This is a genomic window from Neorhizobium sp. USDA 3394 (assembly GCF_056280385.1).
In genome coordinates this window covers 959,587-1,015,447 of the sequence record NZ_JBWCDU010000001.1, presented here as the reverse complement: position 1 = coordinate 1,015,447, position 55,861 = coordinate 959,587, and the positions used below count along the sequence as shown (strand labels likewise).

Sequence of the window (55,861 nt, the reverse complement as noted above, 5' to 3'; positions counted from 1 at the left end):
GCGGAAGAAGCGCAGGATGCGCAGGTAGTCCTCGGCGATCCGTTCAGCCGCTTCGCCGATGAAGCGGACAGTGCGCGTCTCGATATCCGGCAGCCCGTTCACGAGGTCGATCACATTGCCTTCAGCGTCGGCATAAAGCGCGTTGATCGTCAGGTCCCGCCGTTCGGCGTCAGCCTGCCAGTCGGTGCCGAAGGCAACCTTGGCACGCCGCCCGTCCGTCTCGACATCGCGCCTGAGCGTCGTTACCTCGAAACCGTGGCCGTCGATGACAAGCGTCACCGTGCCGTGCTCGATTCCCGTCGGCACGGCCCTGATACCGCCCGCAACCGCGCGCTCGACCACCTTTTCCGGACGAAGCGTGGTGGCGACGTCGACATCGGCGACGGGAAGCCCCATCAGCGCATTGCGCACTGCGCCGCCCGCCACCCGCGCCTCGCCGCCGTCGGCATTGAGCAGGGTCAGGATGCGCTGCAGCGCCGGGTCCCGGAACCAGGCCTCGTCGGCTACACAGGTCATGCATAAAGCCTTTCATAGAGCGTACGCAGAATGCCCGCCGTGATGCCCCAGATGTTTCGTTCCTGGTAGGGCATCACGTAGAAATGCCGCTCCTTGCCGTCCCATTCGCGGCTTCCGCGCTGGTGGTTCGCTTCGTTCATCAGGAAGGACAGCGGCACCTCGAAGACATCATCCACCTCGGCCGGATTGGGCGTGATCTCGAAGCCGCGCCTGACCACGGAGAGCACCGGCGTTATGCGAAAACCTGTCGCCGCATAGTAGGTCGGCAGGCGCGACAGCGTTTCGACGAAGGATGGGTCGAGGCCGATCTCTTCTTCCGCCTCGCGCAAGGCCGCCTGTTCCGGCGACCGATCCTGCGGATCGATCCCGCCGCCCGGAAAGGCGATCTGCCCCGAATGCTTGCGCATCGTCGACGTCCGCTGCGTCAGGATCACCTTCGCCTCGTCGCCATCGTCGACGACGGGCACCAGCACCGCCGCGTCCTTCAGCTTCAGCCCCGCGGCGAAATCCACCAGCGTCGGGTTGAGCAGATGATCGCCGTGATCGCGCCAGGCATGGTCGATCGGCCCGCCATTCTGGTTCAGCGCCCGGCGGCGAAAATCGCCGGCCGAAAAAAGGGGAAAGTCACTCATTGCGATAAGGCGTCCAATTCGGCCTTGGGCATCACGGGAAAGACCTCCGTTCCGGAGCAGACGGAGAACATCGGCACCCCGTCTATCACGATCGCCTCGCCCAGTTCCACGAGATCGTACATGACCGCGCGGGAAACGAGCGCCTCCAGCCGGCCGCGCACGGTGAGATAGGGTTTCAGCTCGCGGTTCTCGCCCGCGATTTCGAAGCGCAGGGGATGTTCCGCACCTGCCTCGACCACATCACCGACATTTGTCCTGAACGTTAGCACCTGCCGGCCTTCACGCTGCGTGACCTGCATCTCGACCGCAAGGAAGGGCGCGTCCACCACCCGGATGCCGACTTTTTCCACAGGTGTTACGAGGTAGGTCCTGCCGTCCTCGTCCCTGCGCAGCACCGTTGAAAACAGCCTAACAAGCGGTGCGCGGCCGATGGGCGTGCCCATGTAGAACCAGGTGCCGTCGGCACGGATTTCCATGTCGATATCGCCGCAGAAGGGTGGATTCCACTTGTCGACGGGCGGCAAACCACGCTTTCCGTCGCCGGTTTGCTCGGAAGCACGCGAAATCAGGGCGGCAAGCCCTGCGGCATCGGATGCCGAATTTATCGTTTGCGCCGCCATCTTTCAGTCCCGGTTCGTCCGTAAGCATTCGCCAAAGCAATTGTTCCTCACGAGATAGTCATTCAATACGTGCTTGTCAGCCATGTTTCGGGGAATAAGTTTGATCGGATAAGCCGGATGCTGCGACGCAGCGATTCGACGCCGGGATATGAAGAGCCCGGCCTTGGAAAGCCAATCGGTTTCTGAGTGCCTGCCGGTTCTGGATGCCAGCCAGTTTTCGATGATGGAGAGCGACATGGGCCTGATGAATTCCACCGATACCGTCCTCGATGAAAAAGCCATCATCGCCGCCGCAGAAATGGCCCTTTCCGATATCGCCGCCATTCGCACCGAAGTCGCCAAGGTGATCTTCGGTCAGGAAAAGGTGGTCGAGAACACGCTGCTGGCGGTCCTGTCCGGCGGCCATGCGCTGCTGGTCGGCGTCCCCGGCCTTGCCAAGACCAAGCTCGTCACCACGCTCGGCACCGTGCTCGGTCTCGGCGCCAACCGCATCCAGTTCACCCCCGACCTGATGCCCTCCGACATTCTCGGCTCGGAAGTGATGGATACGGATGATGCCGGCCGCCGCTCCTTCCGCTTCATCAAGGGCCCGGTCTTCGCCCAGCTCCTGATGGCCGACGAAATCAACCGCGCCTCGCCGCGCACCCAGTCGGCACTGCTGCAGTCCATGCAGGAATACCATATCACGGTCGCCGGCCAGCGTTACGATCTGCCCGCCCCCTTCCATGTGCTCGCAACCCAGAACCCGCTGGAGCAGGAAGGCACCTACCCGCTGCCGGAAGCGCAGCTCGACCGCTTCCTGCTGCAGGTCGACGTGCTTTATCCGGAACTCGCCGCCGAGCGGCAGATCCTGCTCGAAACCACCGGCCTTTCGGAATCCAAGTCCCGCGGCGTCATCGACGCGGCCCGTCTCCAGGAAATCCAGGTGCTGATCCGCCAGATGCCGGTCAGCGACAAGGTGGTCGATGCGATCCTGTCGCTGGTTCGCTCCGCCCGCCCCGGCCATGGCAATGCCCATACCGACAAGCACGTTGCCTGGGGTCCCGGTCCGCGCGCCGGCCAGTCGCTGATGCTGACCGCCCGTGCCCGCGCCCTCTACGAAGGCCGCCTGGCCCCATCGCTCGACGACGTCTATGCGCTCGCCGAGCCGGTGCTGGAACACCGAATGGCGCTGACGTTTGCGGCGCGCGCCGAAGGCATGTCGGTCCGCGACGTCATCGCCGGTCTGGTGAAGCAGGCCCGCGGCTAAGTCCGCCGGCTAGAAAGGATAGTGCGTGGCATCCACCATTGGCCAGATCGTAGAGCAGACACCGAGTAGCGAACTCCTCTCCCGAGCCCAGGCCCGCGCGACGCTTGTGCCGGACTGCATGGTGGAAGCCAAGCGCATCGCCAACACGGTGATCGCCGGCTGGCATGGCCGCCGCAAGCGCGGCATAGGCGAAAACTTCTGGCAGTTCCGGCCTTACGCCGAGGGTGAAAGCCTGTCCCGCATCGACTGGCGCCGCTCCGCCCGCGACGACCATACCTATGTGCGCGAACGCGAATGGGAAGCCGCCCACACCGTCTGGCTCTGGGCCGACATGTCGCCGTCGATGATGTACAAGTCGACGCTCGCGATTGCCTCGAAGGAAAGCCGGGCGCTGGTGCTGATGCTGGCTTTGGCCGAAATCCTTGCCCGGTCCGGCGAGCGGATCGGCTGCCCCGGCATCATGGAGCCGGTATCGGCCCGCAACGCCGCCGAACGGCTCGCCGCCTCGATCATGCACGCGCCGTTAACGACAGGCCTGCCGGACACCGCGATGATCCGCGGTCACAGCGACATCGTGCTGATCGGCGATTTCCTCGACGACGCCGACCGGGTGATGGAGCGCATCTCGCCGCTCGGCCGCCGCGGCCTGCGCGGCCACGTGGTCGAGATCGCCGATCCGGCGGAGGAGACCTTCCCGTATAGCGGCCGCACCGAATTCACCGATCCCGAAACCGGCGAAAAGCTCGTCTCCGGCCGTGCCGAGATGATCCGCGAGGATTACCAGCGCGCCTATTTCGCCCGCCGCGATGCGCTGGGTGAATCGCTGCGCCGCCTCGGCTGGAGTTTTGTCTTCCACCGGACCGATCATCTCGCCTCCGAGGCGCTGGTCGCCGTGCATGGTTATCTGTCCGGCTTGCCGGCGCAAAAACCGGGCGGAGGCAGGTCATGAGCGCGCTCATCTTTGCAAATCCCGCCATTCTTTTCGGCCTGATCGCGCTGCCGGTCATCTGGTGGCTGCTGCGGCTCACCCCGCCGCGCCCCAAGGCGGAAGTCTTCCCGCCGCTCCGGATCCTCGCAACCGTGCTGAAGCGTGAGGAAACGCCGTCGAAAAGCCCCTGGTGGCTGACGCTGCTGCGCATGGCTCTGGCCGCAGCCGTGATCCTGGCGATCGCCGATCCGGTGATGAATCCGCGTGCCAATTCCCTGAATGCCGGCGGCCCGCTGGTTGTCGTCGTCGACAATGGCTGGGCAACCGCTGCCGACTGGGAGCGCCGCGTCCAGACCGCCAACCTTCTGATCGACGATGCCGAAAGCGCCGACGTGCCGGTGTCCATTACCTTTACCGCCGATGCCAGCCATGAGGCCGTGCCCGGCACGGCAGCCGCTGCCCGCGACAAGCTGACGGCCGCCAGCCCCAAACCGCTGGTTCCGGATCGCGCCCGCGCCGCCCAGGCGGTGACCGAAGCCATGAACGGCGCCCGACCCGGCACGCTTGCCATCCTTTCGGACGGCATGGCGGCCGCCGGCGACAACCAAGCCATGTCGACGCTTGCAGCCCTCTCCCCCGCCGAAATGCGCCTGATCGAGGGCGATGGCCATAGCGCCGTGGCGCTGACCGACGCGGTCAACAATGCGGCCGCGATGTCGGTGACGGCGACCCGTCTTTCGACCGCATCGGCGCAGCAATTGAACGTCAACGCGCTCGATGCGCAGGGCCGTGCCCTCGCCTCCGGCACGCTGCAATTTGCCGCCGGCTCGGGAACCGCCACCGCCGAGATCGCCTCGCCGTTCGAACTGCGCAACGATTTTGCGCGGCTGAGCATCGACGGCCTCGCGACTGCCGGCGCAGCACACCTCCTCGACGACGGCTTCAAGCGCCGCCGCGTCGCGCTTCTTGCCGGCGAAAGCAGCAGTGACTTCCAGCCGCTCCTGCAGCCACTCTATTACATCAGCCGTGCGCTGCTGCCTTACGCGGACGTCATCCAGCCGAACACGGCCGATCTTTCGGTGGCCATCCCCCAGATCCTGCAGGGAAATCCGTCCGCCATCATCCTCGCCGATGTCGGCCGCCTGCCCTCCGAAGCCTATGCGCCGCTGCAGCGATGGATCGCTCAAGGGGGCACGCTGATCCGCTTTGCCGGTCCGCGCCTTGCCGCGGCCCCCGCCGACGATCCTCTGGTGCCGGTCATCCTGCGCCAGGGCGAACGGGCTCTTGGCGGTGCCATGTCCTGGTCCGAGCCGCAGTCGCTCGCCGATTTCCCGGGCTTCGGCCCCTTCGCCGGCTTGCCGCGCGCCACCGATATCACCGTCACCCGCCAGGTCCTCGCCGAGCCGACACCCGACCTTGCCGAACGCACCTGGGCGAGCCTTGCCGACGGCACGCCCCTCGTCACCGAAAAGGAAGTCGAGGCCGGCCGTATCGTACTCTTCCACACAAGCGCCGAGGCAACCTGGTCGAACCTGCCGCTGTCGGGCAATTTCGTCGAAATGCTCCGCCGTCTCGTCCAGCTCGCCCGCGCCGGCGGTGCCGCCTCGTCCGGTTCCGTCGCCGAGGGAGCCGCCGCGACGCTTGCTCCCTACCGGCTGCTCACCGCAGACGGCATCCTGACCACCGAAACCGGAACTGCCCGTCCGATCGCGATTGCCGCCAACCAGGTGCCGGTCGCAAGCTTCGACCACCCGCCTGGCCTTTACGGCACCGAGGACGGTTTCACTGCCGTCAACCTTTTGGCGCCGAAGACCGTGATTGCCCGCTTCGATCCGACCACGGCCGGTAGGCCGATCGTCCGCGAAGGCCTCGCCGGCGGCGAAGCCGTATCGCTGCGCCCGGCGCTCTTTGCCGCCGCCTTCGCGCTCCTCATCCTCGACAGCCTCGTGGTGCTCTTCATGAATGGCGCCTTCTCCCGCGTGCCGACCCGCAGCCGGACAGCCGGCAGTGCCGCGGCGATGATCGCCGCCCTCGCCTTCGGGCTCTTCGCCCTGCTGCCCGGCCAGTCGCAAGCACAGGAAATGGCGCCCGGTGCCGGCGCCAAGCCCGGCGACGAGCAGATCCTCGAACGCCTCGACACGACCCACCTCGCCTATGTCGTGACCGGCGAGCGCGACGTCGACGGTATTTCCGAACAGGGTCTCGAGGGCTTGAGCCAGTTCCTCACCTACCGCACGACGCTGGAACCCGGCGCGCCGGTCGGCCTCGACATCACCAAGGATGATCTCTCCTTCTACCCGATCATCTACTGGCCGATTTCCGCCACCGCGCCGATGCCGAGCCAAGCGGCGATCTCCCGCATCGACGCTTACATGCGCAATGGCGGCACGGTGCTCTTCGATACCCGTGACCAGTATTCGTCGCTCGACGGCGGCGGCACCACGCCGAACGGCGAACGCCTGCAGGCGATCCTCGCCAATATCGACATCCCGCCGCTGGAGCCGACGCCTGCCGACCACGTGCTGACCCGCTCCTTCTACCTGCTCACCAATTTCCCCGGCCGCTATACCGGCAGCCCGCTCTGGGTCGAGGCACGGCAGGAAGCCAAGAATACCGGCGCCCAGCTCTCCTCCAGCGGCGACGGCGTCACCCCGCTGCTGATCACCGGCAACGATTTCGCCGGCGCCTGGGCCGTCGACAGTCAGGGTGGGCCTGTTCTGCCCACCGTCCCCCCGGACGAGATGCAGCGCGAATACGCCTATCGCTCCGGCGTCAACATCATGATGTACATGCTGACCGGCAATTACAAAGCCGACCAGGTGCATGTCCCGGCTCTGCTTGAGCGGCTTGGGCAGTGAGGGAACCGACGCACATGGTCCATTGCCCCTCATCCGCCATCGTCCTTCGGTCGCTTCTATCGGCAAACTCCATTCCGATGGCGCTTGTGTGCGAAGACAGTGCCACACGCCGATCTCCCCCCTTGAGGGGGAGATGCCCGGCAGGGCAGAGGGGGGTGCTGCGGCACACTTTTCGGCAGTTGAGTTCGCGGCGCTACCCCCCTCTGTCACCTCCGGTGACATCTCCCCCTCAAGGGGGGAGATCGTTGGGAGCTCGCGGCACGGTCCAGCTAAACGTAGTTTCCCTCTCGGATGAAGGGAAAACCTCATGACCATCGAATTCGCACCTTTCCTCTCCTGGCCGATCCTGGCCGCCCTCGGCGTCTTCGCGCTGATCCTCGCGGGCCTTGCCTTCTGGCGCGGCATCCGCGGCGCCACTTTGCGCACGCTGGCGCTCGCCGCCCTGCTTCTGGCGCTCGCCAACCCGACGCTGTTGCAGGAGGATCGCGACCAGCTTTCGACCGTGGTGCCGATCATCGTCGACCGATCGCAGAGCCAGGATACCGCCCAGCGCAAGCAACAGACCGATGAGGCGCTCGCGAGCCTCCAGGACCGTTTCTCCCGCTACCCGCGCATCGAGACCCGCGTTGTCGAGGTCGATGACGACGGCGATTCCGATACGCCCTCCACCAAGCTTTTCACCGCGCTGCGCTCGGCGATCTCAGACGTGCCGCCTGCCCGTATCGGCGGTGCGGTCTTCCTCACCGACGGCCAGATCCACGACCTGCCCGGCATCAACCAGGACCTCGGCTTCAACGCCCCCGTCCACGGCCTGATCACCGGCAAGCCGGACGAATTCGACCGCCGCGTCGAAGTGGTCCGCGCCCCGCGCTTCGGCATCGTCGGCGAGGAACAGGAACTCACGCTGCGGGTCTTCGACGACGGCCGCACCGGCGGCGGACCCGCCCAGGTCACCGTGCGCATGAACGGCCAGCAGACCGCGACGCTGCGCGCCACGCCGGGCCAGGAGACACCCTTCTCCTTCACGGTTCCGCGCGGCGGCAACAATGTCATGGAATTTTCGGTCGCCGAGCTTCCCGGTGAAGTGACCATCGCCAATAACCGCGCCGTCCATGTCATCGACGGCATCCGCCAGAACCTGCGCGTGCTGCTCGTCTCCGGCGAACCGCATGCCGGCGAGCGCGCCTGGCGCAACCTGTTGAAGTCCGATGCGTCAGTCGACCTCGTGCACTTCACCATCCTGCGCCCGCCGGAAAAGCAGGATGGCACGCCGATCAACGAACTTTCGCTGATCGCGTTTCCGACCCGCGAACTGTTCGTCGAGAAGATCAAGGATTTCGACCTGATCATCTTCGACCGCTACAAGCATCGCGGCGTGCTGCCGATCCTCTATTACGACTACATCGCCCAATACGTGAACAATGGCGGCGCGCTGCTGATCGCCGCCGGCCCCGAACATGCCGGCGAGGATTCGATCGCCTCGACGCCACTCGAACAGGTCCTGCCGGCCGCCCCGACCGGCGAAGTCCACAGCGCCGCCTTCTATCCGCATCTGTCGCCGGAGGGCGAAAAGCACCCCGTGACCCGCGGGCTCGACGGCTCCAACGCCAATCCGCCCGCCTGGGGCCGCTGGTTCCGCACCATCGACGTCGACACGCCGCAGGGCCAGACCGTCATGGAAGGCGACGGCGACCGACCGCTCCTCGTCCTCAACCGCCAGGGCGAAGGCCGCGTCGCCATGCTGCTCTCCGACCAGGGCTGGCTCTGGGCCCGCGGTTTCGAAGGCGGCGGACCGCATGTGTCACTCTATCGCCGCATCGCCCACTGGCTGATGAAGGAACCGGAGCTCGAGGAAGAGGCGCTGACAGCCCGCGCCGTCGGCCGCACGCTCGAAGCGACCCGCCAGACGATCGGCGACGATCCAGGCCCCGCGACGATCAAATACCCCTCGGGCCGCACCGAGACCGTGCCGATGACGGCGGCCGGGCCCGGCCAGTACCGGCTGGAACGCCGCATGGAAGAGACCGGCCTGTTCGAGGTCACCAACGGCCAGTTCTCGACGCTGGTGCATGTCGGCACCGTCGATGCACCGGAATTCAAGGCGATGATCTCCACCGAGGCGACGCTGAAACCCTATGCCGACAAGACCCGCGGCCTCGTGACCCGCGTCGCGTCCGGAGACAGCATCTCGCTGCCAGACATCCTGCCGGTGCGCGGCGAAGTGCGCGTCAACGATCCCGACCGCATGGTCATCCGCCTGACCGACGAGACTGTGCTGCGCGGCATCAATACGCTGCCGCTGTTTGCCGGTTTCGCCGGCCTCTCCGCCCTGCTCTTCGCGGTCGCGGCGATGTGGTGGCGCGAGGGTCGCTAAAGGCATGACGCAGCTTGACGTGACCGCCTCGCCCTCCCCCGAGGAACTGGCCGTGATCGGCGAAGGACTGACCGCCTTCAACGACACGGATGTCGGCCCGTCCGAGCGTAAAGCTCTGGCCGTCCTGATCCGCGATGTCGAGGACAAGGTGATCGGCGGGCTTTCCGGTTACACCGCCTGGGGATGGCTGTTCACCCAGTGGCTGTTCATTCCCGACGCGTTGCGGGGTGAAGGCATGGCCGGCAAACTGCTCAGCCAAGCCGAGGAGGAAGCCCGCGCCCGCGGCTGCCACGGCGCCTGGATCGACACGTTCAGCCCGGTCGCCCGCAAGGCCTATATGCGCCAGGGCTACGAGATTTTCGGCGAGCTGCCGGAATTTCCGAAGGGCCGAACCCGCACATTCCTCAGGAAAGCTCTGTAGTCTATCCATTCGCTCCGAAAATGGGACGAAGAAGCGCCGCATGGATATCGACCTGAAACTCACCGAAGGCATGAACGCAGACGAGGAGGATTTCATCCTCGAACGGCTGATGACTCACAATGCTGTCACTTTCGGCCCCAGCAACCGTCGGGAACTGGCAGTGCCGCTGCATGGCGAGGACGGCGACCTCATCGGCGGACTGACCGGCTATACCGGCCGCGGCTGGCTCTATATCTCGATGCTCTATGTACCGGACGAGTTGCGCGGCCAGGGCCTCGCCGGCCGCATGCTCGACATGGCGGAGGCCGAGGCCCGCGCCCGGGGCGCAATCGGGGCCTATATCGACACCATGAACCCGGCAGCGCTCAAGCTCTATCTCAAGCAGGGTTACACCGAGATCGGCACGCTGAAGGGCCTCGAAGGAGGCCATTCGGTGACGTGGCTGGAAAAGCGCTTCTGACCGGCGCTTAGGCCAGGGAGACCTGGCGCGTCTCCGCATTGATCATCGTGGCGGCAATCGCCGCGATCACCAGCAGGCCGGCGAATATGCCGATCGTCAGGCCGAGACCCTGAACCACGACATAACCGACCAGCGACGGCGCCAGCAGCCCGCCAAGACGGGCCATGGCGCCGGCCGCCCCCATGCCGGTCGCCCGCGACGCGGTCGGATAGAGTTCCGGCGTATAGGCGTAAAGCGCACCCCAGGTGCCGAGCAGCGCAAAGCTCATGATCAGCAGCGCCGCCCCGATCAAGAGGGCGCTGGGGGCTACGACGAACATCAGGCAGCCGAGCGCCGACAGCAGGCAGAAGCCGATCAGCGTCGGCTTGCGACCCCATTTTTCGACCCCGTAGGCCGCAAGCGCGTAACCCGGGATCTGGGCAAGCGCGACCAGAACCAGAAAACCGTAACCGCGCACGAAACCGAAGCCCTCGCCGGCGAGCCTGGCGGGCATCCAGGTGAAGACGCCGTAATAGGACACCGAAACCAGGAACCAGATCGCCAGGATCATGATGCTGCGCTGGCGCAGTTCGCCGGAAAAGATGCCGGTCCCCTTCACGGGCGGGGGCGAGATCAGGCTGGTTCCGGCACCGAGCGGCGGATGGCCGTTGACGACGAGCATCCGCTCGACGATCGCCTTGGCCTCCTCGTTGCGGCCGGAGCGCAGCAGGTAGAGCGGCGATTCCGGCACCAGGAAACGCAGGCCGATGCCGGCGATCGCCGGAATGGCGGTGACCGCGAAGATATAGCGCCAGGCATCCGCGACGCCGGCAAGGCTTGCGGCCCAGGCGGCGAGCGCGACGATCAGCGTTCCGATCGCCCAAAAACCTTCCAGCAGGACCAGCCAGCGGCCGCGGTTCCTGGCGGGCAGGAATTCCGCCATCATCGCATAATCGACCGGGAGCGTGCCGCCGACGGCAGCCCCGGTCAGGAAGCGCAGGAAAAGCAGGATGGTGAAATCCGGCGCGAAGATCGAAAGCGTGCCGAACACCGCGTCGCAGGCAACCGTGACGATCAGCACCCGGCGGCGGCCGATCCGGTCGGCGAGCCTGCCGAAACCAAGCGCACCCAGCAGCATGCCGAGGAAGAAGGCGGTGCCGGTCTGCAACGCCTGCGGCACGGTCAGGCCGAAGGTTGCCGCGATCGAGGCGGCGGTAAAGCCGACCGCCAGCACCTGCATCGCATCCGCCGTCCAGACAAGACCGAAAACGCCCATCAGCCGCCGCTGGTAGGTCCCCGCCCCGGCGCGGTCGAGCGCCTCGTCCATGGTGATCGCAGCCATCTGTCCCTCGCGCGTTTCGAATCGTGCCGCCAGCATGGCCGACCGATCCCCGAAAGGCTTAAAGGAATTGGCTTATCCGCGCCAGCCGATGACGCCCTTGAGCCGCGCATGTACGTCGGCTGCGAGCGGCACGACCAGAACCCGGCCGGGATCGACGGGGCCTGGGAATTCCAGCGCGTTATAGGCGACCTTCTCGAAACCGAGCGGGCCGTAATAGGGCGGGTCGCCGACCAGGATCACCGCTTCAGAACCCTTGCGTTTCGCCGCCTCGATGGCGATCCGCACCAGTTCGCGGCCGATACCCTGGTTCTTGTGCGACGGCCGCACCGCAAGTGGCCCGAGCAGATGGCCCTTCACCGAGCCGGCATAGACCGGCGTCATCCTGACCGAAGCGATCGTTTCGCCATCATCGGCGCAGACGAAGGAGAGTGTGCGGTCATGCGGCCCCTGCTCGCGGATACGGGCGGCGGCACGGGTATGCCGGCCGGGGCCGAAAGCTTCCGCGTTGATGAGTTCGATGACCTCGTCATGGGACGAGTCTTCCGTGAGATAAACGAGGTCGTGCTTGTAGAGAACGTTGTGCTGAGACATGGGGGACCGAAGCCGTAGGATAGAGAGCGGACAGGACAAGGGATATCGATGACGCCGTGTGGCGTCTTGGTCGATAATCAGCGTCGTCGCAGTTCCCGCACTTCCGTCATGATTCCTACTTCGGTAATGGAGGAGTTTTCCTCAAAATCCGGAAAGCGCATTAGCAGGAAAAATTTCTCGCGTCCAACGCAAAAACACAGCGTTCATAAAATCTTGCCTCGTATTCGGCGGACAGTGCCGTATCTATGGCCTCAAGGAAACGCCAAGGAGATCGCCATGGGCAGGCTCGTCGAAGGAAAATGGCAGGACGTCTGGTACGACACCAAGGAAAACAAGGGCCATTTCAAGCGGGCCGAATCGCAGTTCCGCAACTGGGTAACCGCCGATGGCTCAGCCGGTCTCTCCGGCAAAGGCGGCTTCAAGGCCGAGGCAGGACGCTATCACCTCTACGTTTCCTATGCCTGCCCCTGGGCGCACCGCACGCTGATCTTCCGCAAGCTGAAGAAGCTCGAGGACCTCATCTCGGTTTCCGTCGTCGACTACCTGATGCTGGAGAACGGCTGGGAGTTCAAGCAACGCGATGGCGCCACCGGCGACCACCTGTTCGGCTCGGACTACCTCTACCAGGTCTACCTGAAGGCCGATCCCAACTATTCCGGCCGCGTGACCGTGCCGGTGCTGTGGGACAAGCTTGAGAACACCATCGTCTCGAACGAGAGTTCCGAAATCATCCGCATGTTCAACAGCGCCTTCGACGGACTGACCGGCTCGACGGCGGATTTTTATCCGCAAGCGCTGCGCGGCGAGATCGATGCGCTCAACGCCGTCGTCTACGACACCGTCAACAACGGTGTCTACAAGGCCGGTTTCGCCACAGCCCAGGACGCCTATGAGGGCGCCGTCACCCGCCTGTTCGAAACGCTCGACACGCTGGAAAAGCGCCTCTCAGGCAGCCGCTACCTGTTCGGCGACACGACGACGGAAGCCGATTGGCGCCTGTTCACCACGCTCTTACGCTTCGATCCGGTCTATGTCGGCCACTTCAAGTGCAACATCCGCCGCATCGCGGACTACCCGAACCTGTCCGGCTATCTCGCTGATCTCTATCAGCAACCGGGCGTCGCCGAGACCTGCAACCTCTTCCACATCAAGCACCACTATTATCAGAGCCACCTGACCATCAACCCGACCGGCATCGTCCCGGTTGGACCGGTCGTGGATCTCGATGCGCCGCATGGGCGGGAGAAGGCGAAGCAGGCGGCTTGATTTGACGCAAACCTGCGGATGGCCTATGTTTGTATTACAAATGGAGGCAAAAACGATGGCAGATCGCGAACTTTCAGACCCGATCACGATGCGCTTGCCCTTGGACGTCCTGTCAGAAATCGAAGAAATTGCAAAGATTTGCAACCGCAGCAGAAGCTGGGTTTTCGTACGGGCCCTGAAATCCTACCTGGCAGCAGAAGGTCGAGAGATCATCGACATAGACAGGGCTCGACAGGATATCGATGCGGGGCTTGGGCATGATCTTGACGACGTGATCGATGAGATTGACGCGATCGTCAAGGGAGCGGCTGCGTGAAGGTCATCCTCTCACCGGAGGCCAGAGAGACCGTCACATCGGAGGCGAAATATCTAAAATCGAAGAGCCCTAAAGCCGCACAGCAATTCTCCGATGACATCAAGCGACTAAGACAGGGTCTTAGTCGGTTTCCTGAAATGGGAAGAATGACCGAAGAGATACCCATTCCGGGCGTCCTTCGATTCGTCATGGGTCCTTATCTGGTCGACTATGAGATCCGAGAGGACGAGGTCGTTATTTTCGCGATCCGCCATGGTCGTGAACGACCGCCAGGCGTCGAACTTGACGATGATTTTGACCTTGAGGAGCCTGACGGCGGCCCTCACCAATAATCCGCCCTATCCGCCTCGCCGCTCAACTCCCGCAACCGCCGCAGCGTCGCCGTGGTCGTATCCTCCGGAAGCGCATCGAGCGCAAAGAACCCGCTCTCGGCAATCTCCCGATCCGGCGCACGTGGCGCGGTCTGCTCCACCTTCACCCGGTAGAACAGGACGTGGTCACGCCTGCTGGCATTGCGGTTGTAGTAGGCCTGAAAGAGCGCAATCTCCCCGCGGATTTCCAGATTGCCCTCCTCGCGCAACTCCTTGCGCAGCGCCTCGAGCGCCGTCTCCCCACGCTCGACGCCGCCGCCCGGCATGTACCAGCCGGGCACGTAGGTATGGCGGACGAGGAAGATGCGGCCTTGCTCGTCGAAGCAGGCGGCCCGCACCCCGAGCGTCATGCCGCGCGTCATCATGAAGGCACGGTGCAGCAGCCAGACGACGATCCGGGTGCGCAAACCGCGGATTTCCGGCACGCCTTCGCCGCTCATTCATAACTCCGGGAGCGCCCAGAAAATCGATAACGATTTCTGCCCTCATGCGTTATGTGTGCGCCATGTTCAAATTCGCGCATATTTCCGACATCCATCTGGGGCCGCTTCCAAAACTCACGCTTCGCGAGCTGTTCTCGAAGCGGATCACCGGGTTTGTGAACTGGCACCGCAATCGGCGCAAGCACCTTTTCGTCAATACGCTCGACCTGCTTTTGAGCGATTTGAAGACGCGCGAACCGGATCAGCTGGTCATCACCGGCGACCTCGTCAACCTGGCGACCAAGATCGAGACGCGGCTGGCCGGCGAGTGGCTGCGCACCATCGGTGAGCCCTATGACACGACGGTCGTGCCCGGCAATCACGACGCCTATGTGCCAGGCGCGCACGACAAGTCAGTCAACGAATGGTACCCGTTCATCAAGAGCGACGACGATCCGGCCGAATGGCCCGAGGACGACCATATCTTCCCGACCCTGCGCCGGCGCGGTCCGCTCGCCATCATCGGCTGCTCGACCTCCAATGCCACCCTGCCCTTTTCGGCGTCGGGTTATTACGGCTCGCGGCAGGCGCGCGAGACGGTCAACCTGTTGAAGAGAGCGGGAGACGAAGGCCTCTTCCGGGTGGTGCTGATCCACCATCCGCCAATCCGCGGTGCCGCCTCCTCGCACAAGCGCATGCTTGGCATCCGGCGGTTCGCCGCCGCGATCTCCACCGGCGGCGCGGAACTGGTGCTGCACGGGCATACGCATCTCAACACGCTCTATTGGCTGCGCAGCCATACCGGCAACGTGCCGGTGGTCGGCATCGCGTCGGCGTCCCAGGGACCTGGCGGGCACAAGCCGCGCGCCGCCTACAACCTCTTCACGCTCTCCGGTGAGCCCGGTGCCTGGAACCTTCTTTGCGACCGCTATGGCCTCACGGAGCGGGGCGACGGCGTAGCGCTCGACAACAGCCGGCTTCTCTACGGTGAGGAACCGCCCACGATGTCGATTCCGCAAGTCGCGAGAATGTTGTAGAATCAATGGTGCGATTGTTGCGGAATCGCCACAATCCCGTCATAGCTATGAGTTCGTTCCGGTTATTGAAGTAGATCACAGGTAAGCCGCTCCTATACATGACCCAACCGAGCCCATCGACCGACATCCGGCGCGATCTTGTAGCGCTCCTGCCGCGCCTGCGCCGTTTTGCGCTGACGCTGACGGGAAGTTCTGCCGAGGCCGATGATCTGGTTCGTGAAGCAGCCGGCCGGGCGATCCAGAAAAGCCATCACTGGAAGGGCGAAGGACGGCTGGAAAGCTGGCTTTTCAGCATGATCCGCAGCACCTTCGTGGACGAAGCCAAGAAACGCCGTCGTTCTGAGGGCAATGCCGCCGACGACGCTTCCACGGCGGGAAATTCCCGCCCGCCAAAGAAGGACACCCTCGCTTGCCTGCCGGACGGACTGGCGAGCGTTTTCCTGCTGGCCGACGTGGAAGGTTTCGCCTACGCGGAGGCGGCAGCCATTCTCGGCATCCAGCCGGATCTCTTTGCCGCCCGCCTTTGCACCGCACGTCTCAGCCTGGCGGCGGTCGCCGCCGAAACGAGCGAGCGGAGAGCGTGAGGATGACCAGTCCCCAACCCTCGCCGCTCGAACTGCAGCTTTCCGCCTATATCGATGGCCGGGCCAGCGACGATCAGAGACATGACGTCGAGGAACTGCTGGTCAACGACCCGCAGGCCCGTTCCCTGCACGACGCGCTGAAGCGCGGTGCCGATCTCGGAAGGCGCGCGTTTGACGACATGTTGAAGGAGCCGGTGCCGCTCGATCTGGTGCGCACCATCAAGAACGCGCCGCTGCCGCGACGGGCCGTACGCCTGCCGCATGGGCCGCGCCCGACGCTTTCCTTCAAGCCGTCCGGCCTGCAGGCATTGGCCGCCTGCACCCTGTTTTTCGTGCTCGGCGGAGGCATCGGTTACATGATCGGCGGCAACCCCGCTGTGCCGCAGTTTTCGATGATTTCCATGCCCGGCAGCAGCAGCCGCGACTGGCTTGACGATATCATCGCCCATTACCGGCTCTATGCGCGCCAGACCAATCACCTTGCCGAAATCCCGGCCGACAGGCCTGCCGATATCCTCGAATGGCTGACCACCAATACCGGCGTCGGTTTTCGGATACCCGATCTCAGCGACAGCGGCCTGACCTTCCAGGGCGCCCGCCTGTTTGCCGCCGGCGGCGGGCCGGTCGGCCAGCTTCTCTACCGCCGGACCGACGGCGAAGGAGACGGCGACGTGATCGCCATTTCCTTCACCAAGACCCGGCCGGAGGGCAACCGCTCGATCGAGGAAATCCGCAACGACACCGGCCTCGTCTCCTGGGTCACCCCGCTTGCCACCTACATGGTCGTCGGCCCATCGTCTGCGGCCGATCTGGATGACATCGCGGCGAAGGCTGCGGGGTTGATCTAGGGCAGCAGAACCACCTTGCCGGCCGTGTCGCGGTTCTCGATCGCCCGATGCGCATCGGCGGCTGCGGCAAGCGGAAACGCGCCTCCCCGCAGCACCTTAAACTCACCTCGTTCCGCAAGCCGGAAAAGAGAGGTCAGATCGCTGCGGACCGTCTCCCTGTCCAGCAAAGGCAGGAGCGAAAATCCCTGCAGCGACTGGTTCGCCGCAAGCATCGCCTCGATATCAACGCCTCCCAGCGAGAATCGACCCATGGCAGCGAACACCAGCCGGCCTCCGGGTCGCAATGCCGCCACGCATGCTTTGGACATATCGCCGCCAACGAGATCGAAGACGATGTCGACGTCTGTCTGCTCAGCCCAGCCGGGCTGCGTGTAGTCGACCGCGATATCCGCCCCGAGCGACAGCGCAAGAGACCGCTTGCTGTCACTCCCCGCCGCCGCGATGATCGTCTCGACTCCCTCACGCCGCGCAAGCTGGATCAGCAGCGATCCAACACCACCGGCCGCTGCCGTCACCAGCACAGGCTTGCCGGCAACCGGGTTCTGGCGGAGGAGGTGAAGCGCCGTCAGTCCCTGCACCATCAGTGCCACGACATCTTCGAAAGCGAGCCCGTCCGGCACCAGCGCCAGCCCATCCGCCTCGACGGCGATATATTCCGCATAACCCCCAGCCCCTCGCCCGATCGCAAACAGCGGTCCCGCGACACGCGCGCCGAGCCATCGTGTATCGACATCTGCGCCGACCGCCTCAACCACGCCCGCCACCTCGACGCCGGGCACCATCGGCAGGCTCGGCGTTACCGCATACCTGTCGGCGCGCATCAGCACCTCGAAGAAGTTGATACCCGCGGCCTTCACCCGGATCAGCACCTCGCCCGCTGCCGGCTCGGGCACCGGCATATCGACAAACTCGAAAACCTCGGGCGAACCGAAGCGGAAGAACTGGACGGCTTTCATCGGAAACCTCATCTATGGGAAGATAAGGCGGGCTTAGCAGCGCGAAAGCCGGCCCGAATACACACTCTTTCGTGCCGTACACACCAGGAGGTGACCATGGCGGATCCGTTGAAAAACCTGCCCAAACTGCCAGTCGAACGCGCCCTGAAGGTGATTTCCGGCCGCTGGAAACCGGTCATTCTCTACCATGTCTTTTCAGGTCCGAAGCGGCTTTCGGAGCTCAAGCGGATGGTGCCGGACATCACCCAGAAGGTTCTGATTCAGCAGTTGCGGGAGATGGAGGAGCACGGCCTCGTGTCTCGCGAAATCTTCGCGGAAGTGCCGGCGCGGGTCGAATATACGGCGACCGAACTCGGCCTCGGCCTGGAGCCAATTCTTTACGCACTCTGCCGGTGGGGGCAGCGCCACGCGGAAGCGCGGGGAGAAACCCACGCGCTTCTCGATTGCATCGTCAGGCCGCGCGACGTGCAAGCCGCCGCGGCCTGATCTCGATCGCTCTTACCCCTTCGCCGCCAGCACCCGGTTCGCCGCCGAGACGATCGCCTCGAGCGAGGCTGCGACGATGTTCTTGTTGATGCCGGCGCCGAACAGTTTTCCGTTCGGGTGCTCCATCTCCACATAGGCGATGGCGGACGCGTTCGAGCCGTGTTGCAGCGAATGTTCGGAATAGTCGGCGACCGAGAGCTCAATGCCGAGATAGGTCGAGAGCGCGTTGATGAAGCCGTCGATCGGCCCCGTGCCCTTGCCTTCGATCCGCTTCACCTCGCCGCCATCGGTGATCTCCGCTGCGACGACGCGAACGCCCTTGTGATCGACCCCGGCCGGAAAGGTGTGGTGATCGACGAATTTCAGCCGTGCGCCGGGTTGCTCCACGTAACGTTCGATGAAGCTGTCATAGATGCGCTTGGCGGGAAGCTCCACGCCCTCTTCGTCGGTGATCCGCTGGATCTCCTCGCGGAACTCGACCTGCAGGTTGCGCGGCAGGTTCAAGCCGTAATCCTCAGCCAGGATATAGGCAATGCCGCCCTTGCCCGACTGCGAGTTGATGCGGATGATCGCCTCGTAGGAGCGCCCGACGTCGCGCGGATCGATCGGCAGGTAGGGCACTTCCCAGACCGGATGGTTGGCGACCTTTATCGCTTTCATGCCCTTGTTGATCGCGTCCTGGTGCGAGCCGGAAAAGGCCGTATAGACCAGTTCGCCGACATAAGGATGGCGCTCGGGAATGACCATCTGGTTGGAATATTCGTAGACGGCCTTGATCCGCTCGATATCGGAGCAATCCAGTTCCGGATCGACCCCTTGCGTGTACATGTTGAGCGCCAGCGTCACCACGTCGACATTGCCGGTGCGCTCGCCATTGCCGAACAGCGTGCCTTCGACACGGTCCGCACCCGCCATCAGGCCGAGTTCGGTCGCAGCGATGCCCGTGCCGCGGTCGTTATGCGGATGCAGCGAGATGATGATGTTCTCGCGGTTGTCGAGATTGCGGCACATCCATTCGATCTGGTCCGCATAGATGTTCGGGGTCGCCATCTCGACCGTCGAGGGCAGGTTGAGGATCAGCTTGTCCTCGGCAGTCGGCCCGATCACCTCGGTGACCGCATTGCAGATTTCCAGCGCCACTTCCAGTTCGGTGCCCGTGAAGCTTTCCGGCGAGTACTGGAAGCGAAAACCGCCGCCGGCCTTCGCCGCCATATCGGTGATCATCTTCGCCGCATCGACAGCGATCTGCTTGATGCCGGCGACGTCCTTGGCGAACACCACGCGGCGCTGCAGCTCGGAGGTCGAATTGTAGAAATGGATGATCGGCTTGTGGGCGCCTTGCAGCGATTCGAAGGTGCGGGTGATCAGCTCCGGCCGGCACTGCACCAGAACCTGCAGCGACACGTCTTCCGGCACGCCGCCCTCCTCCACGCACCAGCGGGCGAAGTCGAAATCGGTCTGCGAGGCGGACGGAAACCCGATCTCGATTTCCTTGAAGCCCATGTCGAGCAGCAGCTTGAACATGCGGGCCTTGCGGTCGTGGCCCATCGGATTGACCAGCGACTGGTTGCCGTCACGCAGGTCTACCGAACACCAGATCGGCGCCTTGTCGATGACCTTCGAAGGCCAGGTGCGGTCGGGAATGTTGATGGGGGGATAGGCGCGGTATTTCACCGCCGCGTCGGGCATTCCGGATTTCTGGCCGAATTTCGGGGAATGGGTCTTGGCGTCCATGGTCGTCGTCTCTTCTCGCTTCACGCGTCGCTCGGCACCCGTCTCGGGATTTGGCCGTCGTCGATGCGGACCTTTAGCGGTCTTTTGTGGCTCGGTCTTGAATGTTCGTGAGAGGAGCTCTTATGCCGGGCGGGCCTTCGGCCGCCGGGCGCTCCTCAACGGACCCGGCAACCGCGCGTAAGGTCGAGGCTAAGAAGCGAGGAAAGCGCAAAGACCATCGTCCCGGCCGCGGTGCGGCGGGTAGACGAACGGTCGGACATGATTGCGCCTGTCATGGTCATGGGCGAAGTGTATAACCGCGCAAGGCGAATGAGGCAAGTAGGCTATTTTGATTGACGCGAAGCCTCAAGGCGCTCTTTGATCCACTCTACCACGAGGGACTGCCGCGTCACACCGAGCCGGTCAGCCTCCCTATCGAGGCCGCGCAACATCCACGCAGGCAGATCGATATCGACATGTTTTAGTTCGAGATTGGGGCGGCTTGCTTTCGACCAGTCGAGATATTCGCTGATGTCCTCGCCATTGTCGAACTTCTCATCAAGTTCTGCGGCTGTGATGGTCTTCATAATGCTGCCTTTCCATTTCACGTGCTCGCCGCACTGAAATGATCCGGATGGCGTCGTTTCTTTCAGTATAGAATGCAACCCACAGCTTGTCGCCAAGTTTCGCGATCAGCGCCGAACGAGTCTCTCCCATGGATTTTGCTGGAACCGTAATCGACCCATCATCCAGCCAGAGCGCCTGTGCTTCGATAAAGTCGATATCGTGTTTATCCTTGTTGGAAGCACTCTTTCCTGGATCGAATTCAAATTCCATGGACAATCCGGCAATGAGAATGCAACCTGAAGAATATTATCTTCTTTTTACCACCCTCTGCAATCCCATCATCACGCCACCCGCGACGAGCCCCCAGAAGGCCCCGGAAATCCCCGCGAACGACATGCCCGACGCCGTCACCAGGAAGGTGATCGCCGCGGCTTCGCGTGTTTCCGGGTCGCGATAGGCGGCAAAGGCCGCGTTGGCAAAGGCGCCGATCAGGCCGAGACCTGCTACCGCCTGCAAAAGGATCGGGGGCGCCAGCGAGACGAAGGCGATGATGCCGCCGGCGATCAGGCCGAACACGATGTAACCGAAGCCGGCGACGATCGCGGCCCAGTAGCGTTTGCCAGGATCGGGGTGGGCATCCTCGCTGGCGCACATCGCCGCCGTGATCGCCGCCATGTTGACCGGCACGCCGCCGACCAGCCCGCCGAGGATCGAGAAGATACCGGTGCCGGCAAACATCACGCCCGGCGGCGGCTCGTAATGATGCACCTTCAGGATCGCCATGCCGGGAATGTTCTGCGAGGCCATCGTGACGATGAACAGCGGCAGCGCCACGGAGATCGCCCCGTGCAGGGTGAAGACCGGCGTGACGAAGGTGAGGTCCGGATGGATCGCTGCGCCGATCTGCGCCATCGCGTCCGGGGGAAGGTCGACGCCGAAGATCAGCACCAGGATCAGCGCGCCGAGCGAGGCCGGCACCGCCCACAGCCGCCAGCGCGAAACCACCACCATCCAGGTCAATACGATCGGCAGGCCGAGCGCTGCGTTGAAGGCGACGGCTTTCACCGGCGCAAGGCACAGCGTGAGCAGGATGCCGGCCAGCATGGCATTGGCGAGCGGTGCCGGGATCAGCCGGATCGCCCGGCTGAGCGGCCGGAACAGGCCCGAGAGGATGATCAGCACGCCGCAGACCACGAAGGCGCCGACGACGGCCGGAAACCCGCCTTCGATCACGCTGATGCCGGACAGCAGCGCCGCACCCGGCGTCGACCAGGCGATGCTGATCGGCATCCGGTACCAGCTCGAAAACACGATCGCCAGCAAGCCCATGGAGATCGATTGCGCCAGGAGCGCCGAGGCCACTTCCGGAGCGGTCGCACCCATCGCCTGCAACCCCTGCATGATCACCGCAAACGAGCTGATGAACCCGACAAAGGCTGTGAGCAGCCCCATCATCAGGGCCGAAACGGAAAAATCCTTGAACATGCGGGCGGGGACTCGTGAATTTGAAAGTCCGCAATCGAACATGGGGCCGCCGGCAAAGGCAAGGCGCCTTTGCCGCAAAAGGGTACGGCCGGGCGGGAAAGCCATGGCTGCGGCCGGTAATTTGCCTTTGCCGGCCGTCGGCCCGCGCCTTCGTTCGCGCCTGCGAATATTCGCATCTGTTGATAATTTGGAAGGAGTTTGGCGGTAGTCTCTGGACCGTGCGCCCGTTGCTTCCGGTCGATCCGGCCATGCAGCCCGGATTGCATCAACGCCCGGGAAACGCAATGACGGCAGCTCACCTTGCGCCAGAGATCGAGATCGGACAGGAAACCGACTTTTCCCGCAATCAGCTTTATTTCATTCTGTCGGCGCTCCCGGACCCCTGCTTCGTCCTGACCCGCAGCGGCCGTTATGCCGCGCTCTTCGGCGGCAAGGACACCCGCTATTATCATGACGGCAGCAATCTCGTCGGCAAGAGCCTCTACGACGTCCTCGTCGTCGAGAAGGCGCAACGCTTCGTGGGGGAGATCGAAAAGGCGCTCGCCTCGCGTTCCCTGCATATCGTCGAATACAGCCTGTCCGGCAGCGACGTGAAGGGACTGGAGACGGATGGTCCCGGCCATCCGATCTGGTTTGAGGGCCGCGTCCAGGCGCTCGATTTCCAGGTCGACGGCGAGGATGCGGTCGTCTGGGTGGCCAGCAACATCACGGAAAAGAACGCCGTCGAGAACCAGCTGCGCCATCAGAGCGAGACCGATGCGCTCACCGGCTTCTTCAACCGCCGCAAGCTGATGGACGTGCTGGCCCTGAAATTCGAGCTCTTTCGCGACGAGCATATACCGACATCGGTCTTCATGTTCGACATCGACCATTTCAAGACCGTCAATGACGAGCTGGGACATGCGATGGGCGACGCGGTACTGAAGGCGATCGCCGGCGTCTGTCGCCTGGAATTGCGCAAGACCGACTTTCTCGCCCGCCTCGGCGGCGACGAATTCGTCGTGGTCATGCCCGCAACCCGGCAGGAGCATGGCATCGTCATCGCCAACCGGCTGCGCCAGCGCATCGCCACCGAGGTCCGGGAGGCGCTTGGCCATCACGCCACGATCAGCGGCGGCTTGAGCGAGTTCCTGCCGGAGGATGCCTCCTGCGAGGACATTCTGAAGCGCGCCGACGACGGTCTCTACCGTTCCAAGCGTGCCGGCAGAAACCGGATCAGCCCGGCATAGCCACACTGGAATCCCCTCCCCGTACAAAAAGAGCACCGGGCCCCAAATTATAGCCGGATACTCCATCGGGAGATCATCACTTTAGGCATATTGTTGAAGATCGGCATCCTCGGCAAATTGCGGCTATGTTTTGGGCGGAGCACGAGATGACTTGCCTTTCCTGCGGTGGGCGGACCGCCCCGTGGACGCATATGCCGCTCGACCCAATCAAAGGTGCCGAAAACACCCACAAGGACTTCGTCGTCTGCACGGAATGCGGGCTCGGCGCCGTCAGCCCCATGCCCAGCTCGGAAGAAATTCCGTCCTTTTACGATACCGCCCGGTATTACACCCACGGAAAGAGCCATCTCGAAGAGGTCAATCCGACCCTCCTCGACAGGGCGTTGCACCACGTTTCCTGGCGCTTCGACAAGGGCCAGTCACTCGATCCCGAGCGCATCGCCAGGGATCTGCCGTCGGGCGCCTCGATCTGCGACCTCGGTTGCGGCGGCGGTGATCTCCTCGGCCGTTTCAAGGCACTCGGCTTCAACGTCATCGGCGTCGACCCGGATGCCGCGGCAAGAGCCGAGGCGGCCAAGGCGGGCATCACGGTGCTTGCGGGCACCTGCGAGGAGCTTCCGGCCGATCTCAAGGGACAAAGCTACGATCTCGTGATCATGACCCATGTGCTGGAACATTGTCGCGACCCGATCCTGGCGCTCCAGAAGGCCTTTTTCCTGACGCGTCCGGGTGGGATGCTGTTCTGCGAAGTCCCCAACTGCGCGTCCACCCATTTCAAAAGCCTTGGCGTCTGCTCGGCCATGTTCGACGCGCCGCGTCATCTCCACTTCTTCACGCCCGCCTGTCTCCGCAGGGCGATCAGCCTCAGCGGCTTCACCTTCTCCGGCTTCCAATACATGGGCTATACCCGCCACCACCATGCGAGCTGGCGGCAATGGGAGGCCTCGATCTACGACCGAACCTGCCAATATACCGCCCATCCTTCAGGTCGGCGGCATACGGTGTTGCGGTCGATCCAGCTTCTTCTCGCGACAGCCTTTGCCTCCGACGAGAAGAAATACGATTCCGTCGCGGTCTACGGCCGCCGGCCACACGCGCCAGAGCGCGCCGAGAGGCACCCAGATGACGTGAAAGATGTCGTCGCTGAGGAATACCAGTGGCTTTAGTCGATGCGGCAGGCCTTGTTCCCGCCGTGTCGGTCCTTGGATCGTCGCAATCTGCGCCAAATCTAACCAATACGAAGATAAATTAGATAATCTTAAATTTTGTCGGCGACAGTGGGGGATACCATCGGAAATCTCCATGACCTCGCTGCCCTTCATCTCGAAATCGAAATCGTCTGGTCTTCAGTTCTTCGGCCTCGGCTATTTCTTCCCGGCCATCCTGGCTGTTGCCGGCCTGCTGGTCGGGGTAGTCCGCGCCGATATCGAGAAGCGCGCGCAGTACCATGTGGCGCAGCAGGTCAAGGCAGCCGAGCAACTGGCCAGGGTCGCAGCAAGCCTTGAGACCAACATTCACGGCAACGTCAACCTGATCTACGGGCTGGTGGCCGCCATTGCCGCCAACCCGAATATCAACCAGCCGCAATTCACCGCGCTTTCGGAGCGGGTTTTCGACGTTCCGTCGCAGCTGCGCAACGTGGTCGCCGCCAAGGATCTGGTGGTCGGCCTCGTCTACCCCGAAGAGGCGAACAAGAAGGCCCTCGGCCTCGACTACCGCACCAACGAGCTGCAGCGGGACGCCGTGATGAGGGCTGTGGAGCGGCGGACGCTCGTCATCACCGGCCCGGTCAATCTGGTTCAGGGCGGGCGGGGGCTGATTGCCCGCTATCCGGTCTTCTCGCTTGCCAACGGCCGGTTCTGGGGCGTCGTCTCGGCGGTCATCGACCTCGACAGGCTCTACGCGGACAGCAACGTCAATACTCAGCGCCAAGGGCTCGACATCGCAATTTCGCAACGGCCCATTCCCGGCGGCAGCGATGTCTTCCTGGGAAATTGGGCCATATTCTCGCAGGATCCCGTCAAATCGAGGATCGAGCTCGGTTACGACACCTGGTACCTTGCCGCGGTCCCGAAGGACGGATGGCAGGGTTCGCCGCCGGACATGTTCAGCTTCCGGATCACCGCCCTTCTGATCGCCTTCTGCATCGCCGCCCCGCTCTTTTGGGCCGGCCTGTTGATGAAACAGCGCCACCGCAACATCCTCACGCTGCAGCAGCGCGAAGAGCAGCTGGAGACGCTGTCTCAGCGCCTCGAACTGGCGCTTCAGGCATCGGGCGTCGGCGTCTGGGAATATGAACCTTCGACCGACACGCTGATCTGGGATCAGCGCATGCGCGAGCTCTACGACGCGCCGCCGGACAGCGAAGTCCTCGAATACACGGACTGGCGCGATGCGCTGCATCCCGACGACACGGAAGCCGCCGAAACCTGCTTCCGCAAGGCGCTCAAGGATGAAACGGGCTACCGTACCGAGTTTCGCGTCGTCTCCCGCGGCGGGGAGATCCGTCACATCCGTGCGCACGGCGCCACCTACCGGACCGCGGGAGGCGTCAAGCGGGTGGTCGGCGCCAACTGGGACGTCACCCGGGACCTTACGCTGCATTCCGAACTGCGGCTGGCGCAGACGAAGGCAGAATTGCAGAACGACGAATTGCGTTCGGCAAGGCGCACGCTTGAACATCAGTCGCTGCACGACGCCCTGACGGGCCTGCCGAACCGCCGCTTCCTCGACCAGTTCATGACCGCTGGAGAGAACCAGGCGGCGGGCCACCGGCTGGCATTCATCCATATCGATCTCGACCGCTTCAAGGAGGTCAACGACACGCTCGGCCACGCGGCGGGCGACGCGGTCCTCAAGGTCGCCACGTCCCGCCTGCTCGAACTGATCGACCACGACGAGTTCGCCTCGCGCATCGGCGGAGACGAATTCGTCGTCGTGACCGGGGGCGCGGAACCGCAGCGCCGGGCCGAATATCTCGCCCAGTCGATCGTCAACAGCCTTGCCCGCCCGATCGACATCGACGGACATGAATGTCGCATCGGCTGCAGCGCCGGGATCGCCTGCCAGACCGAGGTTGGCGAGGAACTGAGCCAGCTGCTGATCAACGCCGATATCGCCCTCTATGAAGCCAAGAAACGCGGCCGCAACCGCGTCGAGGTTTTCTCCAAGGAACTGCGCTCGGCGGTCGTGCTGCGCAAGCGCCTGTCCGACGAGTTCCTGAGCGCGCTCGAAGGCGACCAGATCATCCCCTTTTTCCAGCCCCAGTTCGATGCGCATTCGCTCGCCATCGTCGGTGTCGAGGCGCTAGCGCGATGGCAGCATCCCAAACGCGGCCTGCTGGCGCCGGCCAGTTTCCTGGCGATCGCCGAGAGCTTGCACCGGTCGGCCGATATCGATGCGATCATTCTCGAAAAGGCGCTTTTCCAGCATACGAGATGGCGCGCCCTCGGGCTCGACATCCCGCATCTCTCCGTCAACATCTCGGCACAGCGCCTGAAGGACGGGAGGCTGTTCAAACGGCTGGCCGAACTGCCGATCGCGCCCGGAACCCTTTCGTTCGAACTTCTCGAATCGATCTCCTTCGAAGATCAGGACAAGGAACTGAGATCCGCCATTCTCGACCTCAAGGCGCTCGGAATCGATATCGAAATAGACGATTTCGGCACCGGCCATGCCTCGATCATCAGCCTCCTCGAACTCGGGCCGAAGCGGCTGAAAATCGACCGCAAGCTGATTGCTCCGCTCGAAGCCGCCGGCTCGCAGCGCCGGCTGGTCGCCTCGATCATCGAGATCGGCCGTTCCCAGGGTATCGAGATCGTCGCCGAAGGGGTGGAGACGGCAGCGCATGTGGACATCCTGCGCAGCCTCGGCTGCCAGACCTTGCAGGGATACGTCTTCGCCAAGCCCATGCCGGCCAACGAGTTCATCACTTTTGCGACAGACTGGCGGGCAGGCAATCATACGTGGTTGACGCCACCGGCGGCGCGGGCCGACTGAGCGAGCGAACCGCCCTCGAAAAAAAACGTGCCTCGCAAAACAGATGTTGACCCGGCCCCTGGGGCTGCCCCGATAGGAGGAGCGGTCAACAACCCACGAGGTGATTCCTTGAGTTCTTCCGCACACTACCTGAACCCCGTCCGACGCCGCCGAACTGCTCGGCATATCCCCGAAGGCGCTGCGTCTCTATGAGCAGCGCGGCCTGATCGCCCCCGTGCGCACCGCGGCCGGATGGCGAACCTACGGCCCGGCTGAAATGGCCCGCGCCGGCGAAATCGCCGCATTGCGAGCCCTTGGCCTCAGCCTGGCACAGGTGGCGCGGGTGCTGAAAGGCGAGGCGCAGGACCTTGCTCCAGCACTGGCCGCCCATCAGGCGAGGCTCGAAACGGAGGCCCGCAGGATCGCCGAGACGGTCGAAAAAGTCCGCAGCCTGCGCTCGAGCCTTGCCGGCGGCGAGCCGCCCCGGATGCACGAGTTGACGCGCCTGACGCGTCCGGCGGCCGAGATCGTCGCAGCGTTCGACCTTCCCTGGCCCTGGGGCGGCGAACGCTTCGAGCTTAGGGACTTAAAGCCGATCAACTACATCATCGGCCCGCTCGGCAGCGGCAAGACCCGGTTCTCAAGAGCGATCGCCGAACATCTTCCGGGCGCGATCTTCGTGGATCTCGATCGCGCCACCAACGATGCTGCTGAAGCCCGGGCACGAATGGAAACCGATCCGGCGCTGAAGCTACGCGTCGAGCAATCGCTCGCCTGGCTTGTCGACGAGGGCGCTACGGCAACGCATGCCCTCACCGCCCTCCTGGTCGCCATCGAAGCCGACCCGGCCGGCATCCCGGTCATCGACATGATCGAACAGGGCCTGGACCAGCCATCGCAGGAAGCAGTCTCCGTCTATCTGCGCAATCGCGGTCCCGGCGCCCGTCCGCTCTTCATCATGACCCGCTCCTCGGCGATCCTCGATCTCGGCGCCGTCGGACCGGACGAGGCGATCATCCTCTGCCCCGCCAACCACAGCCCGCCGAGCCGCGTCGCGCCTGTTCCCGGCGCCCCCGGTTACGAGGCCGCCGCCACCTGCCTTGCCGCTCCCGACGTCCGCGCCCGCACGGAAGGCGTTATTGCCTGGCGTGCGCAGGTCGCCTGAACCGCAGGCAGCCATCCGCGCTACTGTGCCTGCACACAAGCAAAAAGCCCCGCCGGCTTCCACCGGCGGGGCTTTTCAATTCAAATGGATCGAGCGATCAGATTTCGCTCTGCGACGTCACGATCCGCGAGACCAGACCGTAAGTCTTGGCTTCCTCGGCGGACAGCCAGTAGTCGCGATCGGTGTCCTTGGCGATCTTTTCGACCGACTGGCCGGTTGCTTCCGCAAAGATCCTGTTCAGCCGCTCGTTCATCTTGATGATTTCGCGGGCCTGGATCTCGATGTCGGACGCCATGCCGCGGGTGCCGCCGGACGGTTGATGAAGCAGGAAGCGGGTGTTCGGCAAGCAGATACGGCGCTCCTTCGGAACGGACACGTAGATCAACGCGCCGGCCGATGCGACCCAGCCCGTACCGATCATCCAGACCTTCGGCTTGATGAACCTGATCATGTCATGGATCGAGTCGCCCGATTCCACGTGGCCGCCGGGCGAGCTCACATAGACGCGGATGTCGTCATCGCTGGCGGCGGCAAGCGCCACGAGCTGCGTATTGACCTTCTGCGCCAGTTCCTGGGTAATCGTTCCATAGATGAAGATCGAACGCGACTTGAAAAGATTCGCTTCCGTTTCCTTGCCGAGCGGCAGTTCCTTGGTCTTGTCGTCCTTGTCGTCTTCGTCGTCGAGCACGCTGAGAGTCTCCTGCATCAGATTCATATACCGGACATAATGTGTTCGCCGCCGTAAAACAATGGAGCGCAGAGTCTAAGACGGCACCTTCCACGGACTAAGGTGAATGACGTAGTACCGAGCCTCCTGCCGCGGTAATTGCCGATGGACAGCCATCAGGCGCTTGCCTATCCTCCGATGCCATTCCACATGCACATAATTTCCAGGGGACCCAAATGCTGAAACGCCTTTCGCTCACCGCCGCCATTCTTGCCGCCGCCACCGCACCCGCCTTCGCGCATCTCGATCCGGCGGAGCACGGTTCGTTTCTCGCCGGTTTCTCCCATCCGCTTTTGGGCGCCGACCATATCCTGGTCATGGTCGCCGTTGGCCTGTGGGCGGCACAGATCGCGAGCGGCAGCAGCCGCAATGCCCTGTGGATAATCCCCCTGGCCTTCGTCGGCACAATGGCCGGCGGCTTCCTGCTCGCGCTCGGCGGCGCAGGCCTTCCCTTCGTCGAACCGGCAATCCTCGCCTCGGTGATCGGCCTTGGCCTGCTCGTCGCAACCGCGGTCAAACTGCCGGTTTCGGCAGCCGCGGCCATCGTCGGCGTCTTCGCATTGTTCCACGGCCACGCCCATGGAGGCGAACTCGGCTCGGCAGGCGCGTTGCAGTTCGGCACCGGATTTATGATCGCCACCGCCTTGCTCCATGCAGCCGGCATCGCGCTCGGCCTCGGCATCGCCCGATTCAGCCCTTATATCGCCCGTATCCTCGGCGCAGGAACAGCACTTCTCGGCCTGTCGCTGGCCTTCGGCTGAGCCCGAAGATTACCGAAATGTAAGGGATTCCGGCTTTGAAATGCCGGAATCCCTGCTTACCTTCCTGGTGACGGCAAACGCCCGCAAGGAGGCAAACATGTCACCGGAAGAACGCCAGCTTCTGACCGCCCTTTTCGACCGCATCCGCACCGCCGCCGCAACCCCGCGCGACCGAGATGCGGAGACCTTGATAGACCAGGCAACCCGCGAACAGCCCTACGCCACCTACTATCTGGCCCAGGCCGTGATCGTGCAGGAAAAGGGCCTGGAAGCTGCCGCCAACCATATCAAGGAACTGGAAGACCGCGTCCACCAACTCGAAGCGGAGACAAGCGAACATCACCGCGCCGAACAGAGCGGCGGGTTCCTGAACTCGATCTTCGGCAGCGGCCAGGCCCAGCAGCCTGCGGCCCCGCAGCGGGCTCTCCGGACCGGTCCCGGTCCCCAGGCAGGTCCCCAATCCGGGCCGTGGGGTGCCGCCCCACGTCAGAGTTACCGCACCGGCAGCGATTATGACGACGGTTATCGTGCACCTCCGCCCTCCGCCGCCCCCTGGAGTGGCCAGACGTCCGTTCCGTCGGCCGGCGGCGGCTTCCTGCGCGGCGCTTTGGGAACTGCAGCCGGCGTCGCGGGCGGCATGCTGCTCGCCAATTCACTGTCGGGCATCTTTGGCAGCCATATGTCGTCGCTGGGCTTGGGCTCGCCTCTTGCCGGTGCGAACCCGTCCGGCAGCGGCAACGCCCCGGCCGAGGAAACCGTCATCAACAACAATTATTTCGGGGATGACGCGATCCGCCAGGCCTCGGATGGCAATGCCCCCGCCAACAGCAATGATGCCGCCGACAAGTCCGGCTCGAACGACGGCTGGCAACAGGCCGATTACGTCGACGACGATTTTTCCGACGACCAGGCGGATTTCGACAACAGCGATATCGGCAGCGACGATTCGATGGACGTGTGAGTGGGGCGACACCTCCCCTTGTGGGAGGTGTTGGGGAGTGGCCTCCCGCTACCCACGTCCCCGGTACGTCGCAACCCCCTGCTCCGGTAGCCATACGCCGGCCGGAGCCTCGCCCGTCTGCCAGAACACGTCGATCGGGATGCCGCCGCGCGGATACCAGTAGGCACCGATCCTGAGCCACTTCGGGGCGAGCAGGTCGACGATCCGCTTTGCAATGTAGATCGAGCAGTCCTCGTGGAACGCGCCGTGGTTCCGGAACGAATGCAGGAACAGCTTCAGCGACTTCGACTCCACCAGGAACCCGTCCGGAATATAGTCGATGACGATATGCGCGAAGTCCGGCTGGCCGGTCATCGGGCAGAGAGAGGTGAATTCCGGCGCCGTGAAGCGCACCACGTAATCGGTGCCCTGGTTGCCGTTCGGCACCTTTTCCAGCACCGCGGTTTCCGGGCTCTGCGGAGCCTCCACCTGGGATCCGAGCTGCGAGAGCCCGCTGACATCAGTCATCGTCATTTGCCTGTTCCTTCGAATTCGACCTTCCGTCCATGCGGATTTTCGCTTTCCGGCTCCACATGGATCGCCAATGTGGCGCCCGCAATAATCCCTTTGATCGCATCTTCCAAGCGGTCGCAGATCACATGCGCCTGTTCGACGCTCATGTCGGCCGGCACGACGAGATGGAAATCGATGAAGGCCGCGGCCCCGGCCCGGCGCGACTTGAGATCATGGACACCGAGCGCGCCGACCGAATGGGTGGCGATCGCCTCGCGCACCGCCGCCTCCTCGTCCGGCTCCAGCGCCCGGTCCATCAGCCCCCCGATGGAATGGATGATCATCTTGTAGCCCTGCCAGAGAATGTTGATCGCGACCAGGATGGCGAGCACCGGGTCGAGGATCGCATACCCTGTGGCAATGGCCAGGATGAGGCCGGCGAAGACCCCGGCCGAGGTGACCACGTCGGACATGATGTGCTGGCCGTCGGCCGCCATCGCCGGCGAATAATGGGCGGTGCCGACCCGGATCAGGGTTGTTGCCCAGAATGCGTTGATGACCGCCGCAAGCCCGTTGATCGCAAGGCCGAGCACCGGCGCATCCGGAAGTCTCGGCGCCCAAAGCCCGTCCCAGGCTTCGCCGATGATCAGGATCGCCGCGACGATGATCAGCCCGCCCTCGACCACCGCCGACATATATTCCGCCTTGTGATGGCCGAACTGGTGGTCGTGGTCGGCCGGCCGCTGCGCATAGCGGATGACGAAATAGGCGATGAAGGCGGCAGCGACGTTGACGAAGGATTCCAGCCCGTCCGACAGCAGCGCGACGGAACCCGTCACCCACCACGCCAGCATCTTCAAGGACATGACGCCGAGCGACACCGGCATGCCCCAGAAGGCCAGCCGCTCGACGATTTTGACTTCCCTCGCCACGATGTCTTCCTTTTTGCGCGTGCGAATGATTTGCAGGACCGAAGGCCCAAAACGGCGAAACCGCCGCAGCGAGATGGTCTCGCTGCGGCGGTTTCGGATGAGCTGCATATGGCGCAGATGAGCGAGTTTGTCAAAGGGCCGGCTGGCAGAATCCGGCCTTGTCGGAGGGTATCGCGGCGGCCACGTCCGCCTCTCCTTGAGGTGCCGTCAGCCTGCAGTCCACCTACCCGAAGACCACCGCCATGCTGATACTGTCGATATACCGACCGTCGATCTTCACCGCATCCCGCGCCACGCCCTCGCGCACGAAACCGACCTTTTCGTAGAGTGCGATGGCACGCAGATTGTCCGCGTGCACATGCAGCTCGACGCGGTGGAAGCCGCGTTCGCGGGCCTGCCCGACCGCAGCGCGGATCAGCCGCGTGCCGAGCCCCTTGTCGCGGTAACCGGGGATGATACCCATGCCGAGCGTGCCGCAATGGGCATGGATCGGACGCGGATGCCGGCGGATGTCGCACCAGCCGACCACCTCCCCGCCAACAACGGCAACGACCTGCGGATGGCCGTTCTCGATGTTGTCGAGCACGAAGGGCCGCACGTCTTCAAGCGGCGGCGCCTCCAGGAAGCTCAGGTACTTTCGCTCGCGCGAGACCGTGTCGAGAGCCCTGTGAAAGCTCTCGACATGCTCCTCGCGGATGGATTCGATCGGGATGGCTTCGGACAACATTTACGCCGCCTGGGTCTTCGCCCGCCGCGACAGATGCGCGACGACGTTCTCGATCATCCGCATGCCGGCGTCGCCGCCGAGCGTCATGATCGATTCCGGGTGGAACTGCACGGCCGCCACCGGCTCCTTGACGTGCTCGATGCCCATGATCGTGCCGTCCTCACTTTCGGCGGTGATCATGAAATCCGGATGCAGCGTCTTCGGATCGGCGAAGATCGAATGGTAGCGCCCGACGGTCACTTCCTTCGCGAGCCCCGAGAACACGATGCCCGGCTCCAGGACACGGATGCGCGACGGCTTGCCGTGCATCGGCACCGCCAGATGCCTCAACTCCCCGCCATAGGCCTCGGCGAGCGCCTGCAGGCCGAGGCAGACACCGAAGATCGGCAGGCCTTTAGAGCGGGCCATCTTGATCGTCGCCTTGCAGTCGAAATCCTTCGGATTGCCGGGACCGGGCGACAGCACGACGAGGTCCGGATCGAAACGGTCGAACACTTCTTCCGGCACCGGCGTACGCACGGTCGAGACGGTGGCGCCGGTCTGGCGGAAATAGTTGGCAAGCGTATGGACGAAACTATCCTCGTGGTCGACGAGCAGGATTTTCACCCCCTGCCCTACCCGCGCCACGTCGCGGCCGACCTTGGCCGCATTGCCGGCCCTTGCATCACGGATCGCTGTCAGCATGGCGGACGCCTTCAGTTCGGTTTCAGCCTCTTCCTCGTTTGGATCGCTGTCGTTGAGCAGCGTCGCGCCGGCACGCACTTCGGCAATGCCGTCCTTGATGCGGATGGTGCGCAACGTCAGCCCGGTATTCATGTCGCCGTTGAAGCCGACCATGCCGATCGCCCCGCCATACCAGGCGCGCGGGCTCTTCTCGTGGTTCTCGATGAACCGCATCGCCCAAAGTTTTGGCGCACCGGTGACGGTGACGGCCCAGGCATGGCTGAGAAAACCGTCGAACGCGTCCATGTCTGGCCTGAGGCGCCCTTCGATATGGTCGACGGTGTGGATGAGCCGCGAATACATCTCGATCTGCCGGCGGCCGATCACCTTCACTGAACCCGGCTCGCAGACGCGGCTTTTGTCGTTGCGGTCGACATCCGAACACATCGTCAGTTCGGACTCATCCTTCTTGGAATTCAAGAGCTTGAGGATCTGTTCCGAGTCGGCGATCGGATCTTCACCACGCTTGATCGTGCCGGAAATCGGGCAGGTCTCGATGCGCCGGCCCGACACCCGCACGAACATTTCCGGCGAAGCGCCGACCAGATATTCCTGGTGGCCGAGATTGATGAAGAAGGAATAGGGCGACGGATTGATCGCCTTCAGCCGGTTGGAGATTTCCGAAGGCTTCGAGTCGCAGCGTTCCATGAACTTCTGGCCCGGCACCACTTCGAACAGGTCGCCGCGCCGAAAACTCTCTTTCGCCTTTGTGACGAGGGCCGCATATTCGCCCGGCCGATGGTCGCCCTTCGGCGGGATCGTATCGGTGCGCTGGAACGGATCGGGCGCGATCTCCTGGTCCTTGCCTTCTGTCGTCACCCCGTCCTTGGAAAAGTCGTAACGGTCGATCCAGGCTTTGGCGGCATGATGGTCGACGACAAGGATTTCGTCGGGCAGGAACAGCACCATGTCGCGCTGGTCTTCCGGCCGCTGCATCGAAAGCTTGATCGCATCGAACTGGAAGGCGAGGTCGTAGCCGAAGGCGCCGAACAAGCCGATTGCCGAATCCGCCTCCGAATGGAACAGGTCGACGATCGCCCGCAGCACGGAAAACACCGTCGGCATCTTCGAGCGCTCTTCCTCGGTGAAGACACGGGTCGGCTCGTTGACGGTGAGGTCGAGGCGGCGGTCCGTCCGCGCCCCGAGCGTCAGGTCGGCCACGGTCTTCAGTTTATCGGCAACGAAACCGAGCAGCACCTCGCCGCGGCCGTTGAAGGCCTCGATCCACACCTTGCGGCCATTCGAGGAAATCCCGAGCGGCGGATCGGCGATCGCCGTGTCCCAGCGGGTGTAGCGGCCCGGATATTCGTAGTTGGAGGAGAACACCGCGCCGCGCCGTTCGTCGAGCCTGTCGACATAGGAGGAGATCGCATCCGCATAGGGTGCGGCGCGCCGCTGCCGGCTGACCGCAATCCCGCCCCTCGTCTCGTAAACCTCCGAACCGTCATCCCGAATGATCGTTACCATTGTCCTGCCTCTCCAATGTCTTTGCCCGGGTCCCTGCGGCGGATAACAAAAAAGCCGCCTCGGGTTCCGGGCGGCTTGTGGTCTTGTCGATGGACATGACTGGTCAAGGCCGCGTTGAGCGAGCCGGCCACCAGTTAGCGATGTTCATCGAGTTCATCATGGGCCGAATTGTTAGCTGGGGTTTTTGAACCGCGCAAGCGAATTTCCATGACCCGCAAACAGAATTCTGGCGCTCCGATGCGACCAAAACCGGCGAGCGGCGTTTATCGTCCCTCAAGGGTCGAAGAAACCCATCCGAGAAGGATACGGCATGCAGCATTCGTGGATCGCAATTCTGGCAGGCCTGCCCTTGATCATTGGGGCCGGATTGCCGCCCGAAAGACCGATACCGCAGGCGCAACATTCCGGCGTCCCGGCGGGCGTCGTGGAGGTAAACTTCCTGACCCGCCTTCTGGACGACGGATCGCGTGAACGTGCACCGCGTCGCCGCGCGTCTCCACGATCGCAGGCACGCGGTGCAGTTCCGCTACCACCCGCGCTGACAAACGTTCCCCTGCCGATCCCTAAACCGGTCGGAGAAGCGGGGAAGCCGGCTGAAGCACCTCAGCAGGCGGACAACACCGCCGACAAGCCGGTCGTTCAGGAGGCCCCGCCACCTGTGGCGCAGAACCGGCCGGGCGAGAACCCTCAAAGCCCGCCCGCAAGCCCGCCTGTCGTCGAGCAGCCCGGCACGGCCTTAGAATCGGCACATCAGGCAGAAGTTCCAACGCCATTGCCGAAACCGGGCACCGCGCCTGCCGATGCACAGCCCACGGACAAACCCGACCAGGCGGCGGCACCGGAACAGGATGCAGCCAAGCCGGAAGAGGCCAAACCGAACGAAACCAAGGCGGACGCCCCGGGCGCCAAGGAAGACGGCAAGCAACCGGACGAGCAGAAGGCAGAAGCTCCGCCCCCGCCGCCCCCGCCGCCGCTCGTCAAGGAAGACCCCGAGGAGCTGAAGGCCTGCCTTGCCGATCTCACCTCGCTCGGCGCCAAGTTCGAGCCGAACGATCCGATCGACGACGGCAATGGCTGCGGCATCGAAAGCCCGATCGACGTCACCGAGGTCCTGCCCGGCGTCTCGCTGGGCGGCGCCACGATGCGCTGCAAGACGGCGGTCTCGATGGCGCACTGGCTGAAGGACACGGTCCAGCCGGCTCTCAACATCGCCATGCCGGGCCGCAAAATCACCGGCCTCGTGCCCGGCTCCACCTATGCCTGCCGCCTGCGCAACAGCGCCTCGACGGGCAAGATTTCCGAACACGCCCGAGGCAACGCTTTCGACGTCGCCGCCTTCAAGCTCGACAACGGCGAGAAGCTGGAGATGAAGCCGCGGACCGAGGACTCCACGATGGAAGGCGCCTTCCAGCGCACGGCGACCGCCGGCGCCTGCCTCCACTTCACCACCGTCCTGTCACCGGGCAGCGACGCCGCCCACCAGAACCATCTGCACCTGGACGTGTTGGAGCGGAAGGATGGGTATCGGTACTGTCGTTGAATGCCCCAACGGCCTGAGCTAGGTCATTCGAATTCCCGGTTAACAGCCGTCGCCTGCGACCAGACGGCGACCCAGCGGTCGTCCTGATACTCATAGCTGTCGGTGTGCCAGTAGCCGCTGAGAGGTAGATGATGCCCACCGAAGATGACCTCGAGCTGCGAGCGATAGCGGATGACGGCCGCAGAACCATAAGCGCGTACTGCGATCTCCTCCGGCTCCCAGGCAAGGTATTTAAGTTGCCCTGCCGCAATCGCGCCGAGATATTGTTCTCGCGACAGGGCAACGCCGATCGGCGTGATCAACTGGAAATCCGGCGCGTGATGGCGCTGCGCGGTAACGATATCGGCACTCACCAAGGCGCGCAGTCTGGCGCGCTCCGCGTCACGAATACGCTCTTCTTCGTTCATGTCGGCTCCCGGGAAATTTAAGTCAATTGGACATACAGACAAAATATGTCCAATTGACTTTTGACGGAAAAGACAAAAAATGTCAATCTGTCTAAATGTACGAAATCGACTCCAAATCGGCTCAGATCCTGGATGCGGCACTTCCCGTGTTCATCCGTTTCGGTTTTCGAAAGACAACGATGGCCGATATTGCCCGTGCGGCCGGAATATCGCGCGCCTCACTCTATCTTTGCTTCAACAGCAAGGAAGAGCTGTTCCGCGCCGGGTCGATACGTGCCCATTCCCAGACCATGAATGATGTCGCGAAAACGCTTGGTCGGCCAGGAACCATTTTCGACCGCATTTCGACCGCCGTGCTCGCCTTTCAGGATGGATTGATCGCTCCGTTCGGCGGGAGCGACAATGCTGAAGAACTGTTTGCGGCCAATATGGAGCTGGCTCGCGACATCACGGCTGACACACGAACGAGGCTGCTGGACTTGCTGACGAAAGCATTGGCCGAAGCGGACAAGAATCGAGAAATTGACCTGACCGCTGTGGGAAGCCAGCCCGCAGCTCTGGCGGCCCTGATCGCCGCCGCGATGGACGGGATCAAGCACACACATGGCGTCGGGCCGGAATTCGAGCGCGGCACTCATCTGTTCATAGCGCTTCTGAAGCTGGCAACGACCTCATCCCAACTGCGCGCATAAAACTCTCTGCAATGGAAAGCCCGCCCGGACAGCCCGGGCAGGCGATACCTTCATTCTCGCCAGCCCACCTCAATCATCACCCGGCCGGGCGCCAGGCAATAGAACAGATACCCGCCGCGCATCTCGCGCGGCTCCCCCACCAGTTCGGCATCGCCCGCCTTGAGCTCCCGGTAGAGCCTGTCGACGTCGGCTCGCTCCGGCTGGATGAAACCGAGATGGTAGGTGACGACCCCCAGCGCGTGCTGTTCGGCGCCGCCGAATTTTTCGACCGGCCGGCTGACGACGATTTCGAGGCCCGCATCGTCTGCCAGGATGGCCAAGCCGTTCGTGCCACGCATCTCACGCTGAGTCAGGCCGAAATGACGGACGAGGAAGGCGCTGGTTGCCGCAACGTCAGACACGTGGATATCGATATGGTTCATACGCATCGTTTTTCTCGCAAGGTTACCCGGCGGAACGCGACGCGGAACAGGCCACGAGAATCCGCCGAGAGCGGCACGGGATGTACCGTTTCTCGTCGCGGGTTCTCAACGGTGGACCGAAGGATCAGAGCTTCCTTGCGGAAGGGGCCGTGCTTACCATATCCGGCCCTGCCTTTTTCGACGGACGGAGCTTTAACACAAGCCGGTTCGGGCGCTCAAGCCCTCAGAACAGCCCCTCCACGAAACCGTCCTCGTTCAGGAAGATTCGCTCCGCAGACGGCACGCGCGGCAGGCCGGGCATGGTCATGATCTCGCCGGTGATCGCGACGACGAAGCCGGCACCGGCGGAAAGCCTGACTTCGCGCACATGCACGATGTGGCCCTCCGGCGCGCCACGCAGGGCGGGGTCGGTCGAGAAGGAATATTGCGTCTTGGCGATGCAGATCGGCAGGTCGCCGTAACCCTGCTCCTCCCAGGCCTTCAGCTGGTCGCGCACGCCCCGGTCGGTGGTGACTTCGCCGGCGTGGTAGATCTTCGAGGCGATGATCTCGATCTTTTCGAGAAGCGGCAGGTGATCGGGATAGAGCGGCTGGAATTTTGCCTGGCCGCCCTCGGCAAGCTCGACCACCTTGAGAGCGAGCTCCTCGATGCCGGCAGACCCTTCCGCCCAATGCCGGCAGACGATGCCGTCCGCCCCGTGCCGTGCCGCGTAGTCCTTGACGGCGGCAATCTCGTCCTCCGTATCCGAGGTGAAATGGTTGATGGCGACGACGACCGGCACGCCGAATTTTCGCACATTGGCGATATGGCGGCCGAGATTGGATGCGCCGCGCTTCAGCGCCTCGACATTCTCGCGGCCGAGATCCTCTTTTTTCACCCCGCCGTTCATCTTCAGCGCCCGCACGGTGGCGACGATGACGGCCGCATCCGGCTTCAGCCCCGCCTTGCGGCACTTGATGTCGAAGAACTTTTCGGCCCCGAGATCCGCCCCGAAACCCGCTTCCGTCACCACATAGTCGCCGAGCTTGAGCGCCGTGCGGGTGGCGATCACCGAATTGCAGCCATGGGCGATATTGGCGAACGGCCCGCCATGCACGAAGGCCGGATTGTTTTCGAGCGTCTGCACCAGGTTCGGCTGCATGGCGTCTTTCAGGAGCACCGTCATCGCCTTGTCGGCCTTGAGATCGCGGGCAAAGACGGGCGAGCGGTCGAACCGATAACCGATGACGATGTCGCCGAGGCGTCGTTCGAGGTCCTTGAGGTCGGCCGCCAGGCACAGGATCGCCATCACTTCCGAGGCGACGGTGATATCGAAACCGCTCTCGCGCGGAAAACCGTTGGCGACGCCGCCGAGCGAGACGACCGTCTGGCGCAGCGCCCGGTCGTTCATGTCCATCACCCGCCGCCAGCTGATCCGCCGGGTATCCATGTTCTCGGCATTGCCCCAGTAGATATGGTTGTCGATCATCGTCGACAGCAGGTTGTGGGCAGACGTGATGGCGTGGAAATCGCCGGTGAAATGCAGGTTGATGTCTTCCATCGGGATCACCTGCGAATACCCGCCGCCGGCCGCCCCGCCCTTGACCCCGAAACACGGCCCGAGCGAAGGTTCGCGCACACAGATGATGGCCTTTTTGCCGATGCGGTTCAGCCCGTCTCCGAGGCCGACGGTGGTGGTCGTCTTGCCCTCGCCCGCCGGTGTCGGGTTGATGGCGGTGACGAGGATCAGCTTCCCGTCCTTCTTTCCCGAAAGGGAAGAGATGAAATCGGCCCCGACCTTCGCCTTGTCATGGCCATAGGGAGCAAGCGCCTCGACGGGAATCCCGAGCTTAGCGCCGATCTCGACGATCGGCTTCTTCTTCGCGGCACGGGCGATTTCGATGTCGGATCTGACCTCTGCCATGCAATCCCCGCTCCCAATTTTATCAAGCCAGTATGGCTGTTGATTATGATTAGCGAGGGAAAAGCACCGTGGGAATAGCGGGAGCAGCGGCAGTCACAACTTCTCCCGGACAAAGAAAAGGGCGGCGCGATTTCTCGCACCACCCTCCCCGGGCGCCCCCGCCGATGTTTTGGTTCAGAACCGCTGGGTGAGTGAGACTTTGAACGACCGGCCGGGTTCGGAGTAGAACTCGCGGGACTGTATGGCGGTGTTCTGCCTCACTGTTGCGTAGTCATAGTAGGTTTGATCGAAAACGTTGTAGATGCCCGCATTGATCTTCAGCCCCTTCACCTGCTCGGGTTCCCACCAGGCGGTCAGATCCGCGATGAAGTAACCCGGAGTCTTGAAGTAGGTACCGCCCTTGCCGTCGTCGTTGCGCGAGGCCTGCACACCGATCACGTCCACACCGACGCCCCATGCCTCCGTGTCGTACCCAACGCTTGCGACCGCTTTGAGAGGGGCGACCGACCGAAGGAACGTGTCCTGGTCGAGATCGTTGCCGCGAGCAAAGGCGAGCCCGCCGCCGATCCTGAAGCCGTTGTCGAAGCTCTTATGAACGCTGGCTTCGATGCCGTAGATCTCGGCCCGGGCGATGTTTTCGTAGCGACTGACACCCTGCGGATAGCTGGCCAGAGGATAGCCGAGTGCAGCTGCTTCCGCCGCAGTCAGGGCGCGAGAATCGATGAAGTTCTTGTAGCGATTGTAGAAGAGGTTTATGCGGCCGCCGAAACGTTCGTCGCCGAGGTTGGCGCCCACTTCGAAACTGTTGCTGGTTTCCGATTCCAGATCCGCATTACCGAGCCGCAGATAGGTGTTGAGGCCACCGAATGAACTGTAGAGCTCACCGGCCGTCGGCGCGCGGAAGCCCATGGCCCACTGTGCGAACAGCTCGACATCCTCGTTCACGTCATAGCCGACGCGCAGCTTCGGGGAGAGCGCCCAATCCTCAAAACCATCCGGAAGCACGGGATTGCTGGCATTGTCGTCGTAGGCTCCGGTCATCTTCGGCGCATGGCGGACCCAGTCGAACCGAAGACCCGGCATTAGCGTGAAGGCGGAGTTCTCAAAGTCGATCTCATCGTCGAGATAGAAGCCGATACGGCTCGTCTCGACCTTGGGCGTGTCAGCCTGGTTCGTGTGCAGGTTGGCGCAGGCGGAAAAGCCTGGTGGATAAACGCCGGGGCTGATGGGCGCCGGGCAATTGTCATAACCGGACGAGTATTGTTCCGAAGTGATCCGCACAAGATCGAAGCCGAAGGTGAGCCGGTGATTGAGGAAACCGGTGTCAATATTCTTTTCCAGCGCGCCGATCAGGCCAAAACTATCCTGTTCGTAATCGTTGCGGCGACCGATCGGTCCGATGACCGACGTCGAACGGATTCCGTCGTAACCGTCCAGGGTCTTCTGGTTCATATAGTAAAGCGAGGCCCAAGCGCTGTCGATCTGACTATCGTCGCTCTGTGACTCGTACTTGTAGTCGAGCGAAACCCGGTCGCGATCCATATCCTTGACTGCCGTGTAATTTCCTGGCCGGTAATTCCCGGTCGCCGACTGCATGGTGCGCATGTCGCTCTCGCGGTCTCGGCGGAATCGCTCTGCGGTCAGACCAAAGGTATGTCCCCCCTCGAACTCGTGGCGTAACTTGAAGAGCAGATTGTATTGGTCGTATTCGGAAGGATTTGCCTCGGTGCGTGCGGTATTGAGAGCGTCCACGCTACCATTCGTCTTCCGCTCCTGCCCCTTCTTGTATCCGCCCTGGAAAAGGATCGAGGTATTTTCGATCTTCTTGGCCACGCCGACCGAACCGAAGCCGCTCGTATCAGCGCTGTCATAGCCGGTCCGGGCGATGCCGCCCCAATCACGGCCCTCGCCAATGAGGTCTTCCGGCTCCAGCGTCCTGAGGCCTAAAACTCCGCCGAGGGCACCCGGGCCGGCTCGGCTCGAATCAGCGCCACGCACCACATCAACGCCTGAAAGCGAGCCGAAATCGAAGGCATCGACGCCGCCGGTCGCGCCACGCGTGACATCGTCGATGAACGGCGTCGGGATGCCATCGACCGTCGTCAGCACACGGTTTCCTTCGAGGCCGCGGATGTTGATGGCACCTGTGGTACGGTTGAAGTTGACCCCGGGTTGCGCCACGCGGCCAAGATCCTCGACATTGGTGATCTGTTTGTTTTCGATCTGCACCTGTGTGGTCTGCGTCGCTAAAGGCGTGTCCGCCACGCCGCCCGGCTGTGCTACCCGTTTCCCCTTTAGCACGATCGGCTTCAGCGTCGTGTCCGCCTGCGGCTGTGCGGCCTGCTGGGCGGCCGCGCCGCAGGCGAGGGAAAACACCGCGAGCGCGGTGCAGGTGGCAAGGGTGGATCGCAGACGTCGGGTGACCATGACTGTCCTTTCAATCAGGGCACACGAAACCGTCGGCGCGCGCGAACGCACCGGAAAGGCGGCGGCCCTTTTCAATTCTGGCAAGAATGTGGCGGGAGGCGGAAAATTGCCTTATTCATGCCATTAGAAAACATGAGTATTATTGTCAATTATTAAAACATGACTCGAATGATCATATTTGTGCGAGCTGCCTGCGGTGGTAAAAATACAACAAGGCCGCATGCAAAAGGCCCGGATCGCTCCGAGCCTTTTGATTGCGCTGCTACGTTTTGACGGCAAAGCCGTCGCGCTACCGGCGCTTCGCTTTCGCTCAGCGCGTTCGACGCTCAAAACGCTCCACTGGAGCGTTTTGACGGCTGCGCCGTCGCGCCTCACCCCTCCCCAATCGCGATCAGGCTGGCGTTGCCGCCGGCCGCCGCCGTATTCACCGAGATCACCTGTTCTTCGGCAAACCGCATCAGATAAGCTGGGCCGCCCGCCTTGAAGCCTGTTCCGGAAAGGCCGGAGCCGCCGAAGGGCTGGGTGCCGACGACCGCGCCGATCATGTTGCGGTTGACATAGACATTGCCCGTGTCGAGCGCTTCCGTCACCTTGCGGATGGTGGCCTCGATGCGGCTGTGGATGCCGAGCGTCAGGCCGTAACCGGTGGCGTCGATCGCGGAAAGTACCTTGTCGAACTCCTTTGCCTTCCAGCGCACCACGTGCAGGACAGGGCCGAACACTTCCCTGGTCAGCATTACGGCGCTGTTGAGCTCGATGATGTGGGGGGCGAAGAAATTGCCGGTCGCCGGCGCGCCTCCGGCATAACGTATCTTCTGTTTTTTGGCCCGCATGTCCGAGATGTGGTCGGCGAGCATTTTTTTCTGGCTCTCGTCGATGATGGGCCCGACATCGGTATTCTGTCTCGCCGGATCGCCGAGATTGAGTTCGGCCGCCGCACCCTCGATCATCTTCAGCATGCCGTCGGCGACATCCTCCTGCAGGAAGAGGATGCGAAGCGCCGAGCAGCGCTGGCCGGCCGAACGGAAGGCAGAAACGACAACGTCGTCCGCCACCTGTTCCGAAAGTGCCGTCGCATCGACGATCATCGCATTGATGCCGCCGGTCTCGGCGATAAGGGGCACGATCGGCCCGTCCTTGGCGGCCAGCGCCCGGTTGATCGCATGCGCCGTCCTGGTCGAACCGGTAAAGGCGATACCCGCGAGCTTCGGATGCGCCGTGATCGCGGAGCCGACATCCGGGCCACCCGGCACCAGCGCCAGCACTTCGGCGGGAACGCCGGCCTGGTGGAACAGCCGGATTGCCTCATAAGCGATCAGCGGCGTCTGCGGCGCCGGTTTTGCGACCACCGTATTGCCCGCCACCAGTGCAGCCGAGATCTGGCCGATGAAGATCGCCAGCGGGAAATTCCACGGCGAAATGCACCCGAACACCCCACGTCCGCGCCAGAAATGGCGGTTGTCCTCGCCGGTCGGTCCCGGCATCGACGTCGGCATGGCGAACAGCTCGCGACCCTTGTCGGCATAGTAGCGGCAGAAATCCACCGCCTCGCGGATCTCGGCGATCCCGTCGTCCAGCGTCTTGCCGGCCTCGGCGGCCAGAAGCGCCAGCAGCCGGTCGCGGTTTTCCTCCATCAGCCCGGCGGCCCGTTCCAGGCAGGCGGCGCGGATTTCCACCGGCTGGCGCGACCAGGCCCGGAACGCCTTGGCCGCCGCGGCAAAGGCGGCATCGACATCGGCCGGTGTCGCGTCACGCACGGTGCCGACGATCTTCGACCGGTCGGAAGGAGATCGAACCGGCTTTTCCTCGGCCTTGGAGGTGACCCCTGCGACCAGCGGCCCCGCCTTCACCTCGCCCCACGATCTGGAAACGCTCGCCATAAGCCGATCGAGTTCGACCCGGTGGCCGAATTCGAAACCCGCGCTGTTCTTGCGCCGGCCGTAGATGTCGGAGGGCAGCGGGATCTGCTTGTGCCGCGCGCTGATCCCGTCATCGAGGCCGAGCCGCGCCGATGGCCGTTCCAGCAACTTTTCGACCGGCACCTGTTTGTCGCCGGCAACCGCGACGAAGGAGGAGTTGGCGCCGTTTTCGAGAAGCCGGCGGACGAGATAGGCGAGCAGATCACGATAACCGCCGACCGGGGCGTAGATGCGGCAGGCGATCCGGTCGTTGCTTTCGAGCAGGTCGTCGTAAAGCGCCTCACCCATTCCATGCAGACGCTGGAATTCGAAACCGGTGCGGTCGGGCCCGGCCAGCTCCAGGATCGTCGAAACCGTCAGAGCATTGTGGGTCGCAAACTGCGGAAAGATCCGCGCCCGCTTGGCAAGAAGCTGCTGGGCGCAGGCGAGATAGGCAAGGTCGGTCGCGGGCTTGCGGGTCCAGACCGGATAGTCCTCGATGCCCCGCTCCTGCGCCCGCTTCACCTCGGTGTCCCAATAGGCGCCCTTGACGAGCCGCACCATCATCCGGCGGCCATGGGTGGTGCAAAGCTGGTCGATATAGTCGATGACTTGAGGCGCACGCTTCTGATAGGCCTGGATCGCCAGGCCGAACCCGTCCCAGCCGGCAAGTGACGGATCGGAGAACACGGCGGCGATCACGTCGAGCGACAGTTCCAGCCGGTCGGCCTCCTCCGCGTCGACGGTGAAGTTGAGCTGGTGTTCCTTCGCCATCCGCGCAAGGTCGAGAAGGTCGGGCACCAGTTCGGCCATCACCCGGTCACGATGGGTGGCGAGGTAGCGCGGATGCAGCGCCGAGAGCTTGACCGAAATGCCCATCCGGTCGGGAAGCTGGCGGCCCTTGCCGTGTTTCTTCATATGAGCGCCGATCGACTGGATCGCGTCGGCATAGGAGCGGAAATAGCGCCTGGCGTCTTCGGCGGTGCGGGCGCCCTCGCCCAGCATGTCGAAGGAATGGCGGTACCCCTTCTCCTCGCTCTTGGCGGCGCGCACAAGCGCGTCCTTCATCGTCTCGCCGAGCACGAAATGGTGGCCGAGGAAACGCATCGCCTGCTTGGTGGCGGTTCGCACGGTCGGCAGGCCGACGCGCTTGACAAGACCGCGCAGGATGCCCTCCGGCGTCTCGCCGGGGCCGATGACGCGCGCCGAAACGGCAAGCGCCCAGGCGGATGCCGACACGAACCAGCTGTCGCCGGAAGCCTCATGGGTGCTCCAGCCGCCTTCGCGCAGCTTGTCCTCGATCAGCCGGTCCTGGGTCAGGGCGTCGGGCACGCGCAGCAGCGCCTCGGCAAGCACCATCAGCGCCAGCCCTTCGCGGGTCGAAAGCCCGTATTCGCGCAAAAAGTCCTCGACACCGCCAACCTTGCCGGCTCCGTCGCGGATGGCATTGACCATCCGCCGCGCCCGCTGGTCGATCGCCGCGTCCTGCGCCGACGTGAAGCTGGTGCGGGCGGCGAACTGCCGGATCAGCCGGTCGTCGTCTCCGGCATAGGGCGCATTGAAGGGAATGAAGGGCTCGGTCAGAATCTGGCTCATACGCATCTCCGTTTCATTCTCTCCATAGCGGTAATTCCCTGGTGATTTCGGCGGATTTTTATGGCATCAACGGAATATCTCACGGCAACTTTGGCAAAATATAGCGAAACATGAAGGACATCGACCGTCTCGACCGAAAAATACTCCGTGCGCTCCAGAAAGAGGGACGCCTGAGCAATCTCGAACTCGCCGATCGCGTTTCGCTGTCACCCACGGCGACCGCCGAACGGGTCAAGCGGCTGACCCGCGAAGGATACATCACCGGTTATAGCGCTTTGCTGTCGCCGGAAAAGCTCGGGCGCAATCTGCTCGTCTTCGTGCAGGTGAAGCTCGACCGCACCACGCCCGACGTTTTCGACGCCTTCGCCGCCGCGGTGAAACGCAGCGACGACGTGATGGAATGCCACATGGTGGCGGGCGGTTTCGACTATCTGGTGAAGGCGCGGGTCGCCGGAATGGAGGCTTACAGGCAGTTCCTGTCGGAGGTGATTCTCCCGCTTCCGGGGGTCAGGGAGACCCACACCTATGCCGTCATGGAGGAAGTCAAGGCAACCGGATATATCCCCGTATAAATCTTGAACCGGTAACTCCATGAATTCATGGGAATAAAGTGAGCTTGTATCGGAAAAAGGGCCGATTTCTGCTGCAGCGCACGAAATTTCGCTGGCTATTCAAATCGATTGATATATTTCTTAACGATCACATAAACCATCCGTCAGCTCGCCCGCATGATCACTTTGGAACGGCAATCGATTCTCAACAGCGAGATTTCCGCCGCGGATTCGCGGGTGGAAATATTTGCTGCTCTGAAGCGCGTTGCCCATGAGTTCGGGTTTCGCCACATCACGCTTTTCGCCGCCACCAGGGCGGATGAAACGCTTTTGTCGAGGATGATCGTCGAGACGACGCTGCCCGCAAGCTATGTCCAGGAATTTGACCGCCGCCGCCTTTTGAAGCTCTGTCCGGTTGCGCCGATCGTCACGAAATCGGTTCTTCCCTACTGTTGGTCGATCGACGATCCGGAAAGTGTGCGCGGTTTCCCTGTTCCGGTCGAGATGGACGAATTGCAGCGCCGATACGACATCATCGCCAGCGTCGCGATGGCGGTGCATTCGATCGATGGCGGCCGCTTCATGCTGCGCTTCGACGGTATCCGGCATCGGCTGAGCCAGGTGGAGCTCAACGAGATCGGCATGATCGTGCTGCATGCCTTCGATGTCTTCGACAAGATCCGCCGCAGCGCCAAGACCGGTACCGCCGGTCCCTTGACCACCCGCGAACTGGAGGTCGTCCGCTGGACCGCACAAGGCAAGACATCCTCCGAGATCGGGCGGATCCTTTCTCTCTCGGATCACACCGTTAACGCATATATGACTAATGCCATAAAGAAACTGGATTGCGTCAACCGCACCCAGTTGGTAGCTAAGGCATTGAGATTGAGACTCATAGTGTGAGGTTGGGGCGTTATCTCCCGGCCTCTGGGAGAAAAAGATTGACGTTTTGGGTCGAACACACCGAAAAACGCGTCAATACTCAATACCGGGAAGTGGGACTCTCTGCAGACGAGGTAGTTGAACTCGCCTCGGCCTTTCGTTTCTACGGTTATTGGCGGATCGATCTGGACACCGGGCACTTCTTCGCGACGGAGGACGTCTGTCGCATCCTGGGCCTGGAGCCGAAGGACGGTCCCATGAACATGGTCGCCATCACCGCGCGCATCCATCCCGACGACATGCCGCAACTGATGGAAACCTTCGAGCGCGCCAGCGGCGAACGCTTGACCTATCACAACATCTACCGCGTCAAGGCCGATGCCGAGCACTACAAATACGTTCGCAGCGTCGGCAAATTCCGCGACAAGCCGGGCACGAGCGGCGAGGTCGTCGGAATGACCTACGAGTTCTTTGCCGAACGTCCCGGCGTGACGTTCTTTCTCGACGAACCCGATCTTCCGAAAACCTGACTTCCTAAAACCCAGCCGGCGCCGGCCGGCTTACCGATCCAGCACCGAGCGCAATTCCACCAGGTTCGAGCGGACCCGGAGCGTATAGAAGCCCATCACCGCCAGATGGCTCGGCATGATCCAGCCGTCTTCGCGGCCGTTGGAAATGATCGACGGCTGGATGCGCAGCGCCGACTTGAACTGCGACAGCGTATCGGTCCAGAGAGGCCCGATATTGCGCTCGCGGATCACCTGGGAGAAATCCGCGCCCGCCGCCGAAAGCACCGCATAATAGCCGTAGAGCTGACCGTAGGCGAACCAGAAGCGGTCGTCGGCACGTGTATCGAACCAACCGGCATTGTAGTTCTCCGAACGCTCGCGCAGGATCGCCGACGTGCCGCCGAGATCGTTGGCGATCCGGTCGATGAACTGGATCAGGTTGTCGGCGCGGCTGTCGAAGGTCGCGTTGCAGGTGGTCAGATCGGTATTGAAGGCCCTCAACTTGCCGATTGCCGCGCGATAATAGCTCGGGGTCGGGGTCTTCGGTCCGAAGGGGCTGAGCCCGAAATACCAGGAATATTCGTCGAACTGCAGGTTACCGCGGGCATCCTGGAGATTGTTGTTGATGCCCGACGTGCCGCGCACGCGCCCAAGCGAATCGACGAGTTCCGTCGATGTGCGCCGTACCGCCTGATTGACGCCGCGCTGGAACGAGGCCTTGTTGTCGAGGAACGGGGTGTGATCCCAGTCGATACCGAAGAACCCCAGCCGGTAGAGCAGCATCGAGGAAATCCAGGCATTCTGGTTGACGTTCATGTCGGTGAGATCGGCGGCCGCATCGACGATCGCCGACGACTGGCATTGCCTCGCTCCGGTCGCCGGAGCGGTCGCATTGGCGCTTGCAGGAGCTGTCGCCGGCAATTCCTGGCCGGCCGGCACGTTGCGTTCCGACCAGCGATAGCTGTCGACGAAATTCGGGTTGAAATTGGTCCAGACCTGCGTCTGCCAGAAGAAATAGCCATAGAGCCCGAACATCAGCACCAGAACGGCAAGGATGGGGCCCTTCACCATCCAGTGGCGCTGGCGGTACCAGCCATGGGCGGCCATGAACGGCCAGACGATCCAGGCGATCAACAGCCCTATGCCTCGCCCGACGGCCTGGCCGATCCCTTGAAAGAAGGCGGTAATCCGGTCGAGCATCGCTGTCTCCTTGTGAGGCGGGTGCATCCGATTTGGCTTGGCTCACACATATGTGCTCGGCGTCACAAGCACAACGGGGGCGCAACGTTTCGCCGCAACCGCTGGAAACGGCCGCATGGCCGATCCCCAGCAGCCCTATTGGGAGCGGATGAGCTTGAAGCCGAAAAAGGTCGGCAGTCGAAAGCCGGCCTTTGTGCCATCGGCTTCGGCCGCCTCCCCCGCCGCCTCCGCCGGAAATCGTTCGGCAAATGCCTGATCGGCGCGATGCCGCCGGCGGTCGAGGCCGTGCAATGTCAGCAGCCCGCTTGAGAAGCGCTCGACCTCGGGGGCCAGATGCGGAAAAAGTTCGGGCTTCAGGCCGGCAATGCCATGCCCGCTGGCATCGGCAACCATCCGGTAGAGGATGAGAAGGTTTTCCGTATCGGTGATCAGCTTGTGAAGCACGATGTTGCAGGTGCCTACCCGGGCGTTGAGCCCGGCGACGAAATCCTGGAAGACCCTGATCGCGGGCTCGGTACGGCCGATCACGTCCAGGCCGGTCATCGCGGCATCGTCCTCGCCGCGCAGCTTTTCTATGATCTCCGGTCGGTGGTCGATGAGCGTCACCAGATCGCCCTCGCTCTCCTTCCGCTGCCCGACCAGGACGTCGCGCTCCTGCCGCACCAGACCGGCCAGCAGATCGGCACGCCGCAGAAGTTCCGCCAGCCGGTTGAGCGGCACGGGGCTGCGCCAGCGCGCCTGCTGGCGGCGGTATTTGGCCGCCCCGGAGACGTAGCCGATCAACGTTTCAAAACGGGTCGGCACCTCCCGATGGTCGAACTCCTCGGCGCAGATGCCGATCTCGGCCGCCAGCCTTGCGACCAGCCTGGCAATGGCCGCTTCGACCGCCTGCCGCTCAGGCACCTCGGCCGTCAGCCGCCCGGCTTCCGCGGCCAGCCTCTCCTCGTCCGGCAGGACGAGATCCCGCGACGTTTCGGCAAGCAGGGACGAGACAGGGCCGAGCGCGTCACGCATCGCAGCCAAGAGGCCGCTGATCCGCTCGATTTCGCCATCAAAATTCTTAAAAGCCGCCACCCGCATACTCCCGCCGTCAGGAGAGAGGATAACGCCATCGCGAAATTATGCCACGCCGTCCCGGCTCGTTTGCCGGGAAAAGTTTGGATGCTCGGAGAATTCAAAGCCCGAGCTTGGCGATCTCGGCATCAAGGCGGTCCTTCGCCTTTTTCGGCATCTTGGCGTTCTTCACCGCGTCGAGATTGGCCGGGGCGTCGCCGACGACGATGACCGCCACCATGCCCATGCCGAAATGCGGCGTGCATTTGAAGACATAGGCGCCCGGCTTGTCGGCGGTGAAGGAAACCTCCTGGCTGATCTTGCCTTTGATTTCGGCGACGCCTTCCGGCACCAGGCCCGGCATCGAAACGACGTCATGCCCCTTGTCGACCGGCACGAACTTGATCGTATCGCCCGGCTGCACCTTCACGGCCGCCGGCTCGAACACCATCGCCTCGCCGTCGCCGCCCTTGTTGAGCATCTTCACCTCGATCTCGGCGCTGAATGCCGGCAGGGCGAACAGGGCGAGGCTGGTGGCAAGGGTAAAGGTTTTGGTGGTCTTGCGCATGCGGGGAACTCCTGCTGGGAACCAGCGCCCATCGGGCCGAGGCGTTTCGGATGTGGCATCTAAATATGTTGCCGGCCGCAAACTTTGACCAGCGTCAATTTTCGCCTCATCGCCGCGGCATTCCGTCTCACACGGTGAACGGCGGCTTAAAATCCGGGCATCACTCGCAACGCATCTGATCTTCCCAGTGCCGCCGGCAGAGCGAGACATATTTCTCGTTGCCGCCGACATCCACCTGGGCGCCCTCGCGCACCAGCTTGCCGTCCTCGTCGAGCCTCACCACCATGGTCGCCTTGCGCCCGCAATGACAGATGGTGCGCACCTCGCGCAGCTCGTCGGCGATCGCCAGCAGCTCGAGCGAACCGGGAAACAGCTTGCCCTGGAAATCGGTCCTCAGGCCGTAGGTCATCACCGGGATGCCGACCCGGTCGGAGATCCGCGCCAGTTGCCAGACCTGTTCGGGCGACAGGAACTGCGCTTCGTCGACGAATACGCAGGCGACCGGCTCCTCCCGATGCATCGCTTCGATGTCCGAAAAAAGGTCGTCGGACGGCCCGAAGGGAATGGCCTCGGAGGAGAGCCCGATTCGAGAGGCGACCCGGCCCTGGCCGGCGCGGTCGTCGAGCGATGCCGTGAAGATCGCCGTGCGCATGCCGCGTTCGCGGTAGTTATAGGATGCCTGCAGAAGCATCGTCGACTTGCCGGCATTCATGGTGGCGTAGTGGAAATAGAGCTTGGCCATATCTGCCTTCTGATCGCGATCGGGATTCGGGAAAAGCCGTCCTCGCCGAAAACCACAGGAAACTGTAGACTGAGCGACGCTGGACGAGAAAGTCACAAATGTCGCAAATGCACCCCATTCTCCGCCGCGAATGCGCGCGCTTGCCTCTGCGCAGCATATATTGATAATGGCGGGAACCAAAAAAACGGGAGCAGCCCATGCGCATGACTACCTCACTGAAGACCACGCTCGCCGCCGCTGTATCGATCCTCGCGATCGTCGGTACCGCATCCGCCGCCGAACCGGAAGCCTGCAAGACCGTCCGCATCTCGGATGTGGGCTGGACGGACCTTGCCTCGACCAACGCATCGTTCATCCAGGTCCTCGAAGCGCTCGGCTACAAGGCCGACGTCAAGACCCTCGGCGTTCCGGTCACCTATTCTTCGATGAAGAACAAGGATATCGACATCTTCCTCGGCAACTGGATGCCGGCCCAGCAGGGCGCCATCCAGCCCTATCTCGACGACAAGTCGATCGAGAGCATCGCCGTCAACCTTGAAGGCGCCAAGTACACGCTCGGCACCAATGCCGCCGGCGCCAAGCTCGGCATCAAGGACTTCAAGGACATCGCCGCCCACAAGAAGGAACTCGACGGCAAGGTTTACGGCATCGAGCCCGGCAACGAAGGCAACGGCATGATCGTATCGCTGATCGAAGCCAACACCTTCGGCCTCAAGGGCTTCGAGGTCGTCGAATCCTCCGAGCAGGGCATGCTGACCCAGGTCACCCGCGCGGACAAGGAAGGCAAGCCGATCGTCTTCCTCGCCTGGGCGCCGCATCCGATGAACGTCGCCCATCAGATTACCTATCTCGCCGGCGGCGACGCCACCGTCTTCGGTCCGAACTACGGCGGCGCGACGGTCTATACCGTGGCGCGCGGCGGTTACGCCGCCCAGTGCCCGAACGTCGGAAAGCTCCTCAAGAACGTGAAGTTCTCGCTCGACATGGAAAACACCATCATGGGCAAGATCCTCAACGACGGCGAGGATGCCGACGACGCTGCCAAGGTTTGGCTGAAGGCCAATCCGAAGGTCATCGAGCCCTGGGTTGCCGGCGTCACCACCTATGACGGCAAGGACGGCCTTGCCGCCGTCAAGAAGGCGCTCGGCCTCTAACAGTCCCGAAAATGTTTCCGGGGCGGCGGATCGCCTGCCCCGGAGCCCGCCCTTTCTCTCCCTATGGACGGCAGTTTTCTCGTGGATTGGATCGCAGATCATCGAATACCTATAGGTTCCTGGGCGAAGGCGGTCGTTGACTGGTTGACGGCGAATGCCGACTGGTTCTTCGACTGGCTTTCTTCCGTTCTCCTTGGAGTGATCAACGGCCTTTTGTGGTGTCTTGCGACGCCGCATCCGCTGTTCGTCATGGCCGCCATGGCCGGGCTTTCCTGGTGGCTGCGCCGTTCCCTTGTGCTCGCGGCCTTCACCTTCTTCGGCCTGCTGTTGATCTTCAACCAGGGCTACTGGAAGGAAACCACCGAAACCCTGGCACTGGTGCTCGCCTCGACGGCCGTCAGCATGGTGGTCGGCATACCGCTCGGCATCGCCGCCGCCCGCCGCCAGTGGTTCTACGAAGCCATGCGGCCGGTCCTCGACCTGATGCAGACGCTGCCGAGCTTCGTCTATCTCATCCCGGCGCTGATCCTCTTCGGCCTCGGCATGGTTCCGGGCCTGATCGCCACCGTCATCTTCGCGATCCCGGCACCGATCCGCCTCACCCGCCTCGGCATCGTCTCGACCCCGAGCTCGCTTCGGGAAGCGGCCGTCGCCTTCGGCGCCACTCCGTCGCAGATCCTGCGCAAGGTGGAACTGCCCTTTGCCATGCCGCAGATCATGGCCGGTCTTACCCAGACGATCATGCTGTCGCTCTCCATGGTCGTCATTGCCGCGCTGGTCGGCGCCAACGGCCTCGGCGTGCCGGTGCTCCGGGCACTGAATACCGTGAACGTCGCCCGCGGCTTCGATTCCGGCCTCTGCATCGTCATCCTGGCGATCATCCTCGACCGCATGTTCCGCACATCGACGGGAGACGGCCAATGACTGACTGCGTAGTCTTTGACAATGTCGACATCGTTTTCGGCGACAAGCCGGAACGGGCGCTGGCCATGGTCGACCAGGGCAAGACCCGCGACGAGATCAGTGCCGCGACCGGCATCGTCATGGGTGTCGCCAACGCCTCGCTCACCATCCATGAAGGCGAAATCCTCGTGCTGATGGGTCTCTCCGGCTCGGGCAAGTCGACGCTGCTGCGCGCCGTCAACGGGCTCGCCCCGGTCGTGCGCGGCAATGTCAGCGTCGCCACCGCCTCGGGTCCGGTCGATCCCTACAAGTCGAGCCCGAAAGTGCTGCGCGACCTGCGCATGCACACCGTCTCGATGGTCTTCCAGCAGTTCGGCCTTCTGCCCTGGCGCACGGTCGCGGAAAATGTCGGCTTCGGCCTGGAGCTTGCCGGCGTTCCGGATGCCGAGCGTGCCAAGCAGGTCAACGAACAGCTCGAACTGGTCAACCTGACCAAATGGGCTGGCCGCAAGGTTGGCGAACTGTCCGGCGGCATGCAGCAGCGCGTCGGCCTTGCCCGCGCCTTTGCCACCGGCGCGCCGATCCTGCTGATGGACGAGCCCTTCTCGGCACTCGATCCGCTGATCCGCACCCGCCTTCAGGACGAATTGCTCGAGTTCCAGCGGCGGCTGAAGAAGACCATCCTCTTCGTCAGCCACGACCTCGACGAAGCCTTCCGCATCGGCAACCGTATCGCCATCATGGAGGGCGGGCACATCATCCAGTGCGGCACGCCGCAGGAGATCGTCCGGGCGCCAGCCGACCAGTATGTCGCCGATTTCGTGCAGCACCTCAACCCGATCAGCATGCTGACCGCGGGCGACGTGATGAGGACCGGGGTTGGCCCCGTGGCAGGCGCCACGGCCGTTTCCGCCACCGCGCTGCCGACGACGCCGCTCGTCGATATCCTGGATGCGCTGTCGCGTCAGCCGGGCGCCATCGGGGTGGTCGACAACGGCACGATCATCGGCAGCATTTCCTCCGACGACGTGATTGCCGGCCTGACCCGCCATCGCCGCCGCGACGCCCCTTAAGCGGAGCCGCAAAGTCACCTTTCGTTTCGCCGCGCCGGATGCTATGCCGACGCCGAATGCGGCCGCCCCGCGGCGAGCGAACAGGAGATCGATGAATTGGCCGACGAACAGCAGACCGACAAGCCGAAGGTGCTGCGCGATACGGACGACGAAGCCCGCCGGCTTGCCCGCACGCTGGTGCGCGGCGCGCGCCATATGGCGCTGGCGGTCCTCGATCCGGAGACCGGCTTCCCCTCCGCCAGCCGCGCGCTCACCGGCACCGATGTCGACGGCGTGCCGGTCATCCTCGTTTCAGGCCTCTCCGGCCATACGAAAGGCCTGGTCGCCGATCCGCGCTGCTCGCTCCTGGCCGGGGAGCCCGGCAAGGGCGATCCGCTCGCCCATCCCCGGATCACCCTCCAGTGCCTTGCCGAGGCCGTCCTGCGCGATACGCCCGAACATGCGCGCGTGCGCCAGCGTTTTCTGGATCGCCATCCCAAGGCCGGATTGTATGCAGATTTCGGTGATTTCCGCTTTTTCCGAATCACTCCGCAGTCAGCGTCCTTGAACGGAGGATTCGGCCGTGCATACATGCTGACCGGATCGGACCTGGTGATTCCCGAGCCGGGGACGACAGCGGAATGGCTGGACCTGCAAGAAAAGTTAAAAAATATGCCGGAGCAAGCGCAAAAAATTGCTGCTCATCTCGGCACGGAAAACGGGAAAAACTGGCGCTTCGGAGGAGTTGACCGGGCTGGAATCGACCTTATCGCGGGAGATTTTCAACTCAGGCACGAATTCGACTTCCTTGCTGAGTCTCCGCATGCCGTTCTTGATTATGTTTTTGAGATCGCTAACATACGATAACTGGTTACCTGAAATTTAGGGATATACAATCCCTTTTGCTCCTTGTTAATTTTCACCCATAGGACGATGGGCCGAATTTTGGAGCGGGGGGACCGCTTTGGAATACGAGGGGAATTTAAAACGTATGGATACGATGGCACTTTCTGAGCATTCCAACGCAGCCGCAGGCCTGCTGTCTGCCATGGCCAACCCGAAACGGTTGATGATCCTGTGCTGCCTGGTGAAGGGCGAAGTCGCCGTGGGCGCGCTCGCGTCGCAAGTTGGCCTCAGCCAATCGGCCCTGTCCCAGCATCTTTCCAAGCTGCGGGCCCA

The 55,861-nt window shown here is 63.1% G+C and carries 54 protein-coding genes (2 of these 54 running past the window's edge); 29 read left to right on the top strand and 25 right to left on the bottom strand.

Features of this window, described 5'->3' with window-relative positions; genetic code table 11:
* The 3 genes in view from ACZ9EJ_RS04730 to ACZ9EJ_RS04720 are tightly spaced (each overlapping or abutting the next) and all read right to left on the bottom strand, a layout consistent with a single transcriptional unit that may run on beyond the window.
* A protein-coding gene (locus ACZ9EJ_RS04730; RefSeq protein ID WP_046638997.1) for a CCA tRNA nucleotidyltransferase crosses the window boundary here: on the bottom strand, positions 1–516 show its beginning. The gene continues 747 nt to the left of window position 1, outside the view; 516 of the gene's 1,263 nt are visible here — the first part of the coding sequence; it begins with the start codon at positions 514–516; its stop codon lies beyond the left edge, outside the window.
* On the bottom strand, positions 513–1,148 hold the full coding sequence (locus ACZ9EJ_RS04725; RefSeq protein ID WP_046631162.1) for a CoA pyrophosphatase: 636 nt from the start codon (positions 1,146–1,148) through the stop codon (positions 513–515). Before ACZ9EJ_RS04725 ends, ACZ9EJ_RS04730 begins: the two co-directional genes overlap by 4 nt.
* Positions 1,145–1,768, bottom strand: a complete 624-nt coding sequence (locus ACZ9EJ_RS04720; protein ID WP_046638996.1) for a DUF1285 domain-containing protein — start codon at positions 1,766–1,768, stop codon at positions 1,145–1,147. Before ACZ9EJ_RS04720 ends, ACZ9EJ_RS04725 begins: the two co-directional genes overlap by 4 nt.
* Before the next feature lie 235 nt (positions 1,769–2,003).
* On the opposite strand from ACZ9EJ_RS04720, the gene ACZ9EJ_RS04715 reads away from it, so the two are divergent.
* From ACZ9EJ_RS04715 to ACZ9EJ_RS04690, 6 genes are all read left to right on the top strand, one after another.
* Positions 2,004–3,017 carry an AAA family ATPase gene (locus tag ACZ9EJ_RS04715; protein WP_046639294.1) on the top strand — a complete coding sequence of 338 codons (1,014 nt, stop codon included), beginning with the start codon at positions 2,004–2,006 and terminating at the stop codon, positions 3,015–3,017.
* A gap of 25 nt (positions 3,018–3,042) precedes the next feature.
* The gene (locus ACZ9EJ_RS04710) at positions 3,043–3,966 is read left to right on the top strand and encodes a DUF58 domain-containing protein (protein ID WP_046638995.1); all 924 of its coding nucleotides are present in this window, start codon (positions 3,043–3,045) and stop codon (positions 3,964–3,966) included.
* Positions 3,963–6,803 (top strand): DUF4159 domain-containing protein, encoded by a 2,841-nt coding sequence (locus ACZ9EJ_RS04705; protein ID WP_046638994.1) that lies wholly within the window; start codon positions 3,963–3,965, stop codon positions 6,801–6,803. Before ACZ9EJ_RS04710 ends, ACZ9EJ_RS04705 begins: the two co-directional genes overlap by 4 nt.
* Positions 6,804–7,110: 307 nt before the next feature.
* On the top strand, positions 7,111–9,177 hold the full coding sequence (locus ACZ9EJ_RS04700; RefSeq protein WP_046638993.1) for a membrane protein: 2,067 nt from the start codon (positions 7,111–7,113) through the stop codon (positions 9,175–9,177).
* Between the two features lie 4 nt (positions 9,178–9,181).
* Positions 9,182–9,598, top strand: coding sequence for a GNAT family N-acetyltransferase (locus tag ACZ9EJ_RS04695; protein WP_046631175.1), 417 nt, complete (start codon positions 9,182–9,184; stop codon positions 9,596–9,598).
* 40 nt (positions 9,599–9,638) lie between these two features.
* The gene (locus ACZ9EJ_RS04690) at positions 9,639–10,058 is read left to right on the top strand and encodes a GNAT family N-acetyltransferase (RefSeq protein WP_052754116.1); all 420 of its coding nucleotides are present in this window, start codon (positions 9,639–9,641) and stop codon (positions 10,056–10,058) included.
* A gap of 7 nt (positions 10,059–10,065) precedes the next feature.
* On the opposite strand, the gene ACZ9EJ_RS04685 is transcribed toward ACZ9EJ_RS04690, so the two are convergent.
* Both ACZ9EJ_RS04685 and ACZ9EJ_RS04680 read right to left on the bottom strand, forming a co-directional pair.
* The gene (locus ACZ9EJ_RS04685; protein WP_046639293.1) at positions 10,066–11,379 is read right to left on the bottom strand and encodes an MFS transporter; all 1,314 of its coding nucleotides are present in this window, start codon (positions 11,377–11,379) and stop codon (positions 10,066–10,068) included.
* A 72-nt stretch (positions 11,380–11,451) separates the two neighbouring features.
* On the bottom strand, positions 11,452–11,970 hold the full coding sequence (locus tag ACZ9EJ_RS04680) for a GNAT family N-acetyltransferase (protein ID WP_046638992.1): 519 nt from the start codon (positions 11,968–11,970) through the stop codon (positions 11,452–11,454).
* 276 nt (positions 11,971–12,246) lie between these two features.
* On the opposite strand from ACZ9EJ_RS04680, the gene ACZ9EJ_RS04675 reads away from it, so the two are divergent.
* From ACZ9EJ_RS04675 to ACZ9EJ_RS04665, 3 genes are read left to right on the top strand one after another with little or no spacing between them, the layout of a single operon-like run.
* Positions 12,247–13,236, top strand: a complete 990-nt coding sequence (locus ACZ9EJ_RS04675; protein WP_046638991.1) for a glutathione S-transferase family protein — start codon at positions 12,247–12,249, stop codon at positions 13,234–13,236.
* 55 nt (positions 13,237–13,291) lie between these two features.
* Positions 13,292–13,552: a CopG family ribbon-helix-helix protein gene (locus ACZ9EJ_RS04670; protein WP_046631482.1), complete on the top strand. Its 261-nt coding sequence runs from the start codon at positions 13,292–13,294 to the stop codon at positions 13,550–13,552.
* Entirely contained in the window at positions 13,549–13,884 is a 336-nt protein-coding gene (locus ACZ9EJ_RS04665) for a type II toxin-antitoxin system RelE/ParE family toxin (RefSeq protein ID WP_080954124.1), read from the top strand. Before ACZ9EJ_RS04670 ends, ACZ9EJ_RS04665 begins: the two co-directional genes overlap by 4 nt.
* Here the strand turns inward: ACZ9EJ_RS04665 and ACZ9EJ_RS04660 are convergent.
* A complete protein-coding gene (locus tag ACZ9EJ_RS04660) occupies positions 13,875–14,363 on the bottom strand; it encodes an NUDIX domain-containing protein (RefSeq protein WP_046638989.1) in 489 nt (162 codons plus the stop codon). The two genes, ACZ9EJ_RS04665 and ACZ9EJ_RS04660, sit on opposite strands and share 10 nt — an antisense overlap.
* A 65-nt stretch (positions 14,364–14,428) precedes the next feature.
* Between ACZ9EJ_RS04660 and ACZ9EJ_RS04655 the strand changes: the two genes are divergently transcribed.
* From ACZ9EJ_RS04655 to ACZ9EJ_RS04645, 3 genes are all read left to right on the top strand, one after another.
* On the top strand, positions 14,429–15,382 hold the full coding sequence (locus ACZ9EJ_RS04655) for a metallophosphoesterase family protein (RefSeq protein ID WP_046631484.1): 954 nt from the start codon (positions 14,429–14,431) through the stop codon (positions 15,380–15,382).
* Between the two features lie 98 nt (positions 15,383–15,480).
* The gene (locus ACZ9EJ_RS04650) at positions 15,481–15,966 is read left to right on the top strand and encodes an RNA polymerase sigma factor (RefSeq protein WP_046638988.1); all 486 of its coding nucleotides are present in this window, start codon (positions 15,481–15,483) and stop codon (positions 15,964–15,966) included.
* Between the two features lie 2 nt (positions 15,967–15,968).
* Positions 15,969–16,814 carry an anti-sigma factor family protein gene (locus ACZ9EJ_RS04645; protein ID WP_046638987.1) on the top strand — a complete coding sequence of 282 codons (846 nt, stop codon included), beginning with the start codon at positions 15,969–15,971 and terminating at the stop codon, positions 16,812–16,814.
* Here ACZ9EJ_RS04645 and ACZ9EJ_RS04640 read toward each other — a convergent pair.
* Positions 16,811–17,770: a quinone oxidoreductase family protein gene (locus ACZ9EJ_RS04640; protein WP_046638986.1), complete on the bottom strand. Its 960-nt coding sequence runs from the start codon at positions 17,768–17,770 to the stop codon at positions 16,811–16,813. The genes ACZ9EJ_RS04645 and ACZ9EJ_RS04640 overlap by 4 nt on opposite strands.
* Positions 17,771–17,866: 96 nt before the next feature.
* Here ACZ9EJ_RS04640 and ACZ9EJ_RS04635 point away from each other — a divergent pair, with 96 nt between their 5' ends.
* A complete protein-coding gene (locus ACZ9EJ_RS04635; protein WP_046638985.1) occupies positions 17,867–18,256 on the top strand; it encodes a winged helix-turn-helix transcriptional regulator in 390 nt (129 codons plus the stop codon).
* Positions 18,257–18,268: 12 nt separating this feature from the next.
* On the opposite strand, the gene leuA is transcribed toward ACZ9EJ_RS04635, so the two are convergent.
* The 4 genes from leuA to ACZ9EJ_RS04615 all read right to left on the bottom strand — a co-directional run bounded on the left by leuA (position 18,269) and on the right by ACZ9EJ_RS04615 (position 22,021).
* Entirely contained in the window at positions 18,269–19,990 is a 1,722-nt protein-coding gene (leuA, locus tag ACZ9EJ_RS04630) for a 2-isopropylmalate synthase (protein WP_046638984.1), read from the bottom strand.
* 323 nt (positions 19,991–20,313) lie between these two features.
* On the bottom strand, positions 20,314–20,556 hold the full coding sequence (brnA, locus tag ACZ9EJ_RS04625; protein ID WP_251089920.1) for a type II toxin-antitoxin system BrnA family antitoxin: 243 nt from the start codon (positions 20,554–20,556) through the stop codon (positions 20,314–20,316).
* Complete coding sequence (locus ACZ9EJ_RS04620; RefSeq protein ID WP_046638983.1) at positions 20,528–20,806, bottom strand: BrnT family toxin; 279 nt, start codon at positions 20,804–20,806, stop codon at positions 20,528–20,530. Before ACZ9EJ_RS04620 ends, brnA begins: the two co-directional genes overlap by 29 nt.
* 36 nt (positions 20,807–20,842) lie before the next feature.
* Positions 20,843–22,021, bottom strand: a complete 1,179-nt coding sequence (locus ACZ9EJ_RS04615; protein ID WP_046638982.1) for a benzoate/H(+) symporter BenE family transporter — start codon at positions 22,019–22,021, stop codon at positions 20,843–20,845.
* A gap of 284 nt (positions 22,022–22,305) precedes the next feature.
* Here ACZ9EJ_RS04615 and ACZ9EJ_RS04610 point away from each other — a divergent pair, with 284 nt between their 5' ends.
* From ACZ9EJ_RS04610 to ACZ9EJ_RS04595, 4 genes are all read left to right on the top strand, one after another.
* Positions 22,306–23,250, top strand: a complete 945-nt coding sequence (locus ACZ9EJ_RS04610) for a GGDEF domain-containing protein (RefSeq protein ID WP_080954125.1) — start codon at positions 22,306–22,308, stop codon at positions 23,248–23,250.
* Between the two features lie 191 nt (positions 23,251–23,441).
* Positions 23,442–24,416, top strand: coding sequence for a class I SAM-dependent methyltransferase (locus tag ACZ9EJ_RS04605; RefSeq protein ID WP_046631193.1), 975 nt, complete (start codon positions 23,442–23,444; stop codon positions 24,414–24,416).
* A gap of 136 nt (positions 24,417–24,552) precedes the next feature.
* The gene (locus tag ACZ9EJ_RS04600) at positions 24,553–27,249 is read left to right on the top strand and encodes a bifunctional diguanylate cyclase/phosphodiesterase (protein ID WP_052764525.1); all 2,697 of its coding nucleotides are present in this window, start codon (positions 24,553–24,555) and stop codon (positions 27,247–27,249) included.
* 154 nt (positions 27,250–27,403) lie between these two features.
* Positions 27,404–28,393, top strand: coding sequence for a MerR family transcriptional regulator (locus ACZ9EJ_RS04595; protein WP_046638981.1), 990 nt, complete (start codon positions 27,404–27,406; stop codon positions 28,391–28,393).
* Between the two features lie 97 nt (positions 28,394–28,490).
* Here ACZ9EJ_RS04595 and ACZ9EJ_RS04590 read toward each other — a convergent pair whose 3' ends face one another.
* On the bottom strand, positions 28,491–29,081 hold the full coding sequence (locus ACZ9EJ_RS04590) for an ATP-dependent Clp protease proteolytic subunit (protein ID WP_244447884.1): 591 nt from the start codon (positions 29,079–29,081) through the stop codon (positions 28,491–28,493).
* Between the two features lie 215 nt (positions 29,082–29,296).
* On the opposite strand from ACZ9EJ_RS04590, the gene ACZ9EJ_RS04585 reads away from it, so the two are divergent.
* On the top strand, positions 29,297–29,881 hold the full coding sequence (locus tag ACZ9EJ_RS04585) for a HupE/UreJ family protein (RefSeq protein ID WP_046638980.1): 585 nt from the start codon (positions 29,297–29,299) through the stop codon (positions 29,879–29,881).
* A 97-nt stretch (positions 29,882–29,978) separates the two neighbouring features.
* Entirely contained in the window at positions 29,979–30,842 is an 864-nt protein-coding gene (locus ACZ9EJ_RS04580; protein WP_046639290.1) for a DUF2076 domain-containing protein, read from the top strand.
* A 48-nt stretch (positions 30,843–30,890) separates the two neighbouring features.
* Here ACZ9EJ_RS04580 and queF read toward each other — a convergent pair whose 3' ends face one another.
* The 4 genes from queF to ACZ9EJ_RS04560 form a co-directional block, all read right to left on the bottom strand.
* On the bottom strand, positions 30,891–31,355 hold the full coding sequence (gene queF, locus ACZ9EJ_RS04575; RefSeq protein ID WP_037076427.1) for a preQ(1) synthase: 465 nt from the start codon (positions 31,353–31,355) through the stop codon (positions 30,891–30,893).
* Positions 31,352–32,221, bottom strand: coding sequence for a cation diffusion facilitator family transporter (locus tag ACZ9EJ_RS04570; RefSeq protein WP_255743090.1), 870 nt, complete (start codon positions 32,219–32,221; stop codon positions 31,352–31,354). Before ACZ9EJ_RS04570 ends, queF begins: the two co-directional genes overlap by 4 nt.
* Before the next feature lie 268 nt (positions 32,222–32,489).
* On the bottom strand, positions 32,490–32,993 hold the full coding sequence (locus ACZ9EJ_RS04565) for a GNAT family N-acetyltransferase (RefSeq protein WP_046638979.1): 504 nt from the start codon (positions 32,991–32,993) through the stop codon (positions 32,490–32,492).
* Complete coding sequence (locus ACZ9EJ_RS04560) at positions 32,994–35,183, bottom strand: anthranilate synthase (RefSeq protein WP_046638978.1); 2,190 nt, start codon at positions 35,181–35,183, stop codon at positions 32,994–32,996.
* A 310-nt stretch (positions 35,184–35,493) separates the two neighbouring features.
* Between ACZ9EJ_RS04560 and ACZ9EJ_RS04555 the strand changes: the two genes are divergently transcribed.
* A complete protein-coding gene (locus ACZ9EJ_RS04555) occupies positions 35,494–36,723 on the top strand; it encodes an extensin-like domain-containing protein (protein WP_080955646.1) in 1,230 nt (409 codons plus the stop codon).
* 23 nt (positions 36,724–36,746) lie between these two features.
* Here the strand turns inward: ACZ9EJ_RS04555 and ACZ9EJ_RS04550 are convergent, their stop codons facing one another.
* On the bottom strand, positions 36,747–37,130 hold the full coding sequence (locus ACZ9EJ_RS04550; protein WP_046638977.1) for a nuclear transport factor 2 family protein: 384 nt from the start codon (positions 37,128–37,130) through the stop codon (positions 36,747–36,749).
* A gap of 95 nt (positions 37,131–37,225) precedes the next feature.
* Here ACZ9EJ_RS04550 and ACZ9EJ_RS04545 point away from each other — a divergent pair, with 95 nt between their 5' ends.
* Positions 37,226–37,822 (top strand): TetR/AcrR family transcriptional regulator, encoded by a 597-nt coding sequence (locus tag ACZ9EJ_RS04545; RefSeq protein WP_046638976.1) that lies wholly within the window; start codon positions 37,226–37,228, stop codon positions 37,820–37,822.
* A 50-nt stretch (positions 37,823–37,872) separates the two neighbouring features.
* Here the strand turns inward: ACZ9EJ_RS04545 and ACZ9EJ_RS04540 are convergent, their stop codons facing one another.
* The 4 genes from ACZ9EJ_RS04540 to putA all read right to left on the bottom strand — a co-directional run bounded on the left by ACZ9EJ_RS04540 (position 37,873) and on the right by putA (position 46,068).
* Positions 37,873–38,250 (bottom strand): VOC family protein, encoded by a 378-nt coding sequence (locus ACZ9EJ_RS04540; protein WP_046638975.1) that lies wholly within the window; start codon positions 38,248–38,250, stop codon positions 37,873–37,875.
* A 217-nt stretch (positions 38,251–38,467) separates the two neighbouring features.
* On the bottom strand, positions 38,468–40,147 hold the full coding sequence (locus tag ACZ9EJ_RS04535) for a formate--tetrahydrofolate ligase (protein WP_046638974.1): 1,680 nt from the start codon (positions 40,145–40,147) through the stop codon (positions 38,468–38,470).
* A gap of 174 nt (positions 40,148–40,321) precedes the next feature.
* Positions 40,322–42,574 carry a TonB-dependent hemoglobin/transferrin/lactoferrin family receptor gene (locus tag ACZ9EJ_RS04530; RefSeq protein WP_046638973.1) on the bottom strand — a complete coding sequence of 751 codons (2,253 nt, stop codon included), beginning with the start codon at positions 42,572–42,574 and terminating at the stop codon, positions 40,322–40,324.
* A 371-nt stretch (positions 42,575–42,945) separates the two neighbouring features.
* On the bottom strand, positions 42,946–46,068 hold the full coding sequence (putA, locus tag ACZ9EJ_RS04525; RefSeq protein ID WP_046638972.1) for a bifunctional proline dehydrogenase/L-glutamate gamma-semialdehyde dehydrogenase PutA: 3,123 nt from the start codon (positions 46,066–46,068) through the stop codon (positions 42,946–42,948).
* A 110-nt stretch (positions 46,069–46,178) separates the two neighbouring features.
* Here putA and ACZ9EJ_RS04520 point away from each other — a divergent pair, with 110 nt between their 5' ends.
* The 3 genes from ACZ9EJ_RS04520 (at position 46,179) to ACZ9EJ_RS04510 (ending at position 48,031) form a co-directional block, all read left to right on the top strand.
* Positions 46,179–46,640, top strand: a complete 462-nt coding sequence (locus ACZ9EJ_RS04520; protein WP_046631214.1) for an Lrp/AsnC ligand binding domain-containing protein — start codon at positions 46,179–46,181, stop codon at positions 46,638–46,640.
* A 216-nt stretch (positions 46,641–46,856) separates the two neighbouring features.
* Entirely contained in the window at positions 46,857–47,522 is a 666-nt protein-coding gene (locus ACZ9EJ_RS04515; protein ID WP_251089915.1) for a helix-turn-helix transcriptional regulator, read from the top strand.
* Positions 47,523–47,560: 38 nt separating this feature from the next.
* Complete coding sequence (locus tag ACZ9EJ_RS04510; RefSeq protein ID WP_046631218.1) at positions 47,561–48,031, top strand: PAS domain-containing protein; 471 nt, start codon at positions 47,561–47,563, stop codon at positions 48,029–48,031.
* A 30-nt stretch (positions 48,032–48,061) separates the two neighbouring features.
* On the opposite strand, the gene ACZ9EJ_RS04505 is transcribed toward ACZ9EJ_RS04510, so the two are convergent.
* The 4 genes from ACZ9EJ_RS04505 to ACZ9EJ_RS04490 form a co-directional block, all read right to left on the bottom strand.
* On the bottom strand, positions 48,062–49,210 hold the full coding sequence (locus tag ACZ9EJ_RS04505; protein ID WP_046638970.1) for a DUF2333 family protein: 1,149 nt from the start codon (positions 49,208–49,210) through the stop codon (positions 48,062–48,064).
* 135 nt (positions 49,211–49,345) lie between these two features.
* Positions 49,346–50,284 (bottom strand): hypothetical protein, encoded by a 939-nt coding sequence (locus tag ACZ9EJ_RS04500; protein ID WP_251089914.1) that lies wholly within the window; start codon positions 50,282–50,284, stop codon positions 49,346–49,348.
* A gap of 100 nt (positions 50,285–50,384) precedes the next feature.
* On the bottom strand, positions 50,385–50,831 hold the full coding sequence (locus ACZ9EJ_RS04495; protein ID WP_046638968.1) for a pseudoazurin: 447 nt from the start codon (positions 50,829–50,831) through the stop codon (positions 50,385–50,387).
* 160 nt (positions 50,832–50,991) lie between these two features.
* Positions 50,992–51,573 carry a thymidine kinase gene (locus ACZ9EJ_RS04490; RefSeq protein ID WP_046631226.1) on the bottom strand — a complete coding sequence of 194 codons (582 nt, stop codon included), beginning with the start codon at positions 51,571–51,573 and terminating at the stop codon, positions 50,992–50,994.
* A 197-nt stretch (positions 51,574–51,770) separates the two neighbouring features.
* Between ACZ9EJ_RS04490 and ACZ9EJ_RS04485 the strand changes: the two genes are divergently transcribed.
* From ACZ9EJ_RS04485 to ACZ9EJ_RS04465, 5 genes are all read left to right on the top strand, one after another.
* Positions 51,771–52,727, top strand: coding sequence for a choline ABC transporter substrate-binding protein (locus tag ACZ9EJ_RS04485; protein ID WP_046631228.1), 957 nt, complete (start codon positions 51,771–51,773; stop codon positions 52,725–52,727).
* An 81-nt stretch (positions 52,728–52,808) separates the two neighbouring features.
* Positions 52,809–53,651 carry a choline ABC transporter permease subunit gene (gene choW / locus ACZ9EJ_RS04480; protein ID WP_046631501.1) on the top strand — a complete coding sequence of 281 codons (843 nt, stop codon included), beginning with the start codon at positions 52,809–52,811 and terminating at the stop codon, positions 53,649–53,651.
* The gene (gene choV, locus ACZ9EJ_RS04475; RefSeq protein ID WP_046631229.1) at positions 53,648–54,703 is read left to right on the top strand and encodes a choline ABC transporter ATP-binding protein; all 1,056 of its coding nucleotides are present in this window, start codon (positions 53,648–53,650) and stop codon (positions 54,701–54,703) included. The genes choW and choV overlap by 4 nt, the downstream gene beginning before the upstream one ends.
* 96 nt (positions 54,704–54,799) lie before the next feature.
* Complete coding sequence (locus tag ACZ9EJ_RS04470; RefSeq protein WP_046631231.1) at positions 54,800–55,549, top strand: HugZ family pyridoxamine 5'-phosphate oxidase; 750 nt, start codon at positions 54,800–54,802, stop codon at positions 55,547–55,549.
* 124 nt (positions 55,550–55,673) lie between these two features.
* Positions 55,674–55,861: the 5' portion of an ArsR/SmtB family transcription factor gene (locus tag ACZ9EJ_RS04465; protein ID WP_046631233.1), read on the top strand. The gene runs 133 nt beyond the window's last position; 188 of the gene's 321 nt are visible here — the first part of the coding sequence; it begins with the start codon at positions 55,674–55,676; its stop codon lies beyond the right edge, outside the window.

What these genes read in the sequence shown, in the direction of transcription:
- ACZ9EJ_RS04520 (WP_046631214.1), top strand. Translation starts at nt 46,179, where the DNA reads ATGAAGGACATCGACCGTCTCGACCGAAAAATACTCCGTGCGCTCCAG.
- ACZ9EJ_RS04635 (WP_046638985.1), top strand. Translation starts at nt 17,867, where the DNA reads ATGGCGGATCCGTTGAAAAACCTGCCCAAACTGCCAGTCGAACGCGCC.
- ACZ9EJ_RS04555 (WP_080955646.1), top strand. Translation starts at nt 35,494, where the DNA reads ATGCAGCATTCGTGGATCGCAATTCTGGCAGGCCTGCCCTTGATCATT.
- ACZ9EJ_RS04550 (WP_046638977.1), bottom strand. Translation starts at nt 37,130, where the DNA reads ATGAACGAAGAAGAGCGTATTCGTGACGCGGAGCGCGCCAGACTGCGC.
- ACZ9EJ_RS04715 (WP_046639294.1), top strand. Translation starts at nt 2,004, where the DNA reads ATGGGCCTGATGAATTCCACCGATACCGTCCTCGATGAAAAAGCCATC.
- ACZ9EJ_RS04505 (WP_046638970.1), bottom strand. Translation starts at nt 49,210, where the DNA reads ATGCTCGACCGGATTACCGCCTTCTTTCAAGGGATCGGCCAGGCCGTC.
- ACZ9EJ_RS04655 (WP_046631484.1), top strand. Translation starts at nt 14,429, where the DNA reads ATGTTCAAATTCGCGCATATTTCCGACATCCATCTGGGGCCGCTTCCA.
- ACZ9EJ_RS04700 (WP_046638993.1), top strand. Translation starts at nt 7,111, where the DNA reads ATGACCATCGAATTCGCACCTTTCCTCTCCTGGCCGATCCTGGCCGCC.
- ACZ9EJ_RS04640 (WP_046638986.1), bottom strand. Translation starts at nt 17,770, where the DNA reads ATGAAAGCCGTCCAGTTCTTCCGCTTCGGTTCGCCCGAGGTTTTCGAG.
- ACZ9EJ_RS04530 (WP_046638973.1), bottom strand. Translation starts at nt 42,574, where the DNA reads ATGGTCACCCGACGTCTGCGATCCACCCTTGCCACCTGCACCGCGCTC.
- ACZ9EJ_RS04495 (WP_046638968.1), bottom strand. Translation starts at nt 50,831, where the DNA reads ATGCGCAAGACCACCAAAACCTTTACCCTTGCCACCAGCCTCGCCCTG.
- ACZ9EJ_RS04570 (WP_255743090.1), bottom strand. Translation starts at nt 32,221, where the DNA reads ATGCCGGTGTCGCTCGGCGTCATGTCCTTGAAGATGCTGGCGTGGTGG.
- ACZ9EJ_RS04565 (WP_046638979.1), bottom strand. Translation starts at nt 32,993, where the DNA reads ATGTTGTCCGAAGCCATCCCGATCGAATCCATCCGCGAGGAGCATGTC.
- ACZ9EJ_RS04545 (WP_046638976.1), top strand. Translation starts at nt 37,226, where the DNA reads ATGTACGAAATCGACTCCAAATCGGCTCAGATCCTGGATGCGGCACTT.
- ACZ9EJ_RS04620 (WP_046638983.1), bottom strand. Translation starts at nt 20,806, where the DNA reads ATGGAATTTGAATTCGATCCAGGAAAGAGTGCTTCCAACAAGGATAAA.
- ACZ9EJ_RS04485 (WP_046631228.1), top strand. Translation starts at nt 51,771, where the DNA reads ATGCGCATGACTACCTCACTGAAGACCACGCTCGCCGCCGCTGTATCG.
- queF (WP_037076427.1), bottom strand. Translation starts at nt 31,355, where the DNA reads ATGACGATGACTGATGTCAGCGGGCTCTCGCAGCTCGGATCCCAGGTG.
- ACZ9EJ_RS04605 (WP_046631193.1), top strand. Translation starts at nt 23,442, where the DNA reads ATGCCGCTCGACCCAATCAAAGGTGCCGAAAACACCCACAAGGACTTC.
- ACZ9EJ_RS04675 (WP_046638991.1), top strand. Translation starts at nt 12,247, where the DNA reads ATGGGCAGGCTCGTCGAAGGAAAATGGCAGGACGTCTGGTACGACACC.
- ACZ9EJ_RS04725 (WP_046631162.1), bottom strand. Translation starts at nt 1,148, where the DNA reads ATGAGTGACTTTCCCCTTTTTTCGGCCGGCGATTTTCGCCGCCGGGCG.
- putA (WP_046638972.1), bottom strand. Translation starts at nt 46,068, where the DNA reads ATGAGCCAGATTCTGACCGAGCCCTTCATTCCCTTCAATGCGCCCTAT.
- ACZ9EJ_RS04650 (WP_046638988.1), top strand. Translation starts at nt 15,481, where the DNA reads ATGACCCAACCGAGCCCATCGACCGACATCCGGCGCGATCTTGTAGCG.
- ACZ9EJ_RS04670 (WP_046631482.1), top strand. Translation starts at nt 13,292, where the DNA reads ATGGCAGATCGCGAACTTTCAGACCCGATCACGATGCGCTTGCCCTTG.
- ACZ9EJ_RS04720 (WP_046638996.1), bottom strand. Translation starts at nt 1,768, where the DNA reads ATGGCGGCGCAAACGATAAATTCGGCATCCGATGCCGCAGGGCTTGCC.
- ACZ9EJ_RS04535 (WP_046638974.1), bottom strand. Translation starts at nt 40,147, where the DNA reads ATGGCAGAGGTCAGATCCGACATCGAAATCGCCCGTGCCGCGAAGAAG.
- ACZ9EJ_RS04600 (WP_052764525.1), top strand. Translation starts at nt 24,553, where the DNA reads ATGACCTCGCTGCCCTTCATCTCGAAATCGAAATCGTCTGGTCTTCAG.
- ACZ9EJ_RS04610 (WP_080954125.1), top strand. Translation starts at nt 22,306, where the DNA reads ATGACGGCAGCTCACCTTGCGCCAGAGATCGAGATCGGACAGGAAACC.
- ACZ9EJ_RS04690 (WP_052754116.1), top strand. Translation starts at nt 9,639, where the DNA reads ATGGATATCGACCTGAAACTCACCGAAGGCATGAACGCAGACGAGGAG.
- choV (WP_046631229.1), top strand. Translation starts at nt 53,648, where the DNA reads ATGACTGACTGCGTAGTCTTTGACAATGTCGACATCGTTTTCGGCGAC.
- ACZ9EJ_RS04585 (WP_046638980.1), top strand. Translation starts at nt 29,297, where the DNA reads ATGCTGAAACGCCTTTCGCTCACCGCCGCCATTCTTGCCGCCGCCACC.
- ACZ9EJ_RS04695 (WP_046631175.1), top strand. Translation starts at nt 9,182, where the DNA reads ATGACGCAGCTTGACGTGACCGCCTCGCCCTCCCCCGAGGAACTGGCC.
- brnA (WP_251089920.1), bottom strand. Translation starts at nt 20,556, where the DNA reads ATGAAGACCATCACAGCCGCAGAACTTGATGAGAAGTTCGACAATGGC.
- ACZ9EJ_RS04615 (WP_046638982.1), bottom strand. Translation starts at nt 22,021, where the DNA reads ATGTTCAAGGATTTTTCCGTTTCGGCCCTGATGATGGGGCTGCTCACA.
- ACZ9EJ_RS04560 (WP_046638978.1), bottom strand. Translation starts at nt 35,183, where the DNA reads ATGGTAACGATCATTCGGGATGACGGTTCGGAGGTTTACGAGACGAGG.
- ACZ9EJ_RS04580 (WP_046639290.1), top strand. Translation starts at nt 29,979, where the DNA reads ATGTCACCGGAAGAACGCCAGCTTCTGACCGCCCTTTTCGACCGCATC.
- ACZ9EJ_RS04660 (WP_046638989.1), bottom strand. Translation starts at nt 14,363, where the DNA reads ATGAGCGGCGAAGGCGTGCCGGAAATCCGCGGTTTGCGCACCCGGATC.
- leuA (WP_046638984.1), bottom strand. Translation starts at nt 19,990, where the DNA reads ATGGACGCCAAGACCCATTCCCCGAAATTCGGCCAGAAATCCGGAATG.
- ACZ9EJ_RS04680 (WP_046638992.1), bottom strand. Translation starts at nt 11,970, where the DNA reads ATGTCTCAGCACAACGTTCTCTACAAGCACGACCTCGTTTATCTCACG.
- ACZ9EJ_RS04645 (WP_046638987.1), top strand. Translation starts at nt 15,969, where the DNA reads ATGACCAGTCCCCAACCCTCGCCGCTCGAACTGCAGCTTTCCGCCTAT.
- ACZ9EJ_RS04540 (WP_046638975.1), bottom strand. Translation starts at nt 38,250, where the DNA reads ATGCGTATGAACCATATCGATATCCACGTGTCTGACGTTGCGGCAACC.
- ACZ9EJ_RS04490 (WP_046631226.1), bottom strand. Translation starts at nt 51,573, where the DNA reads ATGGCCAAGCTCTATTTCCACTACGCCACCATGAATGCCGGCAAGTCG.
- ACZ9EJ_RS04685 (WP_046639293.1), bottom strand. Translation starts at nt 11,379, where the DNA reads ATGGCTGCGATCACCATGGACGAGGCGCTCGACCGCGCCGGGGCGGGG.
- ACZ9EJ_RS04705 (WP_046638994.1), top strand. Translation starts at nt 3,963, where the DNA reads ATGAGCGCGCTCATCTTTGCAAATCCCGCCATTCTTTTCGGCCTGATC.